Here is a 56772-nt window from a genome sequence, read left to right as displayed (position 1 = left end):
CCAGATGTGCGCGCAGAACAACATGACGGTCGCGATGCCGACCCTCCCGTCGAACTACTTCCACCTGCTGCGCTGGCAGGTGCACAACCCGCACCACAAGCCGCTGGTCGTCTTCACCCCGAAGTCGATGCTGCGTCTGAAGGCGGCGGCCTCCAAGGCGGAGGAGTTCACCACGGGCGGCTTCCGTCCCGTCATCGGCGACGCCACGGCCGACCCGGCCCAGGTCCGCAAGGTCGTCTTCTGCGCGGGCAAGGTCTACTACGACCTGGAGGCCGAGCGCCAGAAGCGCGGTGCGACGGACACGGCGATCATCCGTATCGAGCGCCTGTACCCGCTGCCGGGTGCCGAGCTCCAGGCGGAGATCTCCAAGTACCCGAACGCCGCGAAGTACCTGTGGGTCCAGGAAGAGCCCGCGAACCAGGGCGCCTGGCCCTTCATCGCGCTCAACCTGATCGACCACCTGGACCTGGCCGTCGGTGCCGACATCCCGCACGACGAGCGTCTGCGCCGCATCTCGCGGCCGCACGGCTCGTCTCCGGCGGTCGGCTCCGCGAAGCGCCACCAGGCGGAGCAGGAGCAGCTGGTCCGCGAGGTCTTCGAGGCCTGAGCCTCAAGCCCTGAGGGGCCCGGCACCGAGTTCGTCTCGGTGCCGGGCCCCTCCCCGTTCTCTTACGACTCGAATTCTTACGACTCGAAGTCCCAGTACGGGCGGTTGCGGGACCGGGCGGAGATGGTGTGGACGTGCTGGGCGCCCAGCGTGGCCGCCAGGTCGCCCAGGGCCTCCTCCTCCGTCTTCTCGGCCTGTCGGCGGTCCCGCAGCCCCCGCAGGTCAGCGGCGTACGCGATCCGCGCGGACAGCGTCAGTGGGTGCGTACGGCCAAGGGTCTCGGTGGCCCGGGTGACGGTGGCCCCGCTGAGTTCGGCCGCCGCCTCCAGGTCGCCCGCGAGATTGTGCGCCGCGGAGGCGTTGATGGCGCAGCCCAGCGTCCAGGGGTGGGTCTCGCCCACGGCCCGGGCCATGTCGGCGAGCGCCTTGTCGATGAGCGCGTGGGCCTCGCGGCGCTCCCCGACGTGGCGCAGGACGAGTGCCAGGTTGGCGCGGGCGCCCGCGACGAAGGGGTGGTGCTCCCCGAACATCCGCAGGTAATGGGTGACGACGGACTCGCTGGTCTCCCTGGCCTGGTCGATGTCGCCGTGCTCACGGGCGAAGCAGCTCTGGCCCACGGCGAACTGCACCGCCAGCGGGTCCGCCTCGCCCAGGACGCGCTCACCGCGCTCCCGTACGCGGGCGAGCAGCGCTCCGGCCTTCTCCCGGTCGCCGACGCGGTAGTGGCACAGGGCGAGGTTGTACTCGGCGTCCAGGGTCTGTGGATGGTCGCGGCCCATCACGATCCGGTGCACCCGCACGCTCTGCGCCTGGAGCGACTCGGCCTCGCCGTAGCGGCCGAGGAGCCGCAGGTCCTGGGCGTACGAGATCTCCGAGGACAGCGTCCAGTTGTGCCGGGAGCGCAGGAGTTGCCGCCTGGCTTCCAGGGTGCGCAGGTCAAGTTCGAGTGCCTGCTGGTATCGGCCGAGCCGTCGCAGCGAGACCGCCAGGTTGTTCTGGGCGCTCAGCGTGCGGGAGTCCTGTTCGCCCAGCAGCTCCTGATAGCCCTTGAGCACCTGTCGGGACAGCTTCAGGGCCTCTTCGTAGCGGGCCAGGCCTCGCAGGTCGGCGGCGAGACCGGTCGCCGCGCGCAGGTAGTCCAGGTCCTGGGATCCGCGTTCGCCGTACAGGTGGTCGACCGCGGCGCGGTCGATGGGTTCCGTACGCGCGTAGCCGCCGACCACCCGCAGCAGGTTGACGTAGTGGTGGGTGAGGTCCCAGATCCGGGGGTGGGTCTCGCCGAGTTGTTCCTTCCAGGCGGTCAGGGCGCGCTCGCCGAGCTTGATGCCGGGGGTGTACTCGCCGGAGAGGTACAGATAGCGCAGGCAGTTCAGGACGAGCGACTGCACCGCCGGGTCGGTGGTGCGCAGCACGTCGGCGTACTTGAGGTGCGGGACGATCTCCGCGTAGCGCGGCCAGAGGCGGGTGTCGGTGGGACGGCCGGGGTCGGCTGCCGCCAGCGCCCGGCGGACCACGTCGATGAACTCCTGGCGGTCCGCGTCGGGCATGTCCCGGTGGACGATCTGGTGGACCATCCGGTGCAGATAGAGGGACTCGCCGGAGGGCGCGGCCTCGTCGGACCCCGTTTCGTAGGGCTCGATACGGACCACCGAGTACTGCCGTAGCTGGTTGACCGCCTTGTTCCAGAGCAGCGGGTCGTTCAGCAGGCCGACGAGTTGCTCGGGGAGTTCACCGCGCGGCATCTCCTTGACGATGCGTACGGGGATGGTGCCGGGTGCGAAGAAGGTGCACAGCCGCAGCAGGTCCACGGACTCCGGGACGGTGTCGCGGAGTTTGTTCAGCAGTATCGACCAGGCGGTCTGGAAGGCGAGCGGGAAGTCCGCGGAGACCTTGACCACGTCCTGGTCGATGCCGCCTTCGAGCAGCTCGATGTACGCCTGGACGGAGAGGTCGGAGTCGTTCAGCCAGCCACCCGTCTGGTCGAGGAGCAGGGGGAGGTCTCCGAGGGCCTCGGCCAGCAGGTCGGCTTCCGGCTCGGAGAGCCGGGGGGCGCGGCGGCGTACGAAGGCGACGGACTCGGCTCGCTCGTAGACGGGGATCTCCAGGAGCCGGCTGTTGTGCTCGCCCCATTCGGGGTTGCGTGAGGTGATCAGGACGTGGCCGGGGCCGGTGGGCACCAGGTCCCAGATCTGGTCGGGTTCGTCGGCGCCGTCGAGTACGAGGAGCCAGCGGGCGTACGGGTCGCCACGGCGCAGCGCGTCCCCTACGGCGCGCAGCCGCTCGCCGTACTCGGCGCCGGTCGCCAGGTCAAGGGCGGGGGCCAGCTCGGCCATCCGCCGCCGGTAGGTGCCGCGGTTCCCGGCGCTGACCCACCAGACCACGTCGTACTCGGAGCCGAATCGGTGGACGTACTCGGCGGCGAGCTGGGTCTTGCCCACGCCGGACATGCCGTGCAGCGTCACCACGCGGGCGCCCTGCCCGGAGGCTTGCAACAGGTGGTACGCGTCGTTCAGCAGGCGTTCCCGGCCGGTGAAGCGGGTGTTGCGCCGGGGCACGCCGCCCCAGACCTCGGGGGTGTCGGCGGGGAAGCGCGGGCCGCGCTTACTGTCCTGCGCCGACTTCGCCGGGGGCGTCAGGGGAATTCCCAGCGCTTCGATGACGCGCCGCTCGGCTTCGTCGGAACCGAGGTTGGTGAGGTCGTAGGCGCCGAAGACGCTGCTGGCGCTCGGCACGGCCGATGTGGTGACGGAGACGGCGGCGAACCGGCCGGGGTCGGGGGCGACGACCTCGCGCAGGGCGGCGTTCCACTCCTGGTGGCTGCGCGGCCCGAGTTGGAAGTACCAGGCGCTGAGAATGACCAGGATCTTTCCTGGCGCCAGCATCAGGTCGCGCAGCGACTCCTCCAGCGGCACCTGGACCGAGGGGTCCCAGCGCTGGTAGACGACCCGATGGCCGCGTCGTTCCAGACAGTCCCCGATCCAGGCCGCCCACGCTCGGTTGAAACCGGCGAAGCTGATCGTGATCGTTTGCCTGCCCGCTGTACGAGCTCCAGACATGCGGCCGCCTCCCTGCGCCATTTTAGAGTCCCGCAAGCGTCCGCGATAGCCGTCGCCAGGCCCGGCAGTCAACTGCGGGTCGCTCTCAACTTCCCATGAAAGGAGTACTGTTCACCGCCTGAACGGCCCATGCCGCTGATGCCAGAGAGATCGCGCCGTACTCACGTACGCGGTGGCCCTGGCGAGTTGTCCCTTGGGGGGCGGGTTCCGCAGCAGCCTGGTGTACGCGCCGACCATCGCGTCGGCGAACCGGCGCCCGTCCGGGGTGAGGTCCGGTGAGCCGACCAGGGCGGGCAGCGCCGCGCCGACCTGTTCGCGGCAGCGTGCGTGGGCGGCCCAGGCCTGGTCGCGGAGCGGTACGTGGTGGGTGGCCAGGGCGAGCCGCTGCCAGTAGTCGGCCAGGGCGAGGTGGCTGTAGGCGCCCTGCCAGAGGCCGTCGAAGGGCCGTGGGTCGGGCCGCCAGGGCGCGAAGTAGCGGGCGGTGGCGTCGGCGTGGTGGAGCGGCAGGAGATCACTGAGGGCGGCCAGTTTGGCGTGCTGGAGTTCGTGCACCAGGGTGGCGGCGAAGAGGGCCGTGGTGGCGGGTGTCGTACTCAGCACCGCGCCGAAGGCCTCGCGGCGGGTGGCGCTACAGCTGCCGACTGGCCCGGCTGGCCCGTCCGTTGGTCCGTTCGTACCGGCTGTTCCGTCCGTACCGGCTGGTCCGTCCCTGCCGACTGGCCCCGCGCCGGGCGGGGCGGCCAGCGGCACCAGGCAGCGCAGCAGGGCGGCGGCCTCGGCGGTGCGGTGCGGGCCGCTGAGCGCCAGCAGTTCGGCGGTGCCTGACCAGGCGTTCAGCCACTGCTTGCGGGTGGCGTCGGTGAGGGTGTTGACCTCGCTCAGGCGCGCGGGCCGTGGCTGGGTCTGGATGGCCCGGTAGGGGTCGAGGTCATCGAGCGGTACGGGGGCGGAGTCCGCGGTGACTCCCGTCAGGCTGTGCAGGGGTGCCCAGGCGGGGGCCGTGGACCAGGCTCCGTAGTCCGCCTGCGGGTACACCCTGACCGGCGCCGCGCCGCGCCGCCGCAGGGTCAGCGCGGTCCGGCCCAGGGACGCGTCGACCGCGACGGGCGCACGGCTTCCGGTACGCAGCGCGCCGAGGGTCGGCAGGGCGAGCAGCCCGTCGTAGGCGGTCAGGGGCACCGTGAACGGCACCCGCGCCCGGGTGGCGGCGGCGGCCGCGACAGCGCTGAAGTGGGCTAGGTCCCAGGCGAGTTCCGGGGTGCGCGCGGGGCCGGTCAGACCGGTAAGGCAGCGCTTGGCCCAGGGGCCTAGCAACGGGTGCAGGAGGAGCGAGCGCACGACGGAGCGCCCGCTGTCCCCGGCCCGTTCGGCGGCCTCCAGGAGCGCCCAGTCCGCGCGCAGCCGCCGTAGGTCACGGCGGGGGCAGACGGCTTCGGGTGCGGCTTCGGCGGCGTCGAGCACGGCGCGCAGCAGGAGTAGCCGCCTGGTGTGCTGGTCGTGTACGAGCAGCCGCAGAGCCTCGGGCCCGCCTTCGGTCCGGCCGAGTTCACGCAGCACGCGCGCGGGGACGACGGCGGTCACCGCGCGGCACCTCCTGGTGTGCGGGCCGCTGACGCGGCGAGCCGGGCCGCCACATGGCGGATGAGGCGCTGGAGGTCGGCGCAGTACACCGAGGGGTTGGTGAAGCCGTGGCCCGCGCGGTAGCGGTGCGCGTAGTGGCCGCCGCCGCAGACGGTGACCAGGGGGCAGGCCTGGCACTGGGCGGCGAGTGCCGCGAGGCCCGCCTGCCGGGCGGCGACGCCGGGGTGGCGCAGGGCCTGGTCGAAGGAGTGCCGGAAGACGTCGAGTCCGGTTCTGGCGGCGCCTTCGTAGGCGGACTTGAGCGCGTCGACCTGTTCGATGGAGCCGTCGGTCTCGATGACGGCCGCGGTGAACGGTTCGGTGCCCAGCGCCTCGGTGGCGGCGGGCAGGCCGAGCAGCAGGGCGAGGCACTCCTCGAAGAGCCTGATCCGGGTCTCTCTGCGGCCGGCCGTCCACCAGCGGTCGAAGACCGTGCACAGCCAGTCTCCGTATGGGGTGCCGCGCGTCGGCAGGCCGGGCGGCGGGGTGCTCCAGTTGCCGTGCGGCAGGAGCAGGTCCAGGGCGGGTGGGCGTAGCTCGAGCAGCGACTCGTAGGTCTCGATCGGGTCGTGCGCGAGGTGGATGACGGTGAGGATTCCGGCGTACGCCTGTGGGTGCTGGTCGGCCAGCAGTCTGGCGCCGCGCGCCGCCGCGGGCCAGGAGGGGCGGCCCGCGCGGTCGGTGCGCAGGGTGTTGTGCCGGGCGAGACCGCCGTCGAGGCTGATCCCGACGGTGATGCCGTGCCGGGCCAGTGTGGCGATCCGCTCACCGGTGAGCAGGGTGGCGTTGGTCTGCACGGTGGCGTGTACGGCGCAGTTCTCCGGTACCCGGTCGCGTAGGCGCTCGGCGCAGTCGGCCAGCCGGGAGGCTCCCGCCAGCAGCGGCTCGCCGCCGTGCAGCACGAGGGAGACACGGGTCAGGGCGTGCCGGGCGGCGTGCTCGGCGATCCGGGCCACGGCCTGGTCCAGGACCTCGGGGCCCGCGGCGGCGGGGCGGGTGCGCCAGGTGTGGTCGGGGCCCTCGTAGAGGTAGCAGTAGCGGCAGGCGAGGTTGCAGTGACCGTGCACCTTGACGATGAACTGCCGGAAGGGGGCGGCGGCGCGGGCTACGCGGGCTTCGGGGACCACCTGTCGCGACACTGCGGCACCCCCCTGCTGCGGCCATCGGTCTGACCCGGCACGTTCCTGTCGTGGCAGACCGACAAACGCTCAACGATCGGCCTTGTCCGAATCAGCCACGACGTCGACCGAAAATGTCCGCCCTGCCGCACGGCTGGGCACGCACGTTCACAGAGCGCTGTTGAACCCCCATAACGTCTCGCTTGGCTCCGCCACCCGCTCCCGTAGGTCCGCCAGCACCGCGGTCAGCACCGGATGGTCGAGGGTGCGCAGCTGTTCCAGATCGAGTTCGAGCAGGTCCGGCAGGGCCTCGTCCCCTTCGCCCTCGCTGATCGCCATCGCGTGTCCCCCTTCTCAGTCCAGTCTCAGTCCGGTCTCAGTCCAGTGCGGCCAGCCGCAGCGCCGTCTGGCCCGGGTTCGGCTCATCCCTCGCCGTAGCGCCCGCGTCCGGCAGCCTGACCCATTCGTCCCGAGCGGCCCGGTACGCCTCGCGCGCCGCGCGTGGGCGCGCGGCCGCTTCATAGGTCATACCCCGCCAGTGCTGCGCCCGAGCAGCCAACTCCATGGCACCGTGCCGCACTTGGGATGTCTGGGCCTCCTCCTCGGCCTCGCGCGCCGCCTGCGCCGCGGCACGGAACGCGTCCGCCGCCTCGTCGAGCCGGGCGGGCCGCGCCAGGCTGCGGTACGCCTCGAACCGTGCCTGGCCGAGGTCCAGCAGACAGCGGGCCCTGGCCAGCGCGTTCGGCGCCTCCTGGGACGCGACGGAGAACAGGTGCTCGGCCTCGCGCAGATCGACCCGGTCGCCGGTGGCCCGGTACCGCAGCATGAGCGTACGGCCGAGCAGCACCAGCCGGAACGCCAGTTGCCGGTGCCCGGGCGGGGTCTCCGACTGGCAGGCGCGCAGCACCCGTACGGCCTGCCCGGTGCGTGCGGCGCGGTCGGCGTCGGCATCGGTGCCAGTTCCGGTACCGGACCCGGCGGCGCGGAGCAGCACCTCGCCCCACTCCGCGAGCAGGTCGGCGTGCTCGGGGGCGTCCCTCGGCACTCCACGGGCCGCCCGGGCGAACCGTTCCGCCGCTTCGGCGAGTTCGCGCGGGTCGCGCGACTCCTCGTACCTGGCGACCCGCACGCGCCCCGAGCGGATCAGCAGGCTGGCGGCGAGGCGCTGGTCCGGTGTCTCGGACAAGGCCGTCTCGATCCTCGACTCGGCTTCGGCCAGGCCCGATTCGGACCGCAGCAGGGCGTCGACCAGGTCGAGCAGGACGCGGCGGCGGTCACCGGCGGACAGCGGCGAGGACGATGAAGGCGACGAAGGCGAGGGCGATGGGCCGGGGTTGGCGGGGTCCGGATTGGCGGGGTCCGGCTCCAGCGCCTCGCGCAGGGAGCGCGCCGCGTCGGCCGCGTACGCCCGGACCTGTTCCGCGTCGGTGGTGACCCCGGCCAGCCTCAGCAGCGTACGGCCGTGCGCGAGGAGCAGGCCGCGCGGGCGGCGGCCCGGCCGCTCCGGCCAGGCGTCGGCGAAGGCTTCCAGCATGCCCACGGCCGCCTGGAGCAGCGCGCTGTCACCGCCGAGACGCCACTGCGCCTCCAGGGCCCGTACCCGCTCCAGGGTCAGCCAGAGCGCCTCGGTGGCCTCAAGTCCGGGCGCGGCACAGGCCACGGCGTACTCCCGGTCCGCGCGACGCAGCAGCTCCAGTGCCCCGTGCCGGTCGCCACGGCGCCGCCTGTCGTCTGCCGCGGCATGCAACACCCGTGCTAGTACGGCACGTTCGGGTACGGCGCTCGGGTGGGCGACGGCTCGCTCGGCGGCCGCCTCCGCCTCGCGCAGCAGCTCGCCGCCGCCCCGCACCTCCCACAGACGCAGCAGACAGCGGGCGTACTCGGCCCACAACCCCGGGTCGGCGCCTGCGGGGCGCTCCCGCTCGGTGGCGCCCCGCAGGAGTTGCACGGCGTCGATCAGGTCCTGCACCATGCCGTCCGCGTCGAACCTGGCGACCAGCTCACGCGCCCCGGCCACGGCGGTGTGCGGCGGGCGGTCGCCGGGGGCGTCCCGGCCGCCCCGGTCGCCGTACAGGGCGAACTCCTCGGGCAGCGGCATAAACCGCTCCAGGACGCGTGCGGCGACCTCGGCGAAGGGCCCCGGGACCAGAGGCACGGCGCCCTCGGCGCGCTCATCTCCCTCGGCGCGCTCGTCGCCCTCGCCCCGTTCATCTGCCATGTCGCGCCGGTCGCCGCCGCCGTCACGCCTGGCTCCGCTCACCGCCCCGGCGCCGGTGTGGCCCCCGGGCGCCGCCCGCCGCGCCCCGGTGCCTTCGCCGAGCTGGGCGAAGGCCAGGGCGGGGAAGTTCGGCCCACTCCTGCCGAACCGCGCGGCAATGTACTCCGAGCAGTGCTTGAGCACCAGCATCGCCTCGTCCTGCCCCAACGGGCCCAGCAGCACTTCCTGGACGCCTGGCGCGAACTCGTACCACTGCCCGCCGTCGGTGTCGTCCAGATGCTCGCCCTTGCCGCGCGAGAGCAGCCCGCTCAACAGGACCTCGGCCAGCTCCGACGGCCCGGAGCCCGGCAGCATCGTGCGCTGCACCAGCTGCATCACGGGCAGGCAGAGCGGCGCCGCCGCCAGATAGACGACGAGCCTCCCCGCGGCGGGCGAGGCCACCGAACGGAACCTGCTCACCCTTTCGAGCGGCGACAGCGGCCGCGCCACGCGTGGGGCGGCCGCCGCGCGGTGGTCCGCCCGTACCCAGCCGACCGCTCCGGCGACCCGCCCCCCACCGGTCCCGGACAGCAGCCGCGCCCAGGCGCCCAGCGCCCCGGCCGCGGGCGGCAGTACGGGAACAGGCAGCGCGCCCGCCGAACCCCCGGGCGGCGCGGCGCCGGTCACCCGCAGAGCGGCCGCTCCCCCGGGCCCCTCACCCCGCGACAGCTCACCGAAGGCGACGGGCAGCCGGGTGCGGTTCCACATCCGCTGCGGCAGCGGCTGCAGTACGGCGATGGGGGCCTGCCCGGCCAGCCGGTGCAGCAGCCGCTGGGCGTGCCCGCTGTGCCAGAGGGGGCCCGCGCAGTCACTGACCAGTACGGTGACCCGGCGTCCGGTCGGATCGCTCAGCCAGTCCGCGGAGTTCAGCGGCGCCGCGCCCGCTTCGAGGCGACGGCTCACCGCCGGGGCGAGGTCGGGCCCTTGGTGCAGGTAGCAGACCTGAATGTCCCCGAAAGCCCCCAACTGTGCGAACACCTGCTGGAGTTCGTCGAACATGCGCTGCCAGACGCGCATCGACGACGAGGCGTCCAGGACCAGTTGGAGCCGCGCGTCGCCACGGGTCACGGCCCGGAAGACGGGCAGGATCAGCCCGCCCGCGCGGGCGCTGGCCTCGACAGTCGCGTCCTCGTCGAGAGCGTGGCGCAGGGGTGGGGCGCCGGTGCGGTAGCGCTGCAAGGGCCGCAGGGCGCGCTGGAGTTCGCGGGGTGCGGCGAACGCGGGGGCGGCGGGCACGCCGAGCGGGAGGCCGGTCGCTCCGGTGGCGGCCGTGGTGCGCGGGCCCTGCCCGGGCGGCACCGGGTACAGGTCCACGCGCCAGTCGTCGCCACGCGGGTACGGCGCCGCCTCGTCCGACGGCCGCCCGGGGGCGTCGTCATCATCGCCGGAGGCCTGGTCCTGGTCCGGGGTCCGGGGCGGGTTTGGACGGCCGTCGGCGGGGGGCTCGCGCCGTACGGCCTGGGCGTTGGGGGCGCCGCCTTCGCCGTACAGCTCTGTGGGCCGCGACCAACGCGCCAGCCACAGCGCGTCACAGAGCTGCTCCGCGTCCAGGTCGAGTCCGGCCGCCCGCAGCCGGGCGACGAACTGGGGCAGCGGATCACCGGCTTCCCGGCCACCGCCTACGGGTCCGGGTCCGGGTCCGTGCCGTGCCGAGGCGTCAGGCATCGGCTCATCACCTCGGGCGGTCGAGTCGCTGGATGAGCAGGTCGGCGAGCCGGTCCCGGCTGGGCGGAGCGGCCGCGTCGGTCAGGTAGATCGCGTTCAACAGCTGGTCGCTGGCGAGGAGTTCGCTGCGTGAGCGCTCCAGGAAGCGGGTCACGAGATCGTCGCCGGTCCGTGCCGCGTCGTCGCCGAGATGGGCGCGTACGAAGGTGGCCAGGCGCTTGTGGTCCGGCCTGCCGAGTTCGAGGTGGATGCAGCGGCGCATCAGCGGGGGCGGGAAGTCACGCTCGCCGTTGCTCGTGAGGACGACGAAGGGGAACGCCCGGCAGCGCACCCGGCCGTCCCGCACTCGCGCCTTGGTGCCGTCGTCGGTGAGGACCTCCGCCTCGCCGCCGGGCAGCCGGTCGGCGATCCGCTCCAGCTCCGGAAGGCCGAACTCCCCCTCCTCCAGGACGTTGAGCAGGTCGTTCGGCAGGTCGATGTCGCTCTTGTCGAGCTCGTCGATGAGCAGGACGCGCGGCAGGTCGGACGGCAGCAGTGCGGTACCCAACGGACCGAGGCGTACGTAACTGCCGATGCCCTCGACGGCGCCCGCGCCACCCTCCCCCGGCGTGGCGGCGCCGAGCGCGGCGAGCTGCACGTCCTGGAGGCGGGCGATGGAGTCGTAGCGGTACAGCCCGTCCAGCAGGGTCGACCGGCTGACGATCGGCCAGCGCAACACCCGGCCGAGGCCGAGCTCGTGGGCGACCGAGTGGGCCAGGGTGCTTTTGCCCGCTCCTGGGCTGCCGGTGACCAGCAGGGGGCGCCGCAGATAAAGCGCGGCGTTGATCATTTCCAGTTCCTCGGCGCCCGGCCGGTACAGCTCGGCGAGGTGGCGGTACGCGCCGAGCCTGCGGTCCTCGGAGCCGTCGCCGCCTACTCCCGCGCCCGTAGCCGCGTCCGTACCCACGTCCGTGCCCGTGCCCGTATGCGCTCCCGCTTCCCGCCCCGAGAAGTCGCGCCAGGGTGGTGGGGCCGGTAACCGGCGTATGCCGTCGTGGGGTTCACCGGCGCCCCGGTAGATGAGCCACTCGCTGGATTCGCTCATGTCCGATTCCCCATCGTCACTCGTCCACCCATATGGCGTGCCGCCCAGGACCGGAGCCGCCGACCGTGCCTCACGTTAGCGAGCCGCGCTGATCGTCGTAAGTGTGCGCGTGCGCGCCTGGGTTCCGCCTGAGCGCGGGCCGGACGCCACCCTTGGCGCCTGGTCCCGTTCATGGCGCCCGCAGGACGTGGTCCGCGCCGGGCAGTGGCTGCCGCGGATCGTCGTACAGCAGGGCGATCCCCGCCGACCAGTACGCCGGGGCGCGTCCGGCACGCAGGCCCGCCCGCAGCTCGTGGATCAGCTCCGGGAGCCGCTCGGCGCTGCTCGCTCCCACCACCGTATCGGTGACGCGGCGATGGAACTCGGCGCACACCGCGTCTGGTTGGCCCGGCTTATCCGTGAGGCGCCGCCAGACGGCCACCCGGAACCCACCCCGGACGACCCTGCCAAGTCCGTCCAGACTCTCCTGGCGCCACTGCCCGCCGACGCGGCACAGCACGGGGACCGTCGAGTGCCCCAGCCCCCGTAGCTCATGCTCGGACGGTACGGGGACCCGGATGCCGTCCGCGCAGTCGACGATCGCGGTGCGCAGGCCGGGCCTCCTGATGAAGCGCCAACGGGCCTCGACCTCGTGGAGCGAGTCAGGGCCGCCCAGGTACGAGCCATCCGGATCCGGGGCCGGGTCCCCATGCGGGGCCGGGTCCCCGTCCGGATCCGGGCCCCCGTCCGGGTCCAGGTCCGCGTCCGGGTCCAGGTCCGCGTCGGCACACCGTACGAACACCGGCCGCTGCACGCCGAGCGCGGCCGCGCCCGACGGTATCTCCCAGGCGTCAACGTCGAGGTCGAGCAGGGTCCTTGGCAGGGCGACCTGGAGTGCGGCCCGCCGGTCAAGATCATCGCAGCGACGGAACGCCTCAGCGAGCGGGGACGCGAGCCGCCCCGGCAGCTCCCGGAGCGCGGTGCCCCGGCTCGTCCCCCTGCTGTCGTCCGCGACCGGCAGCACTTCGCCGGTCGGCTGGACGACGCTGACCCGCCAGTCGAAGCGGTCCGGCTCCCAGCCGCACGGCTCCAGCTCCAGGAGTACGGAAGGGCGCGGGGCGAGATCCTCGGCGAGCTTCACCCGCGGCACCCCACCATGTGACTGCGCGGAAGCCAGCCCGGTCGGGCGGAGTCCCTGGTACCGCTTGTGCCGGAGTTCGGACCTAAACCGTGCGGAGCGGTCGTCGGCGGTCCATTTCACCCACTTCCACAGCCGCTCCTCGGCGGCGTCCGTACCGGCCGCGAGATAGGGGCGCTCGGCGGTCAGCGCGCCCATCGCGAATTCCAGGACGAGTTCCAACGCGCCCTCGCCGCGCCGGGATTCGTACAGGGCTCCGACGCCGTCGCGCCAGCCGCGCGGCGCCGGGTAGCGGGCCACGGCCTGACCACCGAGGAGTCCGTCGAGCAGCGTGAGCAGGCCCCGGGTGCTGGCGGGCGGCGGGAGTTCGGCGAGTCTGCCGAGGAGTTGGGTGCGCTGCTGGGGGGTGAGGGCGCCGGTCGTCGCACCGAGGTCGCTCTGGATGTCGGTCCAGGTGCCGACGGCGGCGTCGGGGTGCTGGTGACGGTCCATGTGGTAGCGGTCGTGGGCGTGGAAGACGGCTTGGTAAGGGTCGTCGTGTTCGCTGGTGACCGGCCCGTCGGGCACCGGCAGCGAACGCAGTTGCTCGACACCGATGCACGTCCCGCCGAGCCCCCGGTCGAGCTGCGACTTCAGCACGCCGACGACCTCACCCCGTACCGGATCGATGACCGGTCCACCGGACACCCCAGGCGGCAGCAGGTCTCCGCCCAGGCGCATCTGCTCGTCGGAGTCGGCCCAGCCCAGCGTGCCCTGTACGGCGCAGGTGCCGTTGACGCGCCGCAGCACGCCGCCCACTTCGGACCAGCCCAGGTAGACCACGTTCTCACCGCCGTAGAAGGCCGCGGGACGTTCCGTCACGTAGACGCAGGCGTGCTCGGTGGGCTCCAGTAATCGCACCAGTGCGAGGTCCGGGGCGGGCCAGCTGCCGGGCACCGGGGTGCGCGGGGTGTCCGGCAGGGTCGCCACCACCTCGCCGACGACCGTCGCCTCGCCGCGGCCCGGCTCACTCTCGTACACCACCTCCACCCTGCCCCCCTCTCCTTGCTGGACCACATGCGCGCATGTGAGCACCCAGCTCGGCGCGACGAAATAGCCGCTTCCGAGGAATCCGCCGGGGGTTTCCGGGGCTCCGCCGGGTCTGTCCGGGGCATACCCGGCCCCCGTCCGATGGATGCGTACCGTCGCCGCCATGGCAAGGTCACGCAGCGCACGGTGCGTGACAGCGGAACCGCCCAGTGCGCCCGGGGCGTGCCCGTGCGTCATCACCCGCCCCCCGCGGCGGCCGGGTCCCCGTCGGGAGGCGTCGGTGCGCCGGGGGGTGCGCCTTGTGGCGGGGTGCCGTTCCAGGTCAGGGTGACCCTGATGGCGCCCTTCGCCTCACCGTCCGCCAGGAGGCCGACGACGCGTCCGGCCCGACCGGTCAGCTCGATGCCGAACTCGACGCTGACCTGGTCGGGGCTGACCGCGCGCAGTGGTCCGGCGAGCGAGCGCGCGACGCTGGTCACCACGGCCTGCAGGCTGTCGACGCGGGCGAGTACGGCCTCGCCGAATCCGGTGTCCCGGTAGTCGAGCCCGTCGGAAGGCCCGCCCAGCTCCCCGACGTCCCCCAGTTGGTCGGCCCCGGAGATCCGGGCCCAGACCGGCGTGCCGTCCGGCATCGCGATATGCGCGATACGGGTCACACCCTCACTCATACCGTCCCCCGTTCCCTCGGGTCTGGGCAGGTTAGCCGCCGGTAGTCAGCGATGCGAGAGTGCGGGAACGAGCACAGCGGGACGCTGCCTAGACTTTTGCTGCCCCCTTTTCCGCCCCCTTCATGACGGAGCACCACACATGTACTTCACCGACCGCGGCATCGAGGAGCTGGAAAAGCGGCGCGGCGAGGAGGAGGTCACCTTCGAGTGGCTCGCCGAGCAGCTGCGTACGTTCGTCGATCTCAACCCGGACTTCGAGGTTCCGGTGGAGCGCCTGGCGACCTGGCTGGCCCGCCTGGACGACGAGGACGAAGACGAGTAGCCCGCGTGCCTCCGCCGCCTCCGCAGGCGCCTTGACTTTCGTCAACCGCGATATATCGTGTTCGTGAGGGACGCGATATATGGCGCGTCGAGTCGTGCTCAGCGGAGGTCAGGACCATGCCAGAGTCGACGACGTGGACGGTCGCGGAACCACGGAAGCTGGCCATCGACACCCCGGTGACGGCCCTCCACGTACGCGTCGTGGGCGGAACGGTCAACGTGGTGGGCACCGCCGAGACTTCCTCGTACCTGGAGGTGTCGGCGATCCATGGCCCGCCGCTGACCGTGACCCTGGACGACGGCAAGCTGACCGTCGCCTACGAGGATCTGCCCTGGCAGGGCTTCCTCAAGTGGTTCGACCGTGACAACTGGAACCGCAGCGCGACCGTCTCGCTCGCGGTGCCCGCCGATGTGGCGGTCGAGGTCGGCGTGGTCGGCGCGACGGCCATGGTGTCCGGCATCCGCGGCCCGTCCTCGGTGAAGGGCGTCAACGGCGACACCACACTCGTCGGGCTCGCCGGTCCGGTACGGGCCGAGACGGTCGCGGGCGGCATCGAGGCGCAGGCGCTGACCGGTGAGCTGCGCTTCTCGTCGGTCTCCGGAGACCTTACGGTCGTCGACGGCGGCGCCCGCGCGGTCACGGCCGAGTCGGTCAGCGGCGACATGATCGTGGACATCGCCCCGGCGGGCCATCCAGGCCGACTGAAGCTGGCGACCGTATCGGGCGAGATCGCGATCCGGCTGCCGCACCCGGCCGACGCCGTGGTCGAGGCCAACACCACCAGCGGTGCGGTCTCCAGCGCCTTCGAGGACCTACGGGTCACCGGGAAGTGGGGCACGAAGCGCATCACCGGCACGCTCGGTTCCGGCAGTGGCGCGCTACGGGCCACGACCGTCTCCGGCGCGATCTCGCTGCTCCGCCGCCCGGCCGGGGACGGCCCGCACGAAGCGGCACCCGACGCGCCTGACGCTCCCGATGCGCCTGACGCATCCGACGCGCCCGACGCGAGCGACCGCCCGACCCACAAGAAGGTACTCTGACATGGCCCCCGTCTTCGCCCACGGCCGACTCCGCCTCTACCTGCTGAAGCTGCTCGACGAGGCACCGCGCCACGGCTACGAGGTCATCCGCCTCCTGGAAGAGCGCTTCCAGGGCCTGTACGCGCCGTCAGCGGGCACCGTCTACCCGCGGCTCGCCAAGCTGGAGGCCGAGGGCCTGGTCACGCACACCAGCGAGGGCGGCCGGAAGGTGTACTCGATCACCGACGCGGGCCGCGCCGAACTGGCCGACCGCAGCGGCGAACTGGCCGACCTGGAGCTGGAGATCCGCGAGTCCGTCGCCGAACTGGCCGCGGAGATCCGCGACGACGTACGCGGCGCCGCGGGCGACCTGCGCCGCGAGATGCGAGCGGCGGCGAGCGAGACCCGGCGCACCTCACCCAAGTCGACCGGCACCTCCGACGGGGAGAGCGGCGCCTTCGGCGACTTCGGCGACTTCGGCGACAGCGAAGCCTGGCGTGCCGCGAAGGAGGAGCTGCGCCGCGCCAAGCAGGAGTGGAAGGAACAGGCCCGCCGCGCCAAGGACGAGTCCCGCCGCGCCCGCGAGGAGGCCCAGCGCGCCCGCCGCCAGGCGAAGGACGCGCAGGACGAGGCCCGCGAGGAGATGCAGCGCATCGCCAAGCAGGTCCAGGACAAGGTCCAGGACCACTTCGCGCGCGGCGACTGGCCATCAGGCCTACGCGAGGGCCTCACCGAGATCTCCAAGGAGTTCACCCGCTTCGGCAAGGGGGCAGGGACGTCGGCACCCGGGCCGGCGGCGGACACGAGCCACGACCCCGACATCACGGTCGAACGCGCGGACCTGGCTAAGCAGCCCCCGGAGCCGGACACCACTCGGGACACCGAGCAGGGCACCAAGGGCGCCGCCCGGAACGCCGCACGAAGCCCCGAGGACACCCCTCCGGCCCCCGAGTGGGCCCACGAGGGTTCCACCGGTGAGCCGTCCCGCGACCTCGACCGCCTCCTGGACCGCTTCCGCGACGACATCCGCGACGCGGCCCGCGACCACGGCGTCACGGAGGACCAGCTCCGCGACGCCCGCCGCCATCTGTCCACGGCTGCGGCGCATATCGGCGCACTCCTGCGAAAGCCGCAGGGGTAAGCCAGGAGCCTCACACGCCGCCTGGGCCCCACCACCCGGGGCCCAGGTGGGCTCAGCAGCACGGCCAGAGAAAGTGACCCTCCCGGCCGTCCGCCGAGACGAAGGCATGCCGAACCCCGCAGGCACCGGAGCCGTGGAAGAACTTCAGCTCCTCCCCGCACTCCCCTCAGCCCGCGGCCCGCCCCGCACCCCCGTACAGCACCCGCTCCACCGCGTCATACGTCACGCCGCTGCCTGCCGGCACGGGCCGAGGACGTATCAGACGGTCAGAGAGTCAGCGAGTCAGACGGTCAGGACGATCTTGCCGAACTGGCTGCCCGACTCCATCCGCTCGAAGCCCGTACGCGCCTGGTCCAGCGGCAGCACCTCGTCGATGACGGGACGTACGCCGGTGGCCGCGCAGAAGGAGAGCAGGTCTTCCAGCTCGTCCTTGGTGCCCATCGTCGAGCCGACGATCTTCAGCTCCAGGAAGAAGACCCGGGTCAGCTCGGCGTGCGAGGGGCGGTCGCCGCTGGTGGCGCCGGAGATGACCAGGGTGCCGCCCGGCTTGAGGGACTTGATGGAGTGCGACCAGGTGGCCGCGCCGACCGTCTCGATCACCGCGTCCACCCGCTGCGGCAGCCGCGCGCCGGACTCCACGGCGTCCACCGCGCCCAGCTCCAGCGCCCGCTTGCGCTTGGCCTCGTCCCGGCTGGTGGCGAAGACCCGCAGGCCAGCCGCCTTGCCGAGGACGATCGCGGCCGTGGCGACGCCGCCGCCCGCGCCCTGGACGAGGACCGAGTCTCCGGGGCGCACGCCGGCGTTGGTGAAGAGCATCCGGTACGCGGTGAGCCAGGCCGTGGGCAGGCAGGCGGCCTCTTCGAAGGACAGCTCGGCGGGCTTGGGCAGGACGTTCCACGTCGGCACCGAGACCTGCTCGGCGAAGGTGCCCTGGTAGCGCTCGGTGAGGATGGAGCGGGGCTCCTTCGGGCCCACGCCGTGGCCGGTCTGGCCGATGACCGAGTGCAGGACGACCTCGTTGCCCTCGGCGTCGATTCCGGCGGCGTCGCAGCCGAGGATCATCGGCAGTTTGTCCTCGGCGAGGCCCACGCCTCGCAGGGACCACAGGTCGTGGTGGTTCAGCGAGGCGGCCTTGACGTTGACGGTCGTCCAGCCCGGGCGATCCTCCGGGGCCGGGCGCTCCCCCAACTCAAGGCCGCTGAGCGGCTGGTCACGGTCGATGCGGGCGGCGTAGGCGGCGAACATGACCTTGACGATAGGGCGGACCGGTGCGCGGCGGAACCGCGCACCGGTGTGACACGCGTCCCGGTCCCTGAGCTGGCGGCTTGCTCAGTCCCTGCGGTACTGCGCCGGGGAGTTCTTCGTCGCCGCATCCTCGTACGACCCGGCCTTGCCCCGGTCCACATGGAACGTGGTCAGGGTCGAGACGGGGGACGCCGGATCGCGGCGGTCCTCGATCACCCGCATGTGCGCCGAGAAGCGCTCGGGGGTCACCTCGTAGACGTCGTAGCCGTAGCGGTTGCCCTCGAAGTACTGCAGGTGCGGATTGGCCCGGCCCATGCGCGGGCCGTTGGTGCGGTTCCAGTCGGCGGAGTACGCGCCCGACGTCACCGAGTGCGCCGTGAACTCCGTACCGACGACGGGTGACGACGTGTCGTCGAAGTCCGTGCGGAGGTCGTCGACGAACGCGGAGTGCCAGTCACCGGTGACCACGACGAGGTCCTCCAGGCCGCTGCTGTGCACATGGCCCAGGACCTCCTTGCGCTCGGCGAGGAAGCCGTCCCACTGGTCGGTGAACATGTACGAGCCGCCGGGCGAGCCGCGCAGCTGGCTGAGCATGATCGAGTTGGCCCAGACGTGCCAGGCGTCCGGGGCCTTGTCGATGCCCTGCTTGAGCCAGGACTTCTGGTCGACGCCGAGGATGGTGCCGTCGGAGAGGTTCTGCGCCGAGCGGTACGAGCGCAGGTCCAGGACGGTCAGCTCCAGCAGGTCACCCCAGCGCCGTACGCGGTGGATCTCGGGGTCGGGCAGCGCGGCGTCGCCGAAGCTGTCGCGGTGCGGCATGTGCTCGAACCAGGCCTGGAACGCGGCCGCCTTGCGCTGCATGAAGGGGGCGCCGCCGCCCGTGCCGCTGAAGTCGTTGGCGACCTCGTGATCGTCCCAGGTGAGGAACCAGGGGTGGGCGGCGTGCGCCTCGCGCAGGGACGGGTCGCCCTTGTAGAGGGCGTGCCGCTTGCGGTAGTCGGCGAGGGTGAAGGTCGCGCCGCCCTCGTGGTCGCGTACGTGGCTCTCGGGGACGCCGCCGACCTGGCCGTGCTCGTAGATGTAGTCGCCGAGGTGGACGACGAAGTCGACGTTCTCGCGGGCGATGCCGCGGTGGGCGGCGTAGTAGCCGTCGTGGAAGGCCTGGCAGTTGGCGGTGGCGAAGCGGACCGAGGCGACGCTGCCGGTGGGGGCGGTCTTCGTACGGCCTACGCGGCTGGTCTTGCCGAGCGCCGTGAACGCGTACCAGTAGTGGCGGCCCGCGCTCAGCCCGCTGACGGGTACGTGCACGCTGTGGCCGAGGGTCGCGGAGGCGGGTGCCGTGCCACGGGCGACGACCGTACGCAGTCCGGCGTCCTCGGCGACGACCCAGTCGACCTCGACGACCTCGGGGAGTTTCTGCTCGGCGGCGAGGGGCTCGGGTGCGAGGCGGGTCCACAGCACGACGGAGGACGGCTGCGGGTCGCCGGACGCGACACCGAGGGTGAAGGGCGCCGGGTCGTAGTCGGCGCCCAGCGCCTCGGCGGCCTCGCGGGCCTGCGCGGGCGAGAGTCCGGCGGCCAGCGGCCAGGCGACGCCGAGGGCGCCCGACGCGGCGGCGGCCTTCAGCAGATCACGACGGTTGAGCTTCACGACCGGCCTCCAGCGGCGTTGCGGGTACTGGCGGTGCTGAGGGTGAGGGATATCGCGTCCGCGTAGCCGTCGTTGGACGTGCCGCTGCCGCTACGCGTGAAGACGAGCAGGACGCGGGCGCTGCGGGCGCCGGGCGGCACCGTGGACGCCGCCTCGCGCTCCAGGAGGGCGGTACGCCCCTTGCGCTCCCCCGCCGTCACGGGTCCGAGGACGCTCAGCGCGACCGGGGTGCCCTTGGCGTCCCGGAACTCCACGGACAGCCGTACGCCGTCCTCCTGGGTCGCGTAGCCGCCGAGCCAGGCGGTGACGGCGTAGCGCACGCCGCCCGCGTCGACGGCGGCGCGTCCCGTCGACCCGCTCTCGGGCAGGGCGATGTCCTGCACCAGCGCGGTACGCGGTGAGTTCCCGCCGGAGAAGAAGCGGCTGCCGCGCTGGGCGGGCCCGGGGTCCTTCGGCCCTGGGTAGCCGCCGCCGAAGCTGTAGTCGATCAGCGCGGGCGCCCCCTGCGCGATCCTCCAGCCGGTCACCGAACCGACTGGCTCAGCGGTGCCTCCCGGCCCGCTCTCCGCGTCGCCGTTCACGACGAGATTCATTCACTCTCCCTGGTGTGATCGGTTGCCCTGTCTCGCGCCACGCGTCCTGCATCACACCAGCCCCGAATGAACCGCGGGAAGCCCTTCGCCAAACTTTCTCGGCAACCTGTCCGGACAAGTAAGAGTCCGCACGAACCGAAACCAGCAGGAAAATGCCCCCAAACGAGGATTCTGCCGCCAGTCCCTGCGCTCAGCCGCGCAGCCGCTCAGACGCTCAGCGCGCACAAGCAAGGGCCCCGCCCGATCAAGATCAGGCGGGGCCCTGAGAGGCGCGCGGCAAGAGGCGCGCGGCGGCTCAGCGTCGGGCGACACCCTCCGCGCGAGCCGCGGCCGCCACCGCGGCCGTGACGGCCGGGGCGACCCGCTCGTCGAACGGCGACGGGATGACGTAGTCCGCGGACAGGTCCGAACCGACCACATCGGCCAGCGCTTCAGCCGCGGCGATCTTCATCCCCTCGGTGATCTTCGAGGCCCGCACCTGGAGCGCGCCCGCGAAGATGCCCGGGAACGCCAGCACGTTGTTGATCTGATTCGGGTAGTCCGAGCGCCCCGTGGCCACCACCGCGGCGTACTTGTGCGCGATGTCCGGGTGGACCTCGGGGTTCGGGTTGGCCATGGCGAACACGAAGGACCGGGGCGCCATCGAGGCGACGGCGGGCTCGGGCACCGTACCGCCGGACACGCCGATGAACACGTCCGCGCCGGACAGCGCGTCCTCCAGCGAGCCGGACAGGCCCGCCTTGTTGGTGATCTCGGCGAGCTCCCGCTTGACGTCGGTGAGCTCCTCGCGGTCCCGGCTGACGACACCCTTACGGTCCGCGACCGCGACATCGCCGATGCCCGCCGCGAGCAGGAACTTGGCGATGGCGACACCGGCCGCACCGGCCCCGGAGATGACCGCACGCAGGTCGCCGAGGGTCCGGTCGGTCAGCCGCGCGGCGTTGCGCAGGGCCGCCAGGGTGACGACCGCCGTCCCGTGCTGGTCGTCGTGGAAGACCGGGATGTCCAGCCGCTCCTGGAGCTTGCGCTCGATCTCGAAGCAGCGGGGCGCCGAGATGTCCTCGAGGTTGACGCCGCCGAAGGAGGGGGCGAGCCGCACCACGGTGTCGACGATTTCGTCGGTGTCCGTGGTCGAGAGCGCGATCGGCACGGCGTCCACGGCGCCGAACTGCTTGAACAGAATCGCCTTGCCCTCCATCACGGGGAGCGAGGCTTCCGGGCCGATGTCACCGAGTCCGAGCACCGCGGTGCCGTCGGTCACGACGGCCACCACGTTCGACTTCCAGGTGTAGTCGTGGACGAGATCCGGCTGCTCGGCGATCGCGCTGCACACCTTGGCGACGCCCGGTGTGTACGCGAGGGACAGGTCGTCCTTGTCACGGACCGGCACGGTGGCCTGCACGGCCATCTTGCCACCACGATGCAGCGCGAAGGCGGGATCGAAGGGCTCTTCCGTGCCCTCGGTGCCGGCGTCGCTGCGAGGATTGACGATCTCCGCTGCCACTTTTGTCTTACCCCTTAAGTCTTAAATCGTTGAGGGTGGCCACTCCCTGGTTGAGGGGTGGGCGGGCACCGCGTCCGTGCCTTGCTTCGGCGGTTGGGCTGCCCCCGCAAGGGAGAGGTACGAACGCGCGGGCGCGCCGCACACGCGCCCTGAGCCCCGGATGAGGGGTGTAACCGACTGTTCTACAGGATGGGTCCTGTCACGCACGAGCCGATATTGGGTCGACCCCAGACCCAGGGTCTGATTTGTCCCAAAAGTCTGGACATCTCGTCCACATTGCGAGATTAGCCCGAATTATTTCTCCTTGAGAGGGTCGTTCTCGACCGCGCAAGCCCCGGAAACACGGGTTTTCGTTCATCCGCGATCTCCCGTTATCCGATTTTGACATTGGTAACCCCCTGTGAGGGCGAGTCCGAATGGCAAGATGCCCCTAATCACACGAGGTGGCTACCGCCACAGGTGTGTGCGCAACCGCTCCACCCATCAATGCCGGAGGACCACGATGACCGCCAGCACCACCCGACGCACGACTGCCGCGAAGTCCCGGATTGCCGCGGTCGGCGCGATCGCGGTCGCCGGTGCCCTGGTACTGACCGCCTGCGGCGATCAGACCGACAAGGGCAGCGACAGCAGCGAGCCTAAGAAGGACAAGCCCACCGCCACGAGCGCGGCTCCGCTCTTCGACAAGCTGCCGAAGAAGTACCAGGACGCCGGCGTGATCAAGGTCGGGTCGGACATCGCGTACGCGCCGATGGAGTTCGTGGACAAGGACAACAAGCCCGCTGGCGTCGACATCGACATCGCCAACGCGCTCGGCAAGGTCCTCGGCGTCGAGTTCAAGTTCACCAGCGGTGACTTCGACCAGCTGATCCTCAACCTCAACACCGGTCGCCAGGACGTCGCCATCTCCTCCATCACCGACACCAAGGAGCGGCAGGAGGGCGCGGGCAAGGACAACAAGGGCGGCGCCGACTTCGTCAACTACTTCCAGGCCGGTTCCGCGATCCTCGTGCAGAAGGGCAACCCCGAGGGCATCAAGTCCCTGGACGACCTCTGCGGGCTGACCGTCGCCGCCCAGCGTGGCACCGCCAACGAGACCCTGGTCAAGGACCAGCAGAAGAAGTGCGGCAGCGAGAAGCTGAAGGACTTCATCTCCGACAAGGACACGGACTCCATCACGCAGCTCCAGACCAAGCGTGCCGACGCCGTCGTCACCGACTACCCGGTCGCGCTGTACAACGAGCTGGAGGCCGGTGGCGGCAAGCTCTTCGAGGTCGTCGGCGACCAGATCGAGGCCGCCCCGTACGGCATCGCGGTCAGCAAGGAGAACCCCGAGCTGCGGGACGCCCTGCAGGCCGCCGTCCAGGCGATCATCGACGACGGCAGCTACGCCGAGGTGCTCAAGAAGTGGAAGGCCGAGGCCGGCGCCATCAAGAAGGCCACGGTCAACGCGGGCAAGTAAGCCCGTCGCGCACCACCTCTCCACTACGTAAGGCAGCAACCTCGTGACCGAACCCAGCGACAAGGCCCCGCACTCGCTCGTCAAGAAGGACGGCACACCCCCGCCTCCCACTGACGGCGACGGGGCCGGGTCCCAGGCCTCCGCCACGCCTCCCGAGTCCATCAAGGCGATCCCCGTCCGGCACTACGGCCGCTGGATCAGCGCCGTCGTCGTACTCGCCCTGCTGGGCCTGCTGGCGAACGCGTTCGCCGGCGCCAACATCCAGTGGAGCGTGGTCGGCGAGCAGATCACCAACGGCACCTTCGCCTGGGGTGCCTGGGAGACGCTCAAGATCTCCGTCTTGTCCATGGCCATCGGTGTCGTACTCGGCACCGCGCTCGCGGTCATGCGACTGTCCCCGAACAAGGTGCTGTCCACGGTCGCCTGGGGCTACATCTGGTTCTTCCGCGGCACCCCGGTGCTGGTGCAGATCTTCCTCTGGTTCAACCTGTCGCTCGTCTTCGACACCTTGAACCTGATGCCGTTCTACAAGAACGACATGAACGAGGTCATGACGCCGTTCGTGGCCGCGCTGCTCGCGCTCGGCCTCAACGAGGCCGCGTACATGGCGGAGATCAGCCGGGCCGGCATCCAGTCCGTGGACGAGGGCCAGACCGAGGCCGCCCAGGCCCTCGGCATGAAGGGCTCCAGGACGATGCGGCGCATCGTGCTGCCGCAGGCGATGCGGGTGATCATCCCGCCGACCGGCAACGAGTTCATCAACATGCTGAAGACGTCGTCGCTGGCATTCGCTATCGGTTACGGCGAGCTGTTCCTGCGGGGCCGCGAGTTCGGCGCCCGGACGCTGGCGATCATGGAGGGATTCATCCTGATCTCCCTGTGGTACCTGCTGCTCACCACCGTGTTCAGCATCGGCCAGTACTACCTGGAGCGGTACTACGCGCGCGGCAGCAACCGCGCCCTGCCGCTGACCCCGCTCCAGCGCATCAGGCTCCAGCTCACCTCGTTCCGTAACCCGAGCCGGGTGGGAGGCACCGCCGTATGAGTTCCGAGACCGCACACCCGATGGTGAAGGCCGAGGGCGTTCACAAGTCCTTCGGTCACGTCGAAGTCCTCAAGGGCATCGACCTCGAGGTCGCCCAGGGCGAGGTGTTCTGCCTGGTCGGCCCGTCCGGTTCGGGCAAGTCGACCTTCCTCAGGTGCATCAACCACCTGGAGCAGATCAACGCCGGACGGCTGTACGTCGACGGCGAGCTGGTCGGCTACCGCCAGAAGGGCGACAAGCTGTACGAGCTGAAGGACAGCGAGGTCGCCCTGAAGCGCCGGGACATCGGCATGGTCTTCCAGCGCTTCAACCTGTTCCCGCACATGACGGCGATCGAGAACGTCATGGAGGCGCCGGTCCAGGTCAAGGGCGAGTCCAGGGCGGTCGCCAGGGCGCGCGCCGAGCGGCTGCTCGACCAGGTCGGCCTGGCCGACAAGGGCGGCAACTACCCCTCGCAGCTCTCCGGCGGTCAGCAGCAGCGCGTCGCCATCGCGCGGGCGCTGGCGATGGAGCCGAAGCTGATGCTCTTCGACGAGCCGACGTCGGCGCTCGACCCGGAGCTGGTGGGTGATGTCCTGGACGTCATGCGCGAGCTGGCCGAGTCGGGCATGACGATGATCGTCGTGACGCACGAGATGGGCTTCGCGCGTGAGGTCGGCGACTCGCTGGTCTTTATGGACGGCGGTGTGGTGGTCGAGGCCGGTCACCCCAGGGACGTCCTGACCAACCCGCAGCACGACCGCACCAAGGCCTTCCTGTCGAAGGTCCTGTAGACGCGTGAGTCCGGCCTCCCGTCGTCCGCCCGAAGGGCGGGCGCGGACTGGCCTGGTGCGTGCGATCGCAAGGCGGAGGAGGGAGTCGACGCGGAGCGTCGGCGACCGACGACAACGCCGCGAGCGTGCGTGGCAGGCCAATCCGCGCAGGCGGGGGGCCGGACTCACGCGTCTCACGGCTGTCCGCGCGGGGATGGCACGATGCGGCGGCGGTACGGACCCCTGGGGCCCGTACCGCCGCCGCATGTGCCCGCCTCGCCTGCCTTGTCGCTGTCGCCTACTTGAGGGCGAGCACCAGCGCGTCCGACGGGGAGGCCCATACGGTGCGCGCCTCGGCGAAGCCCTTCTCCCGCAGGACGCGCGCGTGCCATGCGGCGGGCGGGGTGTCGCCGTCCGCGTGCTCGCCGTAGATCCGGAACCGCTCGGCGGTCGGCGCGGCGAGCACCGGGTCGTTGGCCGCCACCTCCCACCACTGCGCCCAGTCCAGGGCGCCCGCGGCCTTGGCGCGGTCCATCTGCGCGTGCCGCTGCTCGCGGTCGGCCGCGTTGATGCGCGGGGTGGCCGGGTCCGGCATGTGGTCGGCGTTCATGAAGACGCCGCCGTCGCGCACCAGGAGGGCCAGCTGCCCGTAGAGCTCCGCGAGCGGGCCGCTGTGCAGCCAGTGCAGGGCGGTCGCGGTGAGCACGGCGTCGTACGCGTCGTAGGGCAGTGCGTCGGTCCAGCGCGGGTCTTTCAGATCGGCGGTGACGAAGGTGACCCGGTCGTCGCCCGCGAAGGTACCCTCGGCGATCGCCAGCAGCGCGGGGTCGAGGTCGACACCCGTACTGACCGCCTTGGGGAACCTCTTGAACAGCCGGTCCGTAATACTTCCCGTACCGCACGCCAGGTCCAGGACCCGGGGTTCGGGGCCGACCAGCGCCTCAACCATGTCCAGCATCACCCGGAACCGCTCCTCGCGGTCCGGCAGATACGCCTCCTGCTGGCGGTCCCAGCTGCGCTGCCAGGCGCGCCAGTCGGTGGCCCCGGCGACGGCAGGTGTCACGACAGGTGTCACAGCAGGTGTCGTCGACTCGCTCATAGCACTCTCCTCCACGCCCAAGGTAATACCCTGTAGCGAAACTCACCCGTTACTTCCGCGCTCTCGCACCGACAATAGCCCGCCCCAGTAAGGACTACAAGTGGAACTGGCCTATTACTCCGACTACGCCGTGCGACTGGTCAACAGCGAGGAACCAGGCCGCGGCAAGGACGTGCTCACCACGGTCGAGGCGGTCCGCGACCTTTTCGGTGACAACGCCTCAGCGGCCCGGCGTGCGACCGACGCCGACGTCACCCGCTTCCGCTCGGTACGGGCCAGGCTGCGCGGGGTCTTCGAGGCGGCGGACGTGGGGGACGAGACGCTCGCCGTGGACCTGCTGAACTCGCTGCTCCTGGAGTTCCCGGTCAGCCCGCAGATCTCCGGGCACGACACCAGGGACGACGACGGCCGTCCCCTGTGGCATATGCACCTCGCCGACCACCCCTCGAACGCGACGGCGGGCTACGCGGCGATCGCCTCGATGGGCCTGGCCTTCCACCTCACCGAGTACGGCGTCGACCGCCTCGGCCTGTGCGAGGCCGCACCGTGCCGCAACGCGTACCTCGACACCTCGACCAACCGCTCCCGGCGCTACTGCTCGGACCGCTGCGCGACCCGCGCCAACGTCGCCGCCTACCGCGCCCGCAAACGCGAGGAGGCCGAGCGGTCAGCGAAGACCGGCCGCACCGCGGACAGCCCCCAGCCCACCACCCCGAACACGGACCGCAACACCCCCCGAACCCGCTGAGCCCCACGGGCCCCCTCCTGGTCTCCCCGGGCTCCCCGGGGCCCCTGCCCCTCACGGTCCCCCCGGCCCCGCGGCCGATAACGCAGCCGAACCCTGCCCAGCACCAACTCCCCCGGCACCGTCCCGTAGTCCGTACTGTCGCCGCCCGCGAAGGAGTTGTCGCCGAGTACCCACCAGCCGCCCTCGCGCCGCTCCACAGCCCGCTTGACGACCAGCAGGTCCTGCTGGAACGGATGGCGCAGCACCACGACATCACCGGCCCGCACCCGCGCCCCGTAGTGCACCAGCAGCCGGTCCCCGTGCCGCAGCGTCGGCACCATCGAAGGCCCGTGCACCTCGGCGATCCCGAACGGCACCCTGGCTCCCCGTACCGCGTCTCCAGCGCCCCCCGGCTCCCCCAGCTCCCCCGCGCGCCCCGGCTCGCGCTCCTGCTCCCGCATCAGACACCTCCCGGTCCGATCCACACCAGTGTGCCGTCCTATCGTCCACCGGACCCAGTCCACCCCTGGACTTTTGCCCTAAGCCTTCGGGGGCAGCCGCGAAAAGCCTGCCTCCACGGAGTAATGTCGCCCCTTGAGAAGACGATCACGAGGAGGACAGCTCAATGCTTTCCCGCCTGTTTGCCCCCAAGGTGACGGTCAGCGCCCACTGCGACCTGCCCTGCGGCGTGTACGACCCGGCCCAGGCCCGTATCGAGGCGGAGTCGGTCAAGGCCATCCAGGAGAAGATGGCCGCCAACGACGACGCGCACTTCCAGGCCCGCGCGGTCGGGATCAAGGAGCAGCGCGCCGAGCTCGCCAAGCACCACGTCTCGGTGCTGTGGAGCGACTACTTCAAGCCCCCGCACTTCGAGAAGTACCCGGAGCTGCACCAGCTCATCAACGACACCCTGAAGGCCCTCTCGGCCGCCAAGGGGTCGACGGACCCGGCGACGGGCCAGAAGGCGCTGGACTACATCGCCCAGGTCGACACGATCTTCTGGGAGACCAAGAAGGCCTGACAGAGGGCCATCGCAGGTCAGCGAGCTTGACGAAGGGGCTCGGCCGGTCACCGGCCGAGCCCCTTTGCGGTGGGCCGCGGCTTCGCGGTGGGGCCACTGCCTGCCCGTCGCCGCGCCTCCGGTCACGCCCGGTGAGAAAATTAGGCCGTACACGCGTAGTGCCCGAGCTCGGGGATTCTCACGCGGGAGGCTGTCATGATGGCGTCACAGGGCGGGGAAGCCGCTACAGGCCGGGAACTCTGGCCCGGTATCGCGGGGATCGTGTCCGGCGGACTGCTGATCACCGGAGTGCTCCTGACGTGGCGGACACCCGACACCGACGGCAAGGACGCGATCCGTGAGGTCGTGTCCTTCTACTCGAAGGAAAGCAACCAGAACTGGTCGGAGGCCGTCGCCCTGATACTGCTGGCGTCGGCCATGCTGTTCCTCTTCTTCCTCGCCGCGCTGACCCGCGCCGCCGGGAGCCGGGGCACGCTGGTGATCGTGGGTGGCACGATGTTCGCGGTGTCCCTCACAGTCGCGGCGATCTCGGGGAACATCTACGCCATCACGGCCGGCTACTCGGACGTGTTCCCCGTCGCCCCTGCGACCGCGCTCATCGCCATCCTGCTCCTGGACGTGGCGTACGGCGCGCTGATCGGCGCGATGGCCGGCGCGGCCGTAATGCTGTTCGCGGTGTGGCGGGCCGCCCGCACGACTCCGGGCGCAGTGCCCCAGTGGCTGGCTTGGGCCGGGTTCGTGGTGGCCGTACTGTCGCTGGCGGGCCCCGTTAGCGCCTGGCTCACCCCGCTGCTCCTGGCGGTCTGGATGGTGGCGGCAGGTGCGGTGATGGTCGCCCGAGGAACGGTGGCCAAGGCCGCCGCCTGACCGCACGCTCCCGATCCTCCCGACCCTCCCCTACCGGAGTTGGTTAGAGTTCTCGAACTTGTGTTCGCATCTCACGGAACTCTGGACAGGGGTACGCCAGGATGGCCGAGGTAGCACTCTTTCACCACGCGCAGGGGCTGACGCCCGGCGTCATCGCGTTCGCCGACGAGCTGCGGCGTGCCGGGCACACCGTGCACACGCCCGACCTGTTCGCGGGGCGCACCTTCAGCTCACTGGAGGAGGGGGCGGGGCACGCCGTGGAGATCGGGTTCGGCGAGATCGTCGAACGTGGCGTACGGGCGGTCGACGGGCTGTCGGACGGGTTGGTGTACGTCGGGGTCTCGCTGGGGGTGCTGCCCGCGCAGCGGTTGGCGCAGCGGCGGGAGGGTGCGCGTGGGGCGCTGCTCCTTCACGCGTGCGTCCCGGTCACGGAGTTCGGATCCGGTTGGCCTGACGGGGTGCCGGTGCAGGTGCACGCGATGGACGCCGATCCGTTCTTCGTCGGCGAGGGTGACATCGACGCGGCCCGGGCCCTGGTCGGGGAGGCGAAGGACGCGGAGCTGTACCTGTACCCCGGCGGGCAACACCTGTTCAGCGACAGTTCGCTGCCGTCGTACGACGCTGCCGCCGCCGCGCTCCTGAAGCAGCGGGTGCTCGCCTTCCTCAGCCATCGGTAGCGAGCTCGACGTCGATGTCGATGTCGCCGAAACTCGGGGCGGCCACGGGGCCGGGACATGGTCGATCAGCGCTTGTGGCGCGGTGATCGGCAACCCCCCGTGGAGTGCCCGGGCCCCCTGGCGCACCCAAGGGTCCCCGTTCGCACGGCCCGAGGGGCAAGACGCTGGTCAAGCGTCCGCCTCGCGGCCGTGCCGGGGATCGTGACCAATTGTCACAGGGGGTACGGGGCTGGAGCGTCGGCCCTGGGGAGGAGTGGGAGGCGGCGTGCGCTCGTACTTGAGGCCGTCACATGTCCCAATTGCTCGTATTGCACGGGAATCCTCGCGGCAGCCGTGTGGCATCCTGCTGGCGGACATGGTGCACGGCGTCCCAGGAGAGGGCGCGTCGGTGCTGAGGGAAGTCGGGGACACGATGATCCGGGTACTTGTCGTGGACGACGAGGAATTGGTGCGGGAGGCGTTGCGGCGGCTGCTGGCGGCCGAGGACGGCTTCCAGGTCTCGGTCTGCGACAGCTACGCGGCGCTGGACACCGTACGGCGCACGGCACCCGACGTCGTCCTGCTGGACATCGTGATGCCCGAGCCTGACGGACTCACCCTGCTCACCGCGATACGTGAGCTGCCGGAACCGCCGCCGGTGGGCATGCTGACCACCTTCGACGTCCCGGATCAGCTGGAGCTGGCCCTGGCGGGTGGCGCGGCCGGTTTCCTGCTCAAGGACAGCGCGCCCGCGCTCCTCGCCCAGGCCGTACGCGTACTCGCCGCCGGTGGCGTCGTCTGCACGCCGGGCGGCAGCCACTCCGTACTCACCCAGCTGCTCACCAGCCGACGTGAGCCCGTGTACACGTCCCTCGGGCACGACGCGTCGCTGGCGCACCTCACCCCGCGCGAGCGCGAGGTGCTCACCCTGCTCGCCATCGGCCTGTCGAACGCCGACATCTCCACGCAGCTGGCCATCGGTGTCACCACCGTGAAGACCCATATCTCCGCGCTGAAACGCAAGCTGGACGCGTCGAGCCGGGTCGCCCTGGCCACCGTGGCCCAGCGGGCGGGGCTGGCGTGAGCGCCCGCTGGCGAAGAGGGGCGATTGACGCCGCCCTTGTGCTCCTGGCCCTGGTGGAGGCGGTCGCCACCCGCGAATGGGGCCCCGGCTGGATGTTCGGCTGGACCCTGTTCGTCGCTGTCGCGCTGGTCGCGCGGCGCCGCTTCCCTCGTACGGTCCTGGTCCTCGCCCTGCCGGGGCTGGCCAGCGGCTACCTGTGGCTGCCCGCGCTCTTCGCCCTCTACGGGGTGGCCGCCACGCCCCGGCACCGCGCGGAGCCGTGGGTCTGGGCGGGTGTGGCGTACGGGGTGGCGTTCTATCCGTGGCCGCATCTGGGGCCGATCTCCTGGGCGTGGGAGGACATCACCCTGGACCTGCTCGGCGCCGCGTTGCTCGCCCTCGCCCCGGTCGCGCTCGGCCTGCTCGCCGCGTCCCGGCGCGAACTGGCCGCCAAGGCGGCGGAGCTGGCGCTGAGCCGGGAACGGGGGCAGGCACTGGCCGCTGAGCGGGCCACGACGGCCGAACGGGCCCGTATCGCCCGCGAGATGCACGACAGCGTCGCCCACCACCTCAGCCTCATCGCGCTCCGCAGCGAACCCGGCGACCCCGTACGCCACCAGGCCGAGGACGCGCTTGCCGAACTCCGCCGCGCGGTGAGCGCCCTGCGCGCGCCGGGGCTGTCGGCGCTGGGCGCTCTGGTCGAGACAGCGGGGCCGGGTGTACGGCTGCACACCGATCTGGCGGGGGGTGGGGGTGGCGGTGGAGCCGGGGCTTGTGGCGGTGCGGGCGCAGGTGCCAGTGCGGGTGCGGGTGCCGGTGCGGGTGCCAGTGCGGGTGCCGGAGCCGGGGGGCACCTGCCGCTTCCGGTGCAGCAGGCGGCGTACCGCATCGTCCAGGAGGCCCTCACCAACGCCCGTAAGCACGCTCCGGGCAGTCAGGTTCTGGTGACCGTGGAGCGGGACACGTCCGCGCACGTCCTGCGGGCCACGGTACGTACCGACCCGGCGGCCGGACCCGCCGGCCGCTTCCCGGTTTCGGGCGGTGGCCACGGCCTGACCGGGCTCCGGGAGCGGGTGGCGGACCTGCGCGGCACCCTGCAGGCGGGGCCCACGCCGGACGGTGGCTTCCGCGTCCAGGCCGTCCTTCCGCTCGGCGTGCCCGAGGCCGGAAGCCGTGACGCGGCTGCTTGAGCCTAACCCCTGTTCCCGTACGGACGCATGGCGCACGCTGGGCTCATGACTCCCCCGACGCCACCCGCCGACTCCGCCGGTTCCCCTCCGGCTCCGCCGACTCCGCCGGGTTCCTCGCACTGGACCGACCTGAGCCGGGCGCCCGGCTGGGTGATGCTGGTCGCCGCGGTGCTGCTGCTTCTGTCCAGTACGGTCGCCGTCTGGTGGGTCGTCGGTCAGCGGACTCTGGATGAGGTGGCCGACCCCGACCACGCGGTACGGCCCTGGGACATTCCGGCCGGGGTGGAGACGACGGTCGGCGCGGGCGCGCTCCTGACCCTGGTGCTCACCGCGTCGCTCTTCGTGGAGTGGACCCGGACACGTCGGATGGACCCCGTCTGGTGGTCCGCGCTGGGGCCGCTGCTCGGCGTTGGGGTGGCGGTGGCGCTCGGACACCGGGTGGTGACGGCCGAGGTCATCGGGGCCAACATCGGCGCCGGGTTCATCGTGCTGTTCGGCGCGCCGGTGGTGGCCCTGGTCGGAGTGATGGGCCTGGGACGCGCGGTGCAGTTGGCACTACGGGGGCGCCGCCGCCGGACCTGACGGCCAGGGCGGCGCCGCCACTCAGCGGGCCGCTCAGTCAGATGCGAGATCGAGCTGGTACTCGATGGTGCGATGCGTCGGCAGGTAGCCCAACGCGTCGTTCACCGCCAGCATGTGCGCGTTGTCGTCGGCGGTGTCGGTGAGCAGACCGCCGAGGCCGGGATGGCGGTCCTGGGCCTGCCGGATCGCCTCGCCCTTCATCCAGCGGCCGAGTCCGTGCCCCCGGTGCTCGGGCAGCACGCCGGTGCCGTAGTGCTGTCCGTCGCCCTTGCCGTCGCCAGGCACGACCAGTTCGCAGAACCCGGCGATCGAACCGTCCGACGTGTCGACGGCGGCGACGGTGTGGAGCAGATCGCCGCGCTGCTCGATAGCCCTGGCCACGGCCCTGACCCGGTCGACGTCCCAGGTCACCTGACCGTAGTCGGTCTCCCCCATCGGCATGTCGTCCATGGCACGGCGCGATGCGGCGAACGTCTCGGCGAGCGCGTCCGGCACCGTGCCCTCCCAGGAGGTCAGCCGGTAGCCGGGGCGCTGCCGCTCGGTGTGGTGGGTGAGGGCGGCACTGTCAGCCGTACTGAGCGGAAGCGGCAGCCGCGCGTACGTCAGGGCCAGCACCGGGCGAAAGCCGCGCCCCGCCAGGAACCCGTCGCCCTCCGAGCCCGCCCCGGCCTGGGCGATCACCGCCCGCCGCCCGTCCGCACGGGCAGCCGCCACGACCTCACCCAGCAACAGCGTCCCCGCGCCGTTCCGCCGCTCAGCCGGGTGCACCCGCAGCTCCAGCTCGGCCAGGTGGTCCTGCCCCGGCCGGGTGAACAGCCGCAGGAACGCCGCCCCGACGGGATTCCCCTCCGCGTCAGACGCCAGCCACACCAGACGACGGCTGGACGGTGCGGGCTCGGGGTCGGCCAGCGCGGTGATACGCAACGTCAAGGAGACTCCTCGGAAGGCGACAACGGCCCGCCGATGCTAGGGCCTGTCCGGCAGACAGACCCTAGCCACATCAACCAGCCACCCGCGCGGCATTAACCGCCGAACGCGGGCGCAGACGCAAGCGGAGACGCAGGCACCCGCGCGGCGGCACCCGGCCCGCCAACCGACCAGGTACCACCGCACGCACGCATCAGCGCCGACCCCCGCCGACCCTCAGCGCCGAGGGAGCACCGGGCTCACTCCGCGTCGCCCGGCTCTGAGCGGGACGACTCGGCGGAGTACGGCGCGCCGTTCACCGCAGGCAACGACGTCATCCGTGGCAGCAGCTGCGCGGCGAGCAGCGTCGACAGCGCCGAGGTGTCGCCGCCCCCGCCCGCGTCGGTGCGTACCACCACCGGCTGCGGGGCCTTCGACGCCAGCTCCGCGCCCACGTCCAGGCGGCGGCGGGCCAGTTCGTACTGGAGCACCGCGCGGTTGTCGCGGTACGCCTGGGCGAGCCTGCGCTGGGCCTTCGCCTCGTTCTCGGCGGAGATCAGCCCACTGCGGCCACGGGTCTCGATCTCGAAGCGGACCCGCTGAGCGTTGGTCTCCTGCTCCTCAAGGAGCTGGGCGACCTGTTCCCGCGCCTTGTTCAGCGCGGCCTTGACCTCGACGATGCGCGCGTCCCGTACCTTCTTCGCCCGCTCGATGTCCATGCCCAGGCTGTCGATACGGCGCTTGCGGGTCAGACCCCACTCCTGCTCGTACGCGGTGCGCTCCTTCGCGACCCGCTCCCGCGTCGCCAGATGCTGCTGGTACTGGGCGGGCAGCTGCACCTCGGGGATGTTGGAGCCGGTGATGCGGACGCCGTAGCGGGACAGCTGGCGGTTGAGCAGTTCCTGCATATCGGCGACGTCCGAGCCGCGCAGGTCGTACGCGCGCTCGGTACGCACCTGCCGCGCGCGCTGCCGGATCGCGTCCTGGACCGCGCTGGACAGCACCAGGTCGAAGTTCCCCGCGCCGATGCTGCGGACGAACAGCACCGCGTCGTTGATCCGGAACTTCAGGAAGAACTCGATGGACCTGAGCGGCACGTTCTCCTGCGTCGGGCAGGCCATCACGGGGGCCGAGTACGGGATCTCGGTGGCGATGTCGACGACGAAGTCGACCCGGGACCACGGGTGCCACAGGTAGTGGCGGCCGGGCTCCAGGGTGCGGGTCACCGCGCCGTAGCGGGTGAGGATGCCGTTCGTGCCCTGCTCGATCTCGACGATCGAGGAGCGCCACCACCACAGCGCGCCGATCAGCAGCAGCACGCCGCCGACGGCGTACGCGAATCCGGCGGGCGCGCCGTAGGCGACGTCACCCACGGTCCCGGAGTCGGCCGCCTTGATGGACAGCATCACCCCGGTCAGCAGGGCGAAGGCGCTGGCCCACAGGGGCAGCATCCACCACAGCTTGCGGCGGTGGCGGGGGATGATGACGGGGACCAGGGTGCCCGCCTCGCCGCCGCGCAGCAGTTGGGGGATCTCGCTCCAGGAGGCCACGGCCTCGGAGATGACGGACCTCTGGCTCATACGTGCGGTGCTCATTCGCCTGCCTCCTCGAAGAGGTCGTCGCCGTGCGGCTTCTCGGGTGTCTCAGGAGCCACGGGCGCACCGCCTGACTCGGCTGCGCCGCCTGACTGGGCCGCGGCACCGGACCCGGCGTCGGCGCCGCCCTGCGCGCCCTGCGCGCCCGGCACGACCGGGGACGCGGGCACGGTCGGCCGATCGGCCTCCAGCAGGGTGTCGATCTCCGCCTGCCGCTCGGTGATCCGCCCGGCCACCTCCGACAGCCTGGCCCGTACGGCGGCCATGTCGGCGTCCGTGAACAGCTCCGCGCCCCGCTCGCCGACCATTTCCCTGGCGAGCGCGAGGAAGTCGACCCCGGCGCCACCGTCGACGCCGTCCGCACCGATCCTGACCAACCGCGGCAGGTGGTCGGCGACCCCCTCCAGGGTGTCCAGGATCTGCTGCTGGTAGCGGTACTCGAGGATCTCCGGGGCCTCCGCCGCGGTCACCGCGCGGATGTCCAGAGCCTGCGCCTCCAGCAGGGCCGCGTTGGCCTTGGCCTCCGACTCGGCCTGCACGTACCGCTGGCGGGCCAGCGCCTGCGCGCGGTTCGTCTCGCGCTCCACGGCGGTGTCCATCTGCGCCTGGTACTGGGCGATGTCCGCCTGGATCGCGGAGAGCGTCTCGTGGCTGGTGGCCAACTCCTTGGCCAGGTCGCCCTCGTCCTGCTCCTTGCGGAGCTGGAGCGCGTACTCGTGGGTGTACGCCTCCTTGGCGACGCGCACCATCTCCGGAGCCGCCAGGTCCATCCGGTAGTTGCGGTCGGAGGGTTCGGCGTGCGTGATGTTGGCGTTGGTGAGCTCGACCGCGGGCCGGAACTGCTGGTTCAGCTGCTCCAGGAGGCGGCCGGTGTCCTCGCCGACCATGTCGTAGATCCCGGCGGCCTCCTGCTCGTAGATCAGGCTGCGGATCGTCTCGCTGACCGCGTTGCTCAGCTTCTCCTCGAAGCCGCGCACCGCGCCCAGGGTGTAGACGAACTCACTCGGGTCGCTGATCCGGAACTGGATGAACAGGTCGATCGAGGCTTTGACGCCGCCCTTGGTCGGGGCCTCGCGCACCGGCGCGTTGAACGGGTACTCACGCGTGGTGTTGACGATGTACGAGACCCGCTTCCAGGGGCTCAGCAGAATCACCCGCCCGGGACCCACCACCTTCTCCAGCTTTCCGAAGCGGGTGATCATGGCCTGGCTGCCGTCCGGGACCATCACCATCCCCTGGCGCCACCAGACGAAGGCGACGGCCAGGAGGGAGAGCACCCAGTAGTGGATACCGAACAGCGGATTGCCGAGCACACCGCTGCCGGTCGCCGACACGATGACGGTGCCGATGACGCCGACGACGAGGAGCAGCAGCACCGGCAGCATGCTCAGCAGTGAGCGGCCCTTGGGGATCACCATGGGGCAGATGGCGTGCACCATCTCGCCGCCCTCGCGCTGCTGTTCGGTGCGGTTGAGGGTCTCCCCGGCATCGTCCAGGGGGACGGTCTGCTGCGCCATGACAGTGGCGATGGAGCCGCCCTGCTCACGGGCGGCGGGGAAGTCGGCCGGGTCCATCCCTTCTTCCTGCGGCTCGGACAGCTCCTCACCCGAGGTGTCCTGGCCCTGGGCCCTGGCCCGCTCCGCGCCGCCACCTCGGCCCATACGCCGCCGTAGTTCCTCTTCGGCCACCTGGCGTGGATCGGTTCCGGCGGCCACTGAGGAGGCCACGCGCCGGAGGCCTTCTGCCCGCGAACGTGCCACGGTTCCCCCTTCGTCTTTCTGTCGTCTGAAGTATTGACGTGATCGTGTTGCTTGGCCCTCGTCATCCCACACCACGGGTCCGGCCGCCGATAAGGCGGGTGCACCGATCGTGACAACACTGATGTGCGGGGTAAGGCGCCCCAGAGCCGTGCCGGATGGGGCGGCGCTGCCTAGGGTGTCACGGATGAGCAGACACATCGCGTTCGCGCGCCTGCACAACTTCCGTGACCTGGGCGGATATCGCACCGCCGACAGCCGTACGGTGCGCTGGCGCCGCCTCTACCGGTCGGACTCGCTGAGCAAGCTCCAGGGAGCCGACCTGGACCGCTTCCGCTCCCTCGGTGTACGCACCGTAATCGACCTGCGCTACCCCTGGGAGATCGCCAGGAAGGGCCGGGTACCCGACAGCCCGGGCCTCACGTACGTCAACCTGAGCGTGGAGCACCGCCCGTACGACCAGGCCGAGATCGACCCCTCGGTGGACCCCTGGCGCTACCTCGCCGACCGGTTCGCGGAGGTCGCCCTGGACGGGGCCGTGGAACTCAGGGAAGCCCTGCGGGTGATCGCGTACGGGGACGAACCGCAGGTCTTCCACTGCGCGTCGGGCAAGGACCGTACGGGCCTGCTCGCGGCCATCGTCCTGTCGCTGCTCGGTGTGGCCGATGACGACATCGCCGCGGACTTCGCTCTCACCGAACTGGCCACCGAACGTCTGGTGGCCGACTGGAAGACGGCTCATCCCGGCCGGACCCTGCGGTGGCCCGGATACGGCCGGGCACCGGAGGAGGTCATCCGGCTCGTCCTGTCCGACCTGAACGACACCTACGGCTCCGTGCACGACTACGCGGTCAAGCATGTGGGCGTCGACGACTCCCTGATCTCCGAACTGCGTGCTCAACTCCTCACCCCCTCGCCTTCGCGTACATAGGTCCCTGGTGACCCTGGGTACATTGCGCTCATGTCCATACCGGGGTCCCAGCCGAATCCGTACCAGCACAATCCCTATCAGCAGCAGCCGGGCGCGTCCGCCGCACCGAACCCGTACCAGCAGCAGCCAGCGCCCGTCGGCCAACCCGGGTTCCCGCCGCTGGTGAGCGGCCCGCCGCCGATGGGACCGTCCCCTGCGCGGGGGCGTGCTTCGGGCCCGCTGTGGGGACTTGGCGGCGCGGTGCTCGCCTCAGCGATCTGGGCGGGGACGCTCTTCGGCACCGGCAACCTGGGCGGCGACCAGGCGGACCTCAGGGGTTACCAGTTCTCGGCGAACCTCTGCGACACCGCCACGTACGACTCCCTTCTGAAGCGCTACAAGTTCAAGGAAACCTCCACGCCGACCACGCGCTACGCCTCCGAGCAGGACGCCCTCGACCAGAGCCACTGCACGCGCAACCTCGTGGACCGGGAGTCAAGTTCGAGCTACTCGAGCACCTACGTCTACTCCACCGCGACCTGGCACAAGAAGGCTGACCCAGGGGTCGAGTTCGCCTCCTCGTACCAGGCGTACGAGGACCGGGGGACCGATGACTACACGTACGAGGTCAAGCCCGTCGGCGACCTCGGCGACGAGGCGTACCTGATCACCAATACCCGGACCAAGTCCGAGCGGACGTCCTCGATCATCCTCGCCGTGCGGGACGGCTGGTTCACTTACCAGGTGACCTGGAGCTCGTACACGAGCAGTTCCGCGAAGACGGACCCGCCCTCCACCGCGGACGTCACGGACATGCTCACCAACGACACCAGAGCGACGCTGACCGCACTCAAGGAGTCCTGACCCCCATTCGGCTACGTGGCACGCCGTTCAGCCCTCCCGCACGAGTGCCGCCGCGGTGGCGCGGGCGAAGCCCTCCGGGTTGTCCAGCATGATGTTGTGCCCACAGTCCGCGACGGGGACGACCGAGACCCCCGACGCGACCAGCGCCTCCCCGCCCGGCAGCGGACCATCGGCCTCCGGCAGCAGGAAGGCGCGGGGTATTTTCAGGTCCAGGAGCAGCTCACGCATCGTGGGTATCGAGCCGCGGACCAGCTGGACCGCACTGCGGTACAGGGCTTCCCGGCCAGCCAGGCGCATGGTGGACCACCAGTGCGGACCGGCCAGATCACGTACCTCAGCCCAGCCACCGGCCAGGAACTCCTCCTCGGTGTACGCCGCGATGCCGCTGCTCCCCTCGGATCCGGGCACGGACGGCAACGGGAGCGGGTCGAGGTTGGCGTCGACGAGGACCAGCCGGGAGACCAGGTGTGGGTATCGGGCGGCCAGGATGATGGCCACCGAACCGCCCATGCTGTGCGCGATCAGCTCGGCGCCCCTCACCCCGGCGACTTCCAGCGCGGCGGCCAACGCGTCGGCGTGCGACTCCAGTCCGTAGTCGAAGTGCGTCGGCCGGTCGCTGATGCCGTGCCCGAGCAGGTCGATCAGCAGGGACCGGTGACCCGCGAGCAGCGGATGGACCGCCACCTCCGTGAAGTAGGCCGGGGACGAGGCCCCAAGCCCGTGCACGTACACCCGGGCCGGCTCCCGCCCCGGCAGTTCGGTCCAGCGGATCAGATCGCCCTCAGCCGTCACCGTTGCCTGACGCATGATTCTCTCCTCCCCCTCGATCCACGACGGCCCGCGCGGCCCACCTGCCAGGCGGCGCCGCGAGATCCGACATACGACCATCATGAGGGGCACCACTGACAACGCCCCGAGCGAGAGCCGACGACGATCCGTTCCCGCAGGTCAGAGAGGGTCAGGCGGGGCGAGCCGAGCTGCCCGCGCCTGCAGGTACCGGGCCTCCGGGACGCTGCGGGTGCCCAACGCGGCCGCCCGGTAGGCGGACCCGGCACGCGCGGTGTCACCCGCCATCTCCAGCAGGTGTGCCCGCACCGCGTCCAGCCGGTAGTGGCCCTTCAGCGCGTCCTCCAACCCACCCAGCTCGGCGAGTCCCGCATGCGGCCCACGCACCATCGCGACCGCCACGACCCGCCCCAGCTCGGCCATCGGCTCCGGCGCGGACCGCACCAACAGGTCGTACAGCGCGAGGATCTGCGGCCAGTCGGTGTCCTCGGCGCGCGCCGCTTCGTCGTGTAGCGCGGCGATCGCGGCCTGAAGCTGGTAGGGACCGACGGGCGGTTGCGACAGCGCCTCCTCCACGAGTTCCACGCCCTCGGCGACGGCTGCCTGGTCCCAGCGTCCGCGGTCCTGCTCGTGGAGCGGGACCAACTCGCCGTGCGGCCCGGTGCGTGCGGGGCCGCGTGCGTCCGTGAGCAGCATCAGCGCGAGCAGCCCGGTGACCGCCCCGTCGCGGGGCAGGAGGCGGCGTACGGATCTGGTCAGCCGGATCGCCTCGCGTGCCAGGTCGGCCCGGCGCAGCGTGCAGCCAGAGGTCGCCGTGTAGCCCTCGTTGAAGATCAGGTAGAGCACCTGCAGGACCGCGGCGAGCCGCTGGTCCCGGTCGTCGGGCCCGGGCGGGCGGAAGTGGACTCCGCGCACTTTCCGCTTGGCCCGGCTGATCCGCTGGGCCATGGTCGCCTCGGGTACCAGCAGCGCGCGGGCGATTTCGGCCGTGGTCAGGCCGCCGACGGCCCGCAGGGTCAGTGCGACCTGTGCGGCTGGTGTCAGCTCAGGGTGGCAGCACAGGAAGAGCAGTGTGAGGGTGTCGTCTTCGCTCGGGGCGCGGCTCTCACCGGGCGGCGGCGCGGTGAAAGCGTCCTGGGGTGTGCGGGCGGCGGCGGTCTGCTCGCGGCGGCGTCGGGCCTCTTCGCTGCGCAGCAGGTCCGTGAGCCGCCGGGAGGCGACCCTGATCAGCCAGCCGCGCGGGTTGGCCGGGACGCCCCGCTGGGGCCACTGCCCGGCCGCGGCGAGGAGTGCCTCCTGTACGGCGTCCTCGGCCAGGTCGAAGTGTCCGTACCGGCGCACCAGCGCACCGAGGACCTGCGGCGCGTGCAGGCGCAGCAGATCCTCGAAGGATGCGTCCGGATCTAGCACACAGCGTCTCCGCCCGCCTCCTGGATGGGCCGGATGACCACCGGATAGTTGGGCGCGCCCACGGGCACCGGGCACGCGGCGACACGCTTGGCGATCTCGGTCACCCGCTCGAGCGACGCGCAGTCGAGCACCCAGTACCCGGCGAGTACCTCCTTGGTCTCGCCGTACGGGCCATCGGAGACGACCGGCTTGCCGTCCTTGCCGGGGGTGACCAGGCGGGTCTGCGCGGGTTCCACAAGCCCCTGGCCATCCACCATTTCACCCGACTCCGCCAGGTCGTCGTTGAGCGCGGCCATGTGCGCGAACATCGCCTGGACTTCCTGCTCGCTCCACGCCGGGCTGGCCGCGGACGCCTTGCCGCTCATCGCCTCGTAGTCGGCCTGTGTGCCCTGCACCATCACCAGGTACTTCATGATTCCGCTCCCTGTCGTCGGTTGCCTGGGCCACCCCCGACGGGTGGCTGGCACTTGAGACGTCGGAGCGGAATCAGCGTTCTCGACATCCCCGCGGAACAACTTCGGATACGCACAAAGAGGTGACGCGGAACGGGACGAGACCGGAGCCGGAGCCGCTCAGGACTGCGCCGCGGGGTTCTCCGGCGGCTCCTGTGACGACTCAGGGCTTTCCTCCGCGGGAGGGCCTTCCTCCGTATGCGCATCCGAGGGCCCGGCGCCTTCTCGCGCCTCGCAGTTCGGGTTGTGGCAGGGTCCAGCCACCCAGATCGGGACGAACGCTCCCAGGATCTTGCGCCGCTTGATGACCGCCTGCACCGGCTGCTTACAGACCGGGCAGACGTGTCTGGCCCCGGAGGGGGCTCGACCCACGTCTTTGGCCATATATCCAGGTTATGCCCGATTCCACCCCCCGACCAGGCGTGCTACCGCTTGCGGCTGTACGTGGTGACCACCGCCCCGTTCCCGAACGACCGCACCGAGTCGAGCGTGAACTCCCTGAGGGCGAAGCCGGCGTCGGCCAGCGGCATCCCGGAGCCCAGGAACACCGGATAGGTCTTGATCACCAGCGCGTCGATCTCGTCGACCAGCTGGCCCGCCAGGTTCGCGCCGCCGCAGAGGTAGATGCCGAGCCCGTCCTCCTGCTTGAGTGCGCGGACCTTCGCGACCACGTCGCCGGAGACGATCTCCACGGCCGGGTCCGGCGACTCGGCGAGCGAGCGGGATACGACGTACTGCCGCGCGTGGGCGTAGGGGCTGGTGCAGCCGACCTTCAGTCCCACGTCGTAGGTCGCCCGCCCCTGGATGACCGTGTCGAAGTGCTTGTTCTCCAGGTCGTCGATGCCGAGCGGGATGCGGCCCGGCGTGGGAAGCGTCTCCGGGTACTCCGACGTGAGGTAGTCGATGAACTCGCCGTCCACCCACTGCGTGAAGAACTCACCATCCCCGTCCGGCGCGCCGATGAAGCCGTCGATCGAGGTGGCGATGAAGTACGAGAGCTTGCGCAATCTGGTCCCCTTGCCTATGCCGTGGAGTGCCAGTGCCCACCCAATGAAGCACTTCGCTCATAGTGCTTCACATGAAGTGGTTTGGCAAGGGCTTTGAGCCACCCGGCGGGAAGCCCCCTGGGAGCCCCCGTCAGCGCCCCTTCGGTTCCCGCCACATAGGAAACATCTGCGGCCCGTCCGGCAACTGGACCGCCCGCCCCGTGAAAGCGAAGCCGAGCCGCTCATACAGCTGGCGGCTGCGCATGTTGCTCGCCTCCAGGTAGGCGGGCACGCCGTCTTGGTCGCAGCGCTCCAGGACAGGGGCCAGCAGCGCCGTGCCGAGCCCCTCGCCCTGCCGCCCGGGGTCCGCCGCGATCAGCATCAGATATTCGTGCTCCCGGTCATGCGGATGGACCGCGCCGGTCAACCGGCCGACCAACTCGGCCCGCTCGTTGTCCGGATCGGCCGCCTCACGCATCCGTACGGGCGTGTCGTCCTCCTCGTCGGGCGCCCCGGCGGGCACGCGCAGCCACAGCGCGACGGCCGCCCCCTCGTCCGCGATGTCAACCCGCCCCTCACGCAGAGCGATATCCAGGAAGACGCCCATGAAGACGCCGTGCACCTCCCGACGGCGCGCCACGTCCGGGAAGACCCAACTGCTGACCGGGTCGTCCGTGAAAGCCTCGTCCAGCAGCCGCACCAGCGACTCCCGGTCTCTTTCCGCTGCCCTGCGAATGGTCACGCCCATACGCCGACCCCTCTCCAACCACCCTGGAAACACTGGCGTTTGCAGCGTAAGTGATCACTCGTACGAGGGATGGGCGGACTGGCGGGAACTCGAAGATCCCGGGCCCCGTTCTACCAAGTACGACCCACCACATCCGCACCACCGACAGGAGACAGCTCATGGCAGGCTTCATGGATCGCGCCAGGGAGCAGGCACAGCGCGGACTCCACCAGGGCAAGCAGAAACTGGACGAGGTCCAGGCACAACGCGCCGGTGGGGACCTCCTCAAGAAGCTGGGGGCGGCCTACTACGCCGAACAGCGGGGCAGCGGCAGCGCGGAGGCCACCCAGAAGACACTCCAGGCCCTTGAGTCCCACATCGCCGAGCACGGGGACTCCTTTCTGCCCAAGTAGCTCCCTCCCGGCCCACTGGCCGGATCGCATCGCACGCCACTCGAACGAATCACTCCGCTTCTGGGCTTCCGGATAGAAACGGCCGATATCAGGTGGCGCGCGAACGGGCGGCCGCCCCGCACCACGAAGGAGGCGGCCATGGCCCCACCCATGTCTGCGGCCCGGTTTCTGGCAGCACTGCGCGCTGAAGGCCTACGCGTCGCTGAGGTCGGCGACTGGGCAAGCCACCATCGCAACCACAAGGGCCCCTGGGGGCCCGTACACGGCGTGATGATCCACCACACCGTGACCTCGGGCAGCGAGCAGACCGTGCGCATCTGCCGCGACGGCTACGCCGGACTGCCGGGCCCGCTGTGTCACGGCGTAATCACCAAGGACGGCACGGTCCACCTCGTCGGCTACGGGCGCGCCAACCACGCGGGCCTGGGCGACGACGACGTCCTGCGTGCCGTCATCGCGGACAAGGGCCTCCCTCCGGCCAACGAGGCGAACACCGACGGCAACCGCCACTTCTACGGCTTCGAGTGCGAGAACCTCGGCGACGGCAAGGACCCCTGGCCAAGTGCCCAGCTGGACGCCATCGAGAAGGTCTCCGCCGCCCTGCTGCGGGCCCACTCCTGGACCGCACCGTCGGTCATCGGGCACCTGGAGTGGCAGCCCGGCAAAGTGGACCCACGCGGCTTCACCATGAAGGGCATGCGCGAGCGCGTCGCCGGACGCCTGAAGTGACAATGGCCGGGTGAACACGCCCCGGACCCCCTCCGCCCTGCGGCCCAGACTGCCGTCCCCGCTGCAGGTGGTCGAGGACCAGCGCTTCACCCGGCACGGCGTCCGTCTGCTCCTCAAGCGCGACGATCTCATCCACGAGGCCATACCAGGCAACAAATGGCGCAAACTCACCCCCAACCTGGATGCCGCCGCCGGACGCCCCGTGCTCACCTTCGGCGGCGCGTACTCCAACCACCTACGCGCGGTGGCCGCGGCGGGCCGCCTCCTGGGCTTCGGGACGATCGGGGTCGTACGGGGCGACGAGCTGGCTTCCCGGCCGCTGAACGAGTCCCTGGCCAGGTGCGCGGCGGACGGGATGCGGCTGCACTTCGTGGACCGTACGACCTACCGGGCCAAGGAAGACCCGCGGGTACTCGCGGAGATCCTGCGCACCGTCACGGCGGAGGGGCAGGGCGGCCCGGGGCCGGAAGACGTCTTCGTCATCCCCGAAGGGGGCAGCAACGCACTCGCCGTCCACGGCTGCGCGGAACTCGGCCGGGAGCTGCGCGGCCGGGCCGATGTCGCGGCCGTGGCCTGCGGCACCGGCGGCACCCTGGCCGGGCTCGCCGCAGGACTCGCCGCCGGACTCGGCCCTGGCGGATCGCGGGCCCTGGGGATACCCGTACTCAAGGGAGGCTTCCTCGGCGCGGAGGTCCAGCGGCTACAGGAGGCGGCCTTCGACGCCCGGGCCGGCGACTGGCACCTGGTGGACCGCTTCCACTGCGGCGGCTACGCCCGTACGACACCAGAGCTCGACGCCTTCGCCGCGGACTTCGAACAGCGCCACGCACTGCCCGTCGAGCGCCACTATGTCGCCAAACTGCTTTATGGCCTCGCCACCCTCACCGAAGAGGGCACCTTCCCGCCCGGCACCCGCCTGGCCGCCGTGATCACGGGCCGCCCGCCACCGCCCGACGACGTGATCGTCTGATTCGGCGGTCCGGCCCGCCGGAAGGGACGGTTCGACCGCCGAACGCCTGGGTACGTCAACCCGGCGCGCGCTGTTTCCAATTGGGCCCGCAGACCCCTAGCCACTGTCCGTACCCGTAGGCTTACTATGAGTGACAGCAATGCCGGGGGTACCGGGACAGGAAAAGTGGAAGCGCGATAGCGTCACCGCTGAACCATGCCGCACAGGAGACCGTGCGGCACCGTACCGGACCACCAGAGCACGGCGGGACAGACCCCGACCGTGCTTGCACACCTTGGAGGTGAGGGTGTCCCAGATCGCAGGCGAGCCCGGGGCTCAGGACTTTGTGGAAGTCCGGCTACCGGCTGCGGGTGCCTACCTGTCGGTGCTGCGTACGGCCACGGCCGGACTCGCGGCGCGGTTGGACTTCACCCTCGACGAAATCGAGGATCTGCGCATCGCGGTCGACGAGGCCTGCGCGATCCTCCTGCAGCAGGCCGTCCCCGGCTCCGTACTCAGCTGTGTCTTCCAGTTGGTCGACGACTCACTGGAAGTCACCGTCTCGGCCCCGACCACCGATGGCCGCGCACCCGAGCGTGACACCTTCGCCTGGACGGTGCTGTCGGCGCTCGCGGGACAGGTCGACGCCACGGTCGCCGACGACAACACCGTCGCGATCAGCCTCTACAAGAAGCGCGGCGCGGGACCCGGGCCGGCGTGAGGGACGGGGACGGGCCGATGCGGGACGAGAAGCGCAGCGCATGGGGCCTCCCGGCCGAAGGCGACGACGGCGGGGGCGACCGCGCGGGGATGCCACGCACGACGAGCGTCCCCGAACAGCAGGCCCGGCCACACCCTCAGGACGGTCCGGAGCAGAGTGCGGCACAGCAGGCGGAGCGCGATGACAGAGGCGAGCGCGGAGCGCGCTCCGGCCGGGCCGGTGGCGGGCTGGGGGCACCTCCCAGCGGCAGGTGGGGGAGGGCCGCACACATGACGGCACAGCACGAGCACCACCACGACCCGCGCGACCGCAGTGGCGCACGGACGCTGTTCGTCGAGCTGCGCAAGCTACCCGTCGGCAGCGCGGAGTACGCGGAGCTGCGCAATCAGCTGGTCCGTATGCATCTACCGCTGGTGGAGCATCTCGCCCGCCGCTTCCGCAACCGCGGTGAGCCACTGGACGACCTGACCCAGGTCGCCACCATTGGCCTGATCAAGTCGGTGGACCGCTTCGACCCGGAGCGCGGCGTCGAGTTCTCGACCTACGCGACACCCACCGTCGTCGGCGAGATCAAACGCCACTTCCGCGACAAGGGCTGGGCGGTCCGGGTGCCGCGGCGCTTGCAGGAGCTAAGACTCTCGCTGACCACAGCGACCGCCGAGCTCTCCCAACTGCATGGCCGCTCCCCCACCGTCCATGAGCTCGCCGAGAAGCTGGGGATCTCCGAGGAGGAGGTCCTGGAGGGGCTGGAATCGGCCAACGCGTACTCCACGCTGTCCCTCGACGTGCCGGACACGGACGACGAGTCCCCGGCGGTCGCGGACACCCTGGGCGCCGAGGATGAGGCGCTGGAGGGCGTCGAGTACCGCGAGTCGCTCAAGCCACTGCTGGAGGATCTGCCGCCGCGCGAGAAGCGCATCCTGCTGCTGCGGTTCTTCGCCAACATGACCCAGTCGCAGATCGCCCAGGAGGTGGGCATCTCCCAGATGCACGTCTCCCGGCTGCTGGCCCGCACGCTGGCCCAGCTGCGCGAGAAGCTCCTGGTGGAGGAGTAGGCACGCGCCCGCCCCTCCGATCCCGTCTGAGCGCGGTCCCGTCTGACTGAGCAGCGGTCCCGTCTGGGCGCCGGTCCCGGCTGAGCGCCGGGGACCCCTCACAGCGTCGCGGCGGCCCGGCCCGGGCGCGCTACGCGGCGTCGGCGTCCGCGCCGCGCGGGCCGATCCCCAGCGCCCGCGTCGTGGCCGGGCTCAGCAGCAGCACCAGCGTGGTGACGGCCACAACGGCAAGCACGATCCCGCCCGGGATCAGCACACTGTCCACCTGAAGCAGCTGCCAGGCCACGGGCAGCGCCAGCAACTGGATGACGATCGCGGGGCCCCGGCTCCAGCTGCGGCGGTTCAGCAGCCCGCGCGCGGCGATCAGCGGAATGACCGCGAGCGCGAGCATGGTGAGCCCGCCGGTCACGGCCGACCGTGCGGCGGTCGACTCATCGACGAGCCCGACCACCACCATGTACACGCCCAGGACGATCAGCGCGAGGCCCTCCAGCGCGGCGAGCGCCGCGGCGGCGGTCAACCGCGGGGGCCGCGGGTCGTCGGGGTTCGTGGTCTGTTCAGCACTACTCACTCCTGCAGGGTAATGGCCCCGGTCGCACCGGTCCGGGGCCGCGTGGCCGACGCGGGACCACCTCCGCGTAGGAGACCTGGGTCTGGGCCACGTAAACCCCGGTAGGTACGCTGCTTCGCATGCGCGCACTCCTCGTGGTCAATCCGGCAGCAACCACTACCAGTGCCCGCACCCGTGACGTACTGATCCATGCGCTGGCGAGCGAGATGAAGCTCGACGTCGTGACCACCGAGTACCGCGGACACGCCCGCGACCTCGGGCGGCAGGCCGCGCAGAGCAAGGACATAGAGATGGTCGTCGCACTGGGCGGCGACGGCACCGTCAACGAGGTGGTCAACGGACTGCTGCACGAGGGTCCCAGCCCCGGGCTTCCGGGGCTCGCGGTCGTCCCCGGCGGCTCCACCAACGTCTTCGCCCGCGCCCTCGGCCTTCCCAATGACCCGGTCGAGGCCACCGGCGCCCTCCTCGACGCGCTGCGCACAGGGAGTGAGCGCACGGTCGGGCTCGGGCTCGCGGCGGGCACCCCGGACAGCGAGGACGAAGCGGTTCCGGCGCGCTGGTTCACGTTCTGCGCCGGGTACGGCTTCGACGCGGGCGTGGTCGGCCGAGTCGAACAGCAGCGGGAGCGCGGGAAGCGCTCGACGCACGCCCTCTACGTGCGCCAGGTGGTACGCCAGTTCCTCGACGAGCCCCGCCGCCGACACGGCGCGATCACCCTGGAGCGCCCCGGCGAGGACCCGGTCGCCGACCTCGTGCTGTCCATAGTCGGGAACACCGCGCCCTGGACCTACCTGGGCAATCGCCCGCTGTACGCCTCTCCGCAGGCGTCCTTCGACACCGGGCTGGACCTGCTCGGACTCAGCAAGCTGTCCACCCCCGCGGTGACCCGCTACGCCACACAGTTGCTCACCTCGTCCCCCGAGCGCGGCCCTCACGGAAAGCACGCCCTCTCCCTGCACGATCTGACGGACTTCACCTTGCATTCGAAGGTCCGGCTCCCCTTCCAGATGGACGGTGACCACCTGGGACTGCGGACCAGCGTGACGTTCACAGGCGTACGCCGTGCACTGCGTGTGATTGTGTGAGTGGAAGGGCTTAAAGTCCTTTCACTCGAACGTTTAGGCCAGGGTCCACCCCATGGAAGTACGGCTGTGACCTAGCCGACACCGAGGAATCAAAAAAAACTTTTCCGAAGGGGTTGTATCCGAGGCCGAGGTTTGCGAATCTCTACTTGGCACTCAGGACGGCCCGCATCACCGGCCCCACAGAGAGTCCGAACCCCCTCCTCACACAGGACCTACACCAGGCAACTGGTGGTTGGACCTTCCCTTGTGGAGGGATTCGTGAAAGCGTTCACATTCACAAGCATCTTGCATGTCATACCAAGGAGAGGTAGCAGCCATGGACTGGCGTCACAACGCCGTTTGCCGCGAGGAAGACCCCGAGCTCTTCTTCCCCATCGGCAACACCGGTCCTGCGCTGCTGCAGATCGAGGAAGCCAAGGCCGTCTGCCGCCGCTGCCCCGTTGTGGAGCAGTGCCTGCAGTGGGCGCTCGAGTCCGGCCAGGACTCCGGCGTCTGGGGTGGCCTCAGCGAGGACGAGCGCCGCGCGATGAAGCGCCGCGCCGCTCGCAATCGGGCGCGTAACGCCAGCGCCTGAAAGCCCCGACGAGCCTGAGCCCGGCGGCGCGTACGGCGAGTACGCATCTCCCGCCCCCGAGCCGCAGCGCGCAGTACCCCCCGATGCGCTCAGCAACGTGAGCAGTGAGCCCCGGACCTGATCGGTCCGGGGCTCACTGCTGTGTACAGCGCTTAGTGCTGTTCGCGAACGCCTGCGCCTGCGCCTGCGCCTGCGTCCGACGCTTACCGCTCTACCGCTTCTGGGCACGCACCGGAATGTCCAAGATCACCTGAGTGCCGCGCTCCGGGCCCGGCACCATGCCGAAGGTCCCGCCCAGTTCGCCCTCCACCAGGGTTCGTACGATCTGCAGTCCCAGGTTTCCGGAGCGCTGCGGGTCGAAGCCCTCGGGCAGGCCCACCCCGTCGTCCTGCACCGTGATCAGCAGCCGGGCCTCCTGGCTGGTGCCGCCGCGGACGGCGGAAACCTCTACCGTGCCGTAGTCACCCTCGGTGAACCCATGCTCCAGGGCGTTCTGCAGGACCTCGGTGAGCACCATGGACAGCGGTGTGGCGACCTCGGCGTCGAGTATGCCGAAGCGTCCGGTGCGCTTCCCGGTGACCTTCCCCGGTGAGATCTCGGCCACCATGGCGAGCACCCGGTCGGCGATCTCGTCGAACTCCACGCGCTCGTCCAGGTTCTGAGAGAGCGTCTCATGCACGATCGCGATCGAGCCGACCCGGCGTACGGCCTCTTCGAGAGCCGCGCGCCCCTGATCCGAACCAATCCGGCGGGCCTGCAGGCGCAGGAGTGCGGCGACCGTCTGAAGGTTGTTCTTCACCCGGTGGTGGATCTCCCGGATGGTGGCGTCCTTGGTGATCAACTCGCGCTCACGGCGGCGCAGTTCCGTCACGTCGCGGAGCAGTACGAGGGAGCCGATGCGGCTGCCTTTGGGCTTGAGCGGGATCGCACGGAGCTGGATGACGCAGTCGTCGCCTTCGACCTCGGTCTCGCGTGGCGCCCAGCCACTGGCCAGCTTCACCAGGGCTTCATCCACCGGGCCACGGGACGGAGCGAGTTCGGCGGTGATCGTGCCGAGATGGAGGCCGACCAGGTCGGCGGCCAGGCCGAGGCGGTGGTACGCGGAGAGGGCGTTCGGGGAGGCGTACTGGACGGTGCCGTCGGCGTCGAGGCGGATCAGCCCGTCGCCCACGCGCGGCGACGCGTCCATGTCGACCTGCTGGGCGGGGAACGGGAAGGAGCCCGCGGCGATCATCTGGGCCAGGTCGGACGCGCTTTGCAGGTACGTGAGTTCCAGGCGGGACGGGGTGCGGACGGTGAGCAGGTTGGTGTTCCTGGCGATCACACCCAGGACGCGCCCCTCCCTGCGTACGGGGATGGACTCGACCCGTACCGGAACCTCCTCGCGCCACTCCGGGTCGCCCTCGCGCACGATCCGGCCCTCGTCCAAAGCGGAGTCGAGCATCGGGCGGCGGCCACGCGGGACGAGGTGGCCGACCATGTCGTCCTGGTACGAGGTGGGGCCGGTGTTCGGCCGCATCTGGGCGACGGAGACATAGCGGGTGCCGTCGCGGGTCGGGACCCACAGGACGAGGTCGGCGAAGGAGAGGTCGGAGAGCAGCTGCCACTCCGAGACCAGCAGATGCAGCCACTCGAGATCGGTGTCACCGAGAGCGGTGTGCTGGCGTACGAGGTCGTTCATGGAGGGCACGTGGCGAGCGTACCTGGCGCGCGAGTGGCGTACGGGCTCCGCGTGTGCCGTGAGACACCCGCGGGCCACGGCGCCTGGAGGGACCCTCAGCCCTCCTGGCACCGCAGCCCGGAGTTGAATCGGCCACCGGGTGTGCGGTCCCGGTCGACCGTGTGCGAGGCGCCCGGCGCGGTCAGGGCAGAGAGCGTCGGTTGCCTCGCTCCGCTCTCCTGTGCGGGGAGAACGGAAGCCTTTCAGGCATTGTGGACTAGACCATTATCCGATGTCCATCCGGCGAGGTCACTTCAGCCTCGTCTCTTCCTCCAACTTCATGGCCCGCCACTATGGATCACCCTGCTGTACGGCCGCTGGCGAGGCAAGGCTTCGCGAGCGAAATCCCAAGATCTGACTAGGTCCTGTCTCTCCGCGGCATTACGCCTGGGGCCACGCGAGCATCGCGAGGCCTGCGACACGCTCCAGTTCCTCGCGCGAGGCCCCGTCACGCGCTTGCTGGGACATGCCTTGCAGGACGGCTCCGCTGAAACGGGCCAGCGCCTCGGCGTCGGCGTCCGCCGGGAGTTCGCCGGACGCGACGTCCGCGCGGATACGGGACTCGAACGCCGCGATGTTCTGGCCGCGCTTCACACGTAGTGCCTCCTCGACCTCGGGCGTCGCGCAGTTGGTCGCGGCGCTGATGATGAGGCAGCCGCGCGGGTGCCCGGGGTCGGTGTACTCGGTGGCGGCCTCGCGCAGCATGCGTTCGACGGCGGCGCGGGCGGTCAGCTCCTGCTCGAAGGCGCGGGTACTGAAAGACCCGTAGCGCGCCGCGTACTCGACCACTACCTCGTCGAACAGCGAGCGCTTGTCGCCGAACGCGGCGTACAGGCTGGGCGGGCCGATACCCATGGCGCGGGTGAGGTCGGCGACCGACGTCGCCTCGTATCCGCGCTCCCAGAAGGTCCGGATCGCCTGCTCAAGGGCCGTGTCCCGGTCGAAGGACCGAGGACGCCCGCGCTGCTTCGTCGGCCGGTCCGCCGCCGACTGTTCCGTCACCATGGAGTGAATTCTATAGCGGGCACTAGAAAATCGCGCCGGGTACCGCTAAGTTTCTTTCTGTAACGACCACTAGTTATTTGAGGGGGCGTCGCCATGGGCACGCTTGCGGGCAAGACGGCACTGGTCACGGGCGGCAGCCGGGGTATCGGGCGAGGCATCGCCGAGCGGCTGGGACGAGAGGGCGCACGGGTCGCCGTGCACTACGGCAGCAACGAGGCGGCCGCGAAGGAGACCGTGGCCACCATCGAGGCGGGCGGCGGCTCCGCCTTCGCGATCGGGGCCGAGCTGGGAGTTCCGGGCGACGCGGCGGCGCTGTGGGCGGAGTTCGACCGCCAGGCGGACGGCCTGGACATCCTGGTGAACAACGCGGGGATCGCCCTGTACGGACACATCCAGGAGATCCAGGAGGCCGACTACGAGCGGGTGTTCGCGATCAACGCGAAGGCGCCGTTCTTCATCATCCAGCAGGGTCTCGACCGGCTGCGCGACGGCGGACGGATCATCAACATCTCGTCCGGCGTGACACGCATCGCCTTCCCGGTCACGGCCGCCTACTCGATGACCAAGGGGGCGATCGACGTCCTGACACACACGCTGGCCCACCAGCTCGGCCCGCGAGGCATCACGGTCAACGCTGTCGCGCCGGGAATCATCGAGACGGAGGTACTGGACGGACTCCCGCAGGAGCAGAAGTCGCAGATGGCCGCCTACTCGACGTTCGACCGCATAGGCCAGCCCTCGGACGTCGCCGACGTCGTCTCCTTCATAGCCTCCGACGACGCCCGCTGGATCACTGGCCAGCGCATCGACGCGACGGGAGGCTCAGCCCTCGGCCTCTGACCCCTGCCCCGGCGACCGAGAGGCGGAGCCTGCGCGGGAGGGCCGATAGCTGGAGGCACGACGGATGGGGTGATTGACCGCGCGGGGCCGGAGCGGCTCTGCTAGATTGGTCTATACCACACCTCCGTCCCCTCACCAGATCGGCAGGACCAGCGTGGAAGTTGTCATCGTCCCGGACGCCAAGGCAGGTGGCGAGCTCATCGCGGAGGCGATGGCCGATCTGTTGCGGCGCAAGCCCGACGCGCTGCTCGGCGTGGCCACCGGCTCGACCCCGCTGCCCATCTACGAGGCGCTGACCGCCAAGGTCAAGGCGGGTGCCGTGGACGCCTCGCGCGCCCGCGTCTGCCAGCTTGACGAATACGTCGGACTGCCTGAGGGGCACCCGGAGTCCTACCGTGCGACGGTGCTGCGCGAGGTCGTCGAGCCCCTCGGGCTGACCGAGGACCACTTCATGGGCCCGGACGGTGGCGCCGACGACGTGGTGGCCGCCTGTGTGGCGTACGACCAGGCGCTGGCCGACGCCGGGGGCGTGGACCTGCAGCTGCTGGGGATCGGTACGGACGGGCACATCGGCTTCAACGAGCCGTGCTCGTCGCTCGCCTCACGCACCCGGATCAAGACGCTGGTCGAGCAGACCCGGATCGACAACGCCCGGTTCTTCGACAACGACATCAGCCAGGTGCCCCACCATGTCATCACCCAGGGCATCGGAACCATCCTGGAGGCCCGGCACCTGGTGCTGCTCGCCACGGGTGAGGGCAAGGCCGACGCCGTGGCGCAGATGGTCGAGGGTCCGGTCGCCGCGCTGGTGCCCGCGTCGGCGCTGCAGTTGCACCCGCACGCGACGGTGGTCGTGGACGAGGCGGCGGCGTCCAAGCTGAAGCTGGCGGACTACTTCCGCCACGCCTTCGACAACAAGCCGGACTGGCAAGGACTGTAGGACCCGGGCGAGCGGTCATCGGGCAGAGAAAGTGCCGGGCGCCCCTCGCGGGGGCCCGGCACTCTCGCGTTCCGGAGCCGGGGGACGGACCCGGCGCCGTCACGCGGCTGTGAGGGCCTCCGCCGCGGCCAGGGCGCAGACGCGGGCCGCGCCATGGGTGGCGATATGCAGCGCGCCCCGGGGCGGCGCCTGCGGGACGCCCATCTCGACGACCACGGTGTCGGGGCGGGCGGCCAGCAGGGCGTCCAGGGCCGAGGACATCCAGGCGTGCCGGTGCGCGTCGCGGACGACGGCGACGACGCGGCGGTCGCCCGCGGCTTCCAGTACGGACGCCGGGGTGCTCTCCGGGGAGAACGTGCCGGTCTCGGTGCCGGGGAGCAGCCGGGCCAGCTCGGCGGCGATCCCCCAGGGGGTCTCCGAGCCGACGGCGATGTTGGCCATCGGCGTGAAGGCCGCGACGAACGGGGCAGCCGTCAACGGCGCGCCCCCGTCAGCCACGCCCCCGTCAGCCACGGCCCCCTCACCCACGCGCTCGGCCCGGGTGAGGGTCAGCGCGCGGCGGGCCGCTACCAGGCCGATGTCGCTGGCCAGGGTGGTGCTCGAGCGGGCCGCTGCCTCGGTCGCCGTCCACTCCCCCAGCGCCCGCACCCGCGCCGCCGCCTCGGCGAGCCGCTGTTCGGGCAGTTCCCCGGAGCGGACGGCAGCGACCAGGGCGTCCCGCAGCCGCAGCACGGTGTCCTCGTCAGCCAGTCCGCCCCCCACGCACAGCGCGTCGGCTCCGGCCGCGATGGCCAGCACGCTGCCGCGCTCGATGCCGTAGTTCGCGGCGATGGCCTGCATCTCCACCGCGTCGGTGACGATCAGTCCGTCGTAGCCGAGCTCTTCGCGGAGCAGCCCGGTGAGGATGCGCGGGCTGAGCGTCGCCGGATGCTCGGCGTCCAGCGCGGGCAGCAGGATGTGGGCGCTCATCAGCGCCTTCGTACCGGCCGCGATCGCCGCGCGGAACGGCACCAGCTCCCGCTCCCGCAGCACGTCCAGGCCCACGTCGATCCGCGGCAGCGCGTGGTGCGAGTCGACGGCGGTGTCTCCGTGGCCGGGGAAGTGCTTGGCGCAGGCGGCCACGCCCGCGGCCTGCATGCCGTCGATGTACGCCGCGGTGTGCCGCGCGACCAGGGCCGGGTCGACGCCGAAGGACCGTACGCCGATGACCGGGTTGTCGGGGTTGGAGTTGACGTCGGCCGACGGCGCCCAGTTGAGGTTGACCCCGCAGGCGGCGAGGCGGCGCCCCAGCTCGCGGGCCACATCCCGGGTCAGCCCGGTGTCGTCGACCGCGCCCAGCGCGTGGTTGCCGGGGAACGAGGAGCCGGTGCGCACCTCGAGCCGGGTGACATCACCGCCCTCCTCGTCGATGGCGACCAGCACCTCGCCCCGCTCGGCGCGCAGTTGCGCGGTGAGCGCGGCCAGCTGCTCGGGGTCGGCGACGTTGCGGCCGAACAGGCCGACGGAGCACAGACCCTCACCGATCCGGCGCAGCAGCCACTCCGGGGCGCTGGTCCCGGTGAAACCGGGCTGGAGCACAGTGAGGGCGTCTCGGGTCAGTGTGTCGGTGCCACGAGTCAGGGTCGTCATGGGTCGGGGTTATCCCTTCACCGCGCCGGCGGTCATCCCGCCGACGGCACGTCGCTGGAGGAAGAGGAAGACGATCAGGACGGGGATCGTGAACAGCGAGGACGCTGCCATCGTGGCACCCCAGTCGCTGCCGAACGCGGTCTGGAACTGGGTGAGCCAGAGCGGCAGGGTGTGCGCCTCGGCGTCCTTGTTGAGGATCAGCACCATGGCGAACTCGTTCCAGGCGGTGATGAAGCCGAAGAGCGAGGTGGACATCAGGCCCGGCGCGAGCAGCGGAAAGATGACCTTGAAGAAGGCCTGGGTGCGGCTACAGCCGTCGATCAGGGCGGCCTCTTCGAGTTCCTTCGGCACGGCGGCGATAAAGCCGCGCAGTGTCCAGATGGTGAAGGGCAGGACCATCACGAAGTAGATGACCGTCAGGGTCGGGATGCTGTTCAGCAGGTCGGCGTCCCGCATGATCATGTACATCGCGATGACCATGACCTCCCAGGGCGCCATCTGCGCCAGCATCACCGCGAGGACGATGCCCTTACGGCCCCTGAACCTCATCCGGGCGATCGCGAAGCTGGCCGCCAGGGCGACGATCAGGGCGAGCAGTACGGCGCCGATGGTGACGGTGAGGCTGTTGGCGACGTAGGTCCAGAACCGGTCGACGCCGGTCGCCGTGGGGTAGTGCTCGAAGGTCGGGACGAAGACGAAGACCGGGTCCTTGGTGAGGATCTCGCTGCTCGGCTTGAGCGACGAGGAGAACATCCAGTACACCGGGAAGAGGAAGAGAACCGCCAGGCACAGGGCCAGGACGTTCTTTCCGATCTTGCCGACGAGCTTGGCGCGCTTGGCGCGGCTGGCCGTGAGGGAGACGTTGCTCACTGCTCGTCCTCCTCCTTCAGGATCAGGCGGAAGTAGAAGGACATGGCGGCGACCAGGATGAGGATCGTCAGTACGGAGATGGCCGCGGCCACGCCGTACTGCTGCTGTCCGCTGCCGATGACGTAGGCGAAGACGGGCAGCGTCTGGGACTCGCCGTCCGGGCCACCCTGGTTCATCGCGTACACCTGGGCGAAGGCCTTGAAGACCCAGATGACCTCAAGGAAGGTCGTGATCAGGAAGAACGGCTTCAGGATCGGGAAGACCACGGACCGGAAGATGCGGGTGTTGCTGGCACCGTCCATCCGCGCGGCCTCGTAGAGCTCGGCGCCGACCGTGGTCAGACCCGCGTACATGTTGAGTGCGACGAAGGGGATGGAGCCCCAGGTGATCAGCACCATGACGATGGCCAGGGTCGAGGTGCCGGTCTCGAACCAGTTGTGCTGGTCGTAGCCGGAGAATCCGAGCGTCCGCATAAACCAGTTGGCGACACCGAACTGCTCGTCGAAGAGCCACCGGAAGACGGTGACGGAGGCGACGATCGGGGTGGCCCAGGCCATCAGCAGGGCGATGGACAGGACCAGCCGCATCGCCTTGCCGAGTGAGTTGAGCAGGATGCCGAGCAGCGTGCCGATCACCATGATCAGCAGGACAGTGGTCCCCATGAAGACGAAGCTGCGGACGACGACGGTCCAGAACGTCGACGAGGTCAGCAGCTCGCCGTAGTTGTCGAAGCCGATCCACTCGGGCTTCCGGGTGATCAGTTCCTTCGCGTTGACCTTCTGGAAGGAGAGGATCACATTGCGGATCAGCGGGTAGCCGAGCAGCAGGAGCAGCGAGACGGCCGCGGGTGTGAGCAGCAGATACGGAAGTAGCCCGGTGGGCAGTCGCCGTCTGCCGCGAGAAGGCGTAAGGACTTCGTTGGGCCCGGTCGGGGGCGGCGGGTTGTGCGCATCGCCTGCCGCCCTCCCGGGTGCGTCCTCCGGTGCGGAGGTCACCACTCCCTGGGAGTGCACGGTCATGATCTTCTTCCTCGCGGTTCTGGGCGGGTCCGGGACGCTCGCGCCCACCGGGCCTGCGGCCCCTGGTACGGGCCGCTGTCACTGCGCGACGGGGGTGGTG

Annotated in this window: 53 protein-coding genes (1 of these 53 only partly in view); 25 read left to right on the top strand and 28 right to left on the bottom strand. The window is 70.8% G+C overall.

Annotated elements, in window-relative coordinates; genetic code table 11:
- Positions 1-607: the final stretch of a multifunctional oxoglutarate decarboxylase/oxoglutarate dehydrogenase thiamine pyrophosphate-binding subunit/dihydrolipoyllysine-residue succinyltransferase subunit gene (locus tag GCN81_RS20330; protein ID WP_156726041.1), read on the top strand. 3221 nt of this gene lie to the left of the window's left edge; the window shows 607 of its 3828 coding nt (coding positions 3222-3828); the start codon falls outside the window, past its left edge; its stop codon occupies positions 605-607.
- A gap of 77 nt (positions 608-684) precedes the next feature.
- On the opposite strand, the gene fxsT is transcribed toward GCN81_RS20330, so the two are convergent.
- The 8 genes from fxsT to GCN81_RS20290 all read right to left on the bottom strand — a co-directional run bounded on the left by fxsT (position 685) and on the right by GCN81_RS20290 (position 14221).
- On the bottom strand, positions 685-3663 hold the full coding sequence (gene fxsT / locus GCN81_RS20325) for an FxSxx-COOH system tetratricopeptide repeat protein (protein ID WP_156726040.1): 2979 nt from the start codon (positions 3661-3663) through the stop codon (positions 685-687).
- Between the two features lie 111 nt (positions 3664-3774).
- Positions 3775-5244: an aKG-HExxH-type peptide beta-hydroxylase gene (locus GCN81_RS20320; protein WP_156726039.1), complete on the bottom strand. Its 1470-nt coding sequence runs from the start codon at positions 5242-5244 to the stop codon at positions 3775-3777.
- Positions 5241-6422, bottom strand: coding sequence for an FxsB family cyclophane-forming radical SAM/SPASM peptide maturase (locus GCN81_RS20315; protein WP_231626863.1), 1182 nt, complete (start codon positions 6420-6422; stop codon positions 5241-5243). Before GCN81_RS20315 ends, GCN81_RS20320 begins: the two co-directional genes overlap by 4 nt.
- A 147-nt stretch (positions 6423-6569) precedes the next feature.
- Positions 6570-6740, bottom strand: coding sequence for an FxSxx-COOH cyclophane-containing RiPP peptide (gene fxsA / locus GCN81_RS20310; protein WP_156726037.1), 171 nt, complete (start codon positions 6738-6740; stop codon positions 6570-6572).
- Positions 6741-6777: 37 nt separating this feature from the next.
- The gene (locus tag GCN81_RS20305) at positions 6778-10323 is read right to left on the bottom strand and encodes an SAV_2336 N-terminal domain-related protein (protein ID WP_156726036.1); all 3546 of its coding nucleotides are present in this window, start codon (positions 10321-10323) and stop codon (positions 6778-6780) included.
- A 7-nt stretch (positions 10324-10330) separates the two neighbouring features.
- Positions 10331-11407: an AAA family ATPase gene (locus tag GCN81_RS20300; RefSeq protein ID WP_156726035.1), complete on the bottom strand. Its 1077-nt coding sequence runs from the start codon at positions 11405-11407 to the stop codon at positions 10331-10333.
- Between the two features lie 169 nt (positions 11408-11576).
- Positions 11577-13718 carry a VMAP-C domain-containing protein gene (locus GCN81_RS20295; RefSeq protein ID WP_325065124.1) on the bottom strand — a complete coding sequence of 714 codons (2142 nt, stop codon included), beginning with the start codon at positions 13716-13718 and terminating at the stop codon, positions 11577-11579.
- Positions 13719-13789: 71 nt separating this feature from the next.
- The gene (locus GCN81_RS20290; RefSeq protein ID WP_156726033.1) at positions 13790-14221 is read right to left on the bottom strand and encodes a CU044_2847 family protein; all 432 of its coding nucleotides are present in this window, start codon (positions 14219-14221) and stop codon (positions 13790-13792) included.
- A gap of 139 nt (positions 14222-14360) precedes the next feature.
- Between GCN81_RS20290 and GCN81_RS20285 the strand changes: the two genes are divergently transcribed.
- The 3 genes from GCN81_RS20285 to GCN81_RS20275 all read left to right on the top strand — a co-directional run bounded on the left by GCN81_RS20285 (position 14361) and on the right by GCN81_RS20275 (position 16703).
- Complete coding sequence (locus tag GCN81_RS20285) at positions 14361-14543, top strand: DUF6104 family protein (protein WP_003961784.1); 183 nt, start codon at positions 14361-14363, stop codon at positions 14541-14543.
- A gap of 116 nt (positions 14544-14659) precedes the next feature.
- A complete protein-coding gene (locus GCN81_RS20280) occupies positions 14660-15583 on the top strand; it encodes a DUF4097 family beta strand repeat-containing protein (RefSeq protein ID WP_156726032.1) in 924 nt (307 codons plus the stop codon).
- 1 nt (position 15584) lies between these two features.
- Positions 15585-16703, top strand: coding sequence for a PadR family transcriptional regulator (locus GCN81_RS20275; protein ID WP_156726031.1), 1119 nt, complete (start codon positions 15585-15587; stop codon positions 16701-16703).
- Positions 16704-16985: 282 nt separating this feature from the next.
- Here the strand turns inward: GCN81_RS20275 and GCN81_RS20270 are convergent, their stop codons facing one another.
- The 4 genes from GCN81_RS20270 to GCN81_RS20255 form a co-directional block, all read right to left on the bottom strand.
- On the bottom strand, positions 16986-17948 hold the full coding sequence (locus GCN81_RS20270) for a zinc-binding dehydrogenase (RefSeq protein ID WP_156726030.1): 963 nt from the start codon (positions 17946-17948) through the stop codon (positions 16986-16988).
- 84 nt (positions 17949-18032) lie between these two features.
- Entirely contained in the window at positions 18033-19598 is a 1566-nt protein-coding gene (locus tag GCN81_RS20265; protein WP_156726029.1) for an alkaline phosphatase D family protein, read from the bottom strand.
- The gene (locus tag GCN81_RS20260) at positions 19595-20191 is read right to left on the bottom strand and encodes a phosphoesterase (RefSeq protein ID WP_156726028.1); all 597 of its coding nucleotides are present in this window, start codon (positions 20189-20191) and stop codon (positions 19595-19597) included. Before GCN81_RS20260 ends, GCN81_RS20265 begins: the two co-directional genes overlap by 4 nt.
- A gap of 295 nt (positions 20192-20486) precedes the next feature.
- The gene (locus GCN81_RS20255; protein WP_156726027.1) at positions 20487-21695 is read right to left on the bottom strand and encodes an NAD(P)-dependent malic enzyme; all 1209 of its coding nucleotides are present in this window, start codon (positions 21693-21695) and stop codon (positions 20487-20489) included.
- A 502-nt stretch (positions 21696-22197) separates the two neighbouring features.
- On the opposite strand from GCN81_RS20255, the gene GCN81_RS20250 reads away from it, so the two are divergent.
- From GCN81_RS20250 to GCN81_RS20240, 3 genes are read left to right on the top strand one after another with little or no spacing between them, the layout of a single operon-like run.
- The gene (locus tag GCN81_RS20250) at positions 22198-23157 is read left to right on the top strand and encodes an ABC transporter substrate-binding protein (RefSeq protein WP_156726026.1); all 960 of its coding nucleotides are present in this window, start codon (positions 22198-22200) and stop codon (positions 23155-23157) included.
- A 43-nt stretch (positions 23158-23200) separates the two neighbouring features.
- The gene (locus tag GCN81_RS20245; protein WP_156726025.1) at positions 23201-24202 is read left to right on the top strand and encodes an amino acid ABC transporter permease; all 1002 of its coding nucleotides are present in this window, start codon (positions 23201-23203) and stop codon (positions 24200-24202) included.
- The gene (locus GCN81_RS20240; RefSeq protein ID WP_325065119.1) at positions 24199-24975 is read left to right on the top strand and encodes an amino acid ABC transporter ATP-binding protein; all 777 of its coding nucleotides are present in this window, start codon (positions 24199-24201) and stop codon (positions 24973-24975) included. Before GCN81_RS20245 ends, GCN81_RS20240 begins: the two co-directional genes overlap by 4 nt.
- Before the next feature lie 277 nt (positions 24976-25252).
- On the opposite strand, the gene GCN81_RS20235 is transcribed toward GCN81_RS20240, so the two are convergent.
- Complete coding sequence (locus GCN81_RS20235; protein WP_156726024.1) at positions 25253-26053, bottom strand: class I SAM-dependent methyltransferase; 801 nt, start codon at positions 26051-26053, stop codon at positions 25253-25255.
- A gap of 100 nt (positions 26054-26153) precedes the next feature.
- Here GCN81_RS20235 and GCN81_RS20230 point away from each other — a divergent pair, with 100 nt between their 5' ends.
- A complete protein-coding gene (locus GCN81_RS20230; protein ID WP_156726023.1) occupies positions 26154-26801 on the top strand; it encodes a CGNR zinc finger domain-containing protein in 648 nt (215 codons plus the stop codon).
- Here the strand turns inward: GCN81_RS20230 and sodX are convergent.
- Positions 26687-27241: a nickel-type superoxide dismutase maturation protease gene (gene sodX / locus GCN81_RS20225; RefSeq protein ID WP_156726022.1), complete on the bottom strand. Its 555-nt coding sequence runs from the start codon at positions 27239-27241 to the stop codon at positions 26687-26689. The two genes, GCN81_RS20230 and sodX, sit on opposite strands and share 115 nt — an antisense overlap.
- Positions 27242-27405: 164 nt before the next feature.
- On the opposite strand from sodX, the gene sodN reads away from it, so the two are divergent.
- The 6 genes from sodN (at position 27406) to GCN81_RS20195 (ending at position 32159) form a co-directional block, all read left to right on the top strand.
- Positions 27406-27801 carry a superoxide dismutase, Ni gene (gene sodN / locus GCN81_RS20220; protein ID WP_156726021.1) on the top strand — a complete coding sequence of 132 codons (396 nt, stop codon included), beginning with the start codon at positions 27406-27408 and terminating at the stop codon, positions 27799-27801.
- Positions 27802-27996: 195 nt separating this feature from the next.
- Positions 27997-28668, top strand: coding sequence for a hypothetical protein (locus GCN81_RS20215; protein ID WP_156726020.1), 672 nt, complete (start codon positions 27997-27999; stop codon positions 28666-28668).
- Positions 28669-28769: 101 nt separating this feature from the next.
- Positions 28770-29345 (top strand): dienelactone hydrolase family protein, encoded by a 576-nt coding sequence (locus GCN81_RS20210; protein ID WP_156726019.1) that lies wholly within the window; start codon positions 28770-28772, stop codon positions 29343-29345.
- Positions 29346-29733: 388 nt separating this feature from the next.
- Positions 29734-30408 carry a response regulator transcription factor gene (locus GCN81_RS20205; RefSeq protein WP_325065118.1) on the top strand — a complete coding sequence of 225 codons (675 nt, stop codon included), beginning with the start codon at positions 29734-29736 and terminating at the stop codon, positions 30406-30408.
- Positions 30405-31577, top strand: coding sequence for a sensor histidine kinase (locus tag GCN81_RS20200; protein WP_156726018.1), 1173 nt, complete (start codon positions 30405-30407; stop codon positions 31575-31577). The genes GCN81_RS20205 and GCN81_RS20200 overlap by 4 nt, the downstream gene beginning before the upstream one ends.
- A gap of 45 nt (positions 31578-31622) precedes the next feature.
- Positions 31623-32159 carry a hypothetical protein gene (locus GCN81_RS20195; RefSeq protein WP_156726017.1) on the top strand — a complete coding sequence of 179 codons (537 nt, stop codon included), beginning with the start codon at positions 31623-31625 and terminating at the stop codon, positions 32157-32159.
- Positions 32160-32192: 33 nt separating this feature from the next.
- On the opposite strand, the gene GCN81_RS20190 is transcribed toward GCN81_RS20195, so the two are convergent.
- The 3 genes from GCN81_RS20190 to GCN81_RS20180 form a co-directional block, all read right to left on the bottom strand.
- Complete coding sequence (locus tag GCN81_RS20190) at positions 32193-33089, bottom strand: GNAT family N-acetyltransferase (RefSeq protein ID WP_156726016.1); 897 nt, start codon at positions 33087-33089, stop codon at positions 32193-32195.
- A gap of 236 nt (positions 33090-33325) precedes the next feature.
- Entirely contained in the window at positions 33326-34660 is a 1335-nt protein-coding gene (locus GCN81_RS20185) for an SPFH domain-containing protein (RefSeq protein ID WP_156726015.1), read from the bottom strand.
- Positions 34657-36420, bottom strand: a complete 1764-nt coding sequence (locus GCN81_RS20180) for an SPFH domain-containing protein (protein ID WP_156726014.1) — start codon at positions 36418-36420, stop codon at positions 34657-34659. The genes GCN81_RS20185 and GCN81_RS20180 overlap by 4 nt, the downstream gene beginning before the upstream one ends.
- A gap of 184 nt (positions 36421-36604) precedes the next feature.
- Here GCN81_RS20180 and GCN81_RS20175 point away from each other — a divergent pair, with 184 nt between their 5' ends.
- The gene (locus GCN81_RS20175) at positions 36605-37348 is read left to right on the top strand and encodes a tyrosine-protein phosphatase (RefSeq protein WP_156726013.1); all 744 of its coding nucleotides are present in this window, start codon (positions 36605-36607) and stop codon (positions 37346-37348) included.
- Positions 37349-37378: 30 nt separating this feature from the next.
- The gene (locus tag GCN81_RS20170) at positions 37379-38191 is read left to right on the top strand and encodes a hypothetical protein (protein WP_156726012.1); all 813 of its coding nucleotides are present in this window, start codon (positions 37379-37381) and stop codon (positions 38189-38191) included.
- A 27-nt stretch (positions 38192-38218) separates the two neighbouring features.
- Here GCN81_RS20170 and GCN81_RS20165 read toward each other — a convergent pair whose 3' ends face one another.
- The 5 genes from GCN81_RS20165 to GCN81_RS20145 form a co-directional block, all read right to left on the bottom strand.
- Entirely contained in the window at positions 38219-38998 is a 780-nt protein-coding gene (locus GCN81_RS20165; protein WP_156726011.1) for an alpha/beta fold hydrolase, read from the bottom strand.
- 141 nt (positions 38999-39139) lie between these two features.
- Positions 39140-40387 (bottom strand): RNA polymerase sigma factor, encoded by a 1248-nt coding sequence (locus GCN81_RS20160; RefSeq protein WP_156726010.1) that lies wholly within the window; start codon positions 40385-40387, stop codon positions 39140-39142.
- Positions 40381-40800 (bottom strand): YciI family protein, encoded by a 420-nt coding sequence (locus GCN81_RS20155; RefSeq protein WP_156726009.1) that lies wholly within the window; start codon positions 40798-40800, stop codon positions 40381-40383. Before GCN81_RS20155 ends, GCN81_RS20160 begins: the two co-directional genes overlap by 7 nt.
- Positions 40801-41264: 464 nt before the next feature.
- Positions 41265-41846, bottom strand: coding sequence for a dihydrofolate reductase family protein (locus GCN81_RS20150; protein WP_156726008.1), 582 nt, complete (start codon positions 41844-41846; stop codon positions 41265-41267).
- A gap of 130 nt (positions 41847-41976) precedes the next feature.
- Positions 41977-42573: a GNAT family N-acetyltransferase gene (locus tag GCN81_RS20145; RefSeq protein ID WP_156726007.1), complete on the bottom strand. Its 597-nt coding sequence runs from the start codon at positions 42571-42573 to the stop codon at positions 41977-41979.
- Between the two features lie 158 nt (positions 42574-42731).
- Between GCN81_RS20145 and GCN81_RS20140 the strand changes: the two genes are divergently transcribed.
- The 5 genes from GCN81_RS20140 (at position 42732) to GCN81_RS20120 (ending at position 46419) form a co-directional block, all read left to right on the top strand.
- Positions 42732-42965 (top strand): hypothetical protein, encoded by a 234-nt coding sequence (locus tag GCN81_RS20140; protein ID WP_156726006.1) that lies wholly within the window; start codon positions 42732-42734, stop codon positions 42963-42965.
- Between the two features lie 138 nt (positions 42966-43103).
- Complete coding sequence (locus GCN81_RS20135; protein WP_156726005.1) at positions 43104-43694, top strand: N-acetylmuramoyl-L-alanine amidase; 591 nt, start codon at positions 43104-43106, stop codon at positions 43692-43694.
- Positions 43695-43704: 10 nt separating this feature from the next.
- Positions 43705-44664 (top strand): 1-aminocyclopropane-1-carboxylate deaminase/D-cysteine desulfhydrase, encoded by a 960-nt coding sequence (locus GCN81_RS20130; protein WP_156726004.1) that lies wholly within the window; start codon positions 43705-43707, stop codon positions 44662-44664.
- Positions 44665-44950: 286 nt separating this feature from the next.
- Positions 44951-45364, top strand: a complete 414-nt coding sequence (locus tag GCN81_RS20125) for an ATP-binding protein (protein ID WP_156726003.1) — start codon at positions 44951-44953, stop codon at positions 45362-45364.
- A complete protein-coding gene (locus tag GCN81_RS20120) occupies positions 45361-46419 on the top strand; it encodes an RNA polymerase sigma factor SigF (RefSeq protein ID WP_156726002.1) in 1059 nt (352 codons plus the stop codon). The genes GCN81_RS20125 and GCN81_RS20120 overlap by 4 nt, the downstream gene beginning before the upstream one ends.
- A gap of 130 nt (positions 46420-46549) precedes the next feature.
- Here GCN81_RS20120 and GCN81_RS20115 read toward each other — a convergent pair whose 3' ends face one another.
- Entirely contained in the window at positions 46550-46990 is a 441-nt protein-coding gene (locus GCN81_RS20115; protein WP_156726001.1) for a hypothetical protein, read from the bottom strand.
- A gap of 119 nt (positions 46991-47109) precedes the next feature.
- On the opposite strand from GCN81_RS20115, the gene GCN81_RS20110 reads away from it, so the two are divergent.
- Both GCN81_RS20110 and GCN81_RS20105 read left to right on the top strand, forming a co-directional pair.
- Positions 47110-48075 carry a diacylglycerol/lipid kinase family protein gene (locus GCN81_RS20110; RefSeq protein WP_156726000.1) on the top strand — a complete coding sequence of 322 codons (966 nt, stop codon included), beginning with the start codon at positions 47110-47112 and terminating at the stop codon, positions 48073-48075.
- 316 nt (positions 48076-48391) lie between these two features.
- The gene (locus GCN81_RS20105; protein ID WP_156725999.1) at positions 48392-48649 is read left to right on the top strand and encodes a WhiB family transcriptional regulator; all 258 of its coding nucleotides are present in this window, start codon (positions 48392-48394) and stop codon (positions 48647-48649) included.
- A gap of 211 nt (positions 48650-48860) precedes the next feature.
- Here GCN81_RS20105 and GCN81_RS20100 read toward each other — a convergent pair whose 3' ends face one another.
- Positions 48861-50330 (bottom strand): sensor histidine kinase, encoded by a 1470-nt coding sequence (locus GCN81_RS20100; protein ID WP_156726294.1) that lies wholly within the window; start codon positions 50328-50330, stop codon positions 48861-48863.
- A 420-nt stretch (positions 50331-50750) separates the two neighbouring features.
- Positions 50751-51374, bottom strand: a complete 624-nt coding sequence (locus GCN81_RS20095) for a TetR/AcrR family transcriptional regulator (protein ID WP_156725998.1) — start codon at positions 51372-51374, stop codon at positions 50751-50753.
- 93 nt (positions 51375-51467) lie between these two features.
- On the opposite strand from GCN81_RS20095, the gene GCN81_RS20090 reads away from it, so the two are divergent.
- Both GCN81_RS20090 and nagB read left to right on the top strand, forming a co-directional pair.
- On the top strand, positions 51468-52214 hold the full coding sequence (locus tag GCN81_RS20090) for an SDR family oxidoreductase (protein ID WP_156725997.1): 747 nt from the start codon (positions 51468-51470) through the stop codon (positions 52212-52214).
- A gap of 154 nt (positions 52215-52368) precedes the next feature.
- A complete protein-coding gene (nagB, locus tag GCN81_RS20085; protein ID WP_156725996.1) occupies positions 52369-53154 on the top strand; it encodes a glucosamine-6-phosphate deaminase in 786 nt (261 codons plus the stop codon).
- A gap of 99 nt (positions 53155-53253) precedes the next feature.
- Here the strand turns inward: nagB and GCN81_RS20080 are convergent, their stop codons facing one another.
- The 3 genes from GCN81_RS20080 to GCN81_RS20070 are packed head-to-tail and all read right to left on the bottom strand — an operon-like array spanning position 53254 to position 56672.
- Positions 53254-54783, bottom strand: coding sequence for a glycoside hydrolase family 3 protein (locus tag GCN81_RS20080; protein ID WP_156725995.1), 1530 nt, complete (start codon positions 54781-54783; stop codon positions 53254-53256).
- A gap of 9 nt (positions 54784-54792) precedes the next feature.
- Positions 54793-55596 carry a carbohydrate ABC transporter permease gene (locus GCN81_RS20075; protein ID WP_407698001.1) on the bottom strand — a complete coding sequence of 268 codons (804 nt, stop codon included), beginning with the start codon at positions 55594-55596 and terminating at the stop codon, positions 54793-54795.
- Between the two features lie 53 nt (positions 55597-55649).
- The gene (locus GCN81_RS20070; protein WP_156725993.1) at positions 55650-56672 is read right to left on the bottom strand and encodes a carbohydrate ABC transporter permease; all 1023 of its coding nucleotides are present in this window, start codon (positions 56670-56672) and stop codon (positions 55650-55652) included.
- Positions 56673-56772 lie beyond the last annotated feature (100 nt).

Origin of the sequence: Streptomyces apocyni (genome assembly GCF_009739465.1) — a bacterium.
GTDB classification, from domain to species: domain Bacteria; phylum Actinomycetota; class Actinomycetes; order Streptomycetales; family Streptomycetaceae; genus Streptomyces; species Streptomyces apocyni.
The sequence above is the reverse complement of the archived record's forward strand: the minus strand, read 5'-3'. Positions and strand labels throughout refer to the sequence as shown.

Bases quoted from the DNA above. Each gene is read 5' to 3' on its own strand.
- fxsT (WP_156726040.1), bottom strand. From the start codon at position 3,663: ATGTCTGGAGCTCGTACAGCGGGCAGGCAAACGATCACGATCAGCTTC.
- fxsA (WP_156726037.1), bottom strand. From the start codon at position 6,740: ATGGCGATCAGCGAGGGCGAAGGGGACGAGGCCCTGCCGGACCTGCTC.
- GCN81_RS20305 (WP_156726036.1), bottom strand. From the start codon at position 10,323: ATGCCTGACGCCTCGGCACGGCACGGACCCGGACCCGGACCCGTAGGC.
- GCN81_RS20300 (WP_156726035.1), bottom strand. From the start codon at position 11,407: ATGAGCGAATCCAGCGAGTGGCTCATCTACCGGGGCGCCGGTGAACCC.
- GCN81_RS20295 (WP_325065124.1), bottom strand. From the start codon at position 13,718: ATGGCGGCGACGGTACGCATCCATCGGACGGGGGCCGGGTATGCCCCG.
- GCN81_RS20290 (WP_156726033.1), bottom strand. From the start codon at position 14,221: ATGAGTGAGGGTGTGACCCGTATCGCGCATATCGCGATGCCGGACGGC.
- GCN81_RS20285 (WP_003961784.1), top strand. From the start codon at position 14,361: ATGTACTTCACCGACCGCGGCATCGAGGAGCTGGAAAAGCGGCGCGGC.
- GCN81_RS20280 (WP_156726032.1), top strand. From the start codon at position 14,660: ATGCCAGAGTCGACGACGTGGACGGTCGCGGAACCACGGAAGCTGGCC.
- GCN81_RS20275 (WP_156726031.1), top strand. From the start codon at position 15,585: ATGGCCCCCGTCTTCGCCCACGGCCGACTCCGCCTCTACCTGCTGAAG.
- GCN81_RS20270 (WP_156726030.1), bottom strand. From the start codon at position 17,948: ATGTTCGCCGCCTACGCCGCCCGCATCGACCGTGACCAGCCGCTCAGC.
- GCN81_RS20260 (WP_156726028.1), bottom strand. From the start codon at position 20,191: ATGAATCTCGTCGTGAACGGCGACGCGGAGAGCGGGCCGGGAGGCACC.
- GCN81_RS20250 (WP_156726026.1), top strand. From the start codon at position 22,198: ATGACCGCCAGCACCACCCGACGCACGACTGCCGCGAAGTCCCGGATT.
- GCN81_RS20240 (WP_325065119.1), top strand. From the start codon at position 24,199: ATGAGTTCCGAGACCGCACACCCGATGGTGAAGGCCGAGGGCGTTCAC.
- GCN81_RS20235 (WP_156726024.1), bottom strand. From the start codon at position 26,053: ATGAGCGAGTCGACGACACCTGCTGTGACACCTGTCGTGACACCTGCC.
- sodX (WP_156726022.1), bottom strand. From the start codon at position 27,241: ATGCGGGAGCAGGAGCGCGAGCCGGGGCGCGCGGGGGAGCTGGGGGAG.
- sodN (WP_156726021.1), top strand. From the start codon at position 27,406: ATGCTTTCCCGCCTGTTTGCCCCCAAGGTGACGGTCAGCGCCCACTGC.
- GCN81_RS20215 (WP_156726020.1), top strand. From the start codon at position 27,997: ATGATGGCGTCACAGGGCGGGGAAGCCGCTACAGGCCGGGAACTCTGG.
- GCN81_RS20210 (WP_156726019.1), top strand. From the start codon at position 28,770: ATGGCCGAGGTAGCACTCTTTCACCACGCGCAGGGGCTGACGCCCGGC.
- GCN81_RS20195 (WP_156726017.1), top strand. From the start codon at position 31,623: ATGACTCCCCCGACGCCACCCGCCGACTCCGCCGGTTCCCCTCCGGCT.
- GCN81_RS20185 (WP_156726015.1), bottom strand. From the start codon at position 34,660: ATGAGCACCGCACGTATGAGCCAGAGGTCCGTCATCTCCGAGGCCGTG.
- GCN81_RS20175 (WP_156726013.1), top strand. From the start codon at position 36,605: ATGAGCAGACACATCGCGTTCGCGCGCCTGCACAACTTCCGTGACCTG.
- GCN81_RS20170 (WP_156726012.1), top strand. From the start codon at position 37,379: ATGTCCATACCGGGGTCCCAGCCGAATCCGTACCAGCACAATCCCTAT.
- GCN81_RS20165 (WP_156726011.1), bottom strand. From the start codon at position 38,998: ATGCGTCAGGCAACGGTGACGGCTGAGGGCGATCTGATCCGCTGGACC.
- GCN81_RS20155 (WP_156726009.1), bottom strand. From the start codon at position 40,800: ATGAAGTACCTGGTGATGGTGCAGGGCACACAGGCCGACTACGAGGCG.
- GCN81_RS20145 (WP_156726007.1), bottom strand. From the start codon at position 42,573: ATGGGCGTGACCATTCGCAGGGCAGCGGAAAGAGACCGGGAGTCGCTG.
- GCN81_RS20140 (WP_156726006.1), top strand. From the start codon at position 42,732: ATGGCAGGCTTCATGGATCGCGCCAGGGAGCAGGCACAGCGCGGACTC.
- GCN81_RS20135 (WP_156726005.1), top strand. From the start codon at position 43,104: ATGGCCCCACCCATGTCTGCGGCCCGGTTTCTGGCAGCACTGCGCGCT.
- GCN81_RS20110 (WP_156726000.1), top strand. From the start codon at position 47,110: ATGCGCGCACTCCTCGTGGTCAATCCGGCAGCAACCACTACCAGTGCC.
- GCN81_RS20105 (WP_156725999.1), top strand. From the start codon at position 48,392: ATGGACTGGCGTCACAACGCCGTTTGCCGCGAGGAAGACCCCGAGCTC.
- GCN81_RS20100 (WP_156726294.1), bottom strand. From the start codon at position 50,330: ATGAACGACCTCGTACGCCAGCACACCGCTCTCGGTGACACCGATCTC.
- GCN81_RS20095 (WP_156725998.1), bottom strand. From the start codon at position 51,374: ATGGTGACGGAACAGTCGGCGGCGGACCGGCCGACGAAGCAGCGCGGG.
- GCN81_RS20090 (WP_156725997.1), top strand. From the start codon at position 51,468: ATGGGCACGCTTGCGGGCAAGACGGCACTGGTCACGGGCGGCAGCCGG.
- GCN81_RS20080 (WP_156725995.1), bottom strand. From the start codon at position 54,783: ATGACGACCCTGACTCGTGGCACCGACACACTGACCCGAGACGCCCTC.
- GCN81_RS20070 (WP_156725993.1), bottom strand. From the start codon at position 56,672: ATGACCGTGCACTCCCAGGGAGTGGTGACCTCCGCACCGGAGGACGCA.